General features: G+C 74.9%; 37 protein-coding genes. 18 read left to right on the forward strand and 19 right to left on the reverse strand.

Annotated features, from left to right (window positions below; translation table 11 throughout):
• Positions 1–137 precede the first annotated feature (137 nt).
• From ACWGL3_RS09215 to ACWGL3_RS09235, 5 genes are all read left to right on the forward strand, one after another.
• Entirely contained in the window at positions 138–1,103 is a 966-nt protein-coding gene (locus tag ACWGL3_RS09215) for a tripartite tricarboxylate transporter substrate binding protein (protein WP_267945621.1), read from the forward strand.
• Positions 1,100–1,660 carry a tripartite tricarboxylate transporter TctB family protein gene (locus ACWGL3_RS09220; protein WP_267945620.1) on the forward strand — a complete coding sequence of 187 codons (561 nt, stop codon included), beginning with the start codon at positions 1,100–1,102 and terminating at the stop codon, positions 1,658–1,660. Before ACWGL3_RS09215 ends, ACWGL3_RS09220 begins: the two co-directional genes overlap by 4 nt.
• The gene (locus tag ACWGL3_RS09225; protein ID WP_452461132.1) at positions 1,657–3,252 is read left to right on the forward strand and encodes a tripartite tricarboxylate transporter permease; all 1,596 of its coding nucleotides are present in this window, start codon (positions 1,657–1,659) and stop codon (positions 3,250–3,252) included. Before ACWGL3_RS09220 ends, ACWGL3_RS09225 begins: the two co-directional genes overlap by 4 nt.
• Before the next feature lie 70 nt (positions 3,253–3,322).
• The gene (locus ACWGL3_RS09230; protein ID WP_267945618.1) at positions 3,323–4,333 is read left to right on the forward strand and encodes a 4-hydroxythreonine-4-phosphate dehydrogenase PdxA; all 1,011 of its coding nucleotides are present in this window, start codon (positions 3,323–3,325) and stop codon (positions 4,331–4,333) included.
• Between the two features lie 255 nt (positions 4,334–4,588).
• Positions 4,589–5,650, forward strand: coding sequence for a hypothetical protein (locus tag ACWGL3_RS09235; RefSeq protein ID WP_452461133.1), 1,062 nt, complete (start codon positions 4,589–4,591; stop codon positions 5,648–5,650).
• Positions 5,651–5,728: 78 nt separating this feature from the next.
• Here ACWGL3_RS09235 and ACWGL3_RS09240 read toward each other — a convergent pair whose 3' ends face one another.
• From ACWGL3_RS09240 to ACWGL3_RS09265, 6 genes are read right to left on the reverse strand one after another with little or no spacing between them, the layout of a single operon-like run.
• Positions 5,729–6,349 (reverse strand): bifunctional 4-hydroxy-2-oxoglutarate aldolase/2-dehydro-3-deoxy-phosphogluconate aldolase, encoded by a 621-nt coding sequence (locus ACWGL3_RS09240; protein ID WP_267945615.1) that lies wholly within the window; start codon positions 6,347–6,349, stop codon positions 5,729–5,731.
• Complete coding sequence (locus ACWGL3_RS09245; RefSeq protein WP_352985891.1) at positions 6,346–7,803, reverse strand: mannitol dehydrogenase family protein; 1,458 nt, start codon at positions 7,801–7,803, stop codon at positions 6,346–6,348. The genes ACWGL3_RS09240 and ACWGL3_RS09245 overlap by 4 nt, the downstream gene beginning before the upstream one ends.
• A complete protein-coding gene (locus ACWGL3_RS09250; RefSeq protein WP_352985889.1) occupies positions 7,800–8,741 on the reverse strand; it encodes a PfkB family carbohydrate kinase in 942 nt (313 codons plus the stop codon). The genes ACWGL3_RS09245 and ACWGL3_RS09250 overlap by 4 nt, the downstream gene beginning before the upstream one ends.
• A complete protein-coding gene (gene manD / locus ACWGL3_RS09255; protein ID WP_267945612.1) occupies positions 8,738–9,949 on the reverse strand; it encodes a D-mannonate dehydratase ManD in 1,212 nt (403 codons plus the stop codon). The genes ACWGL3_RS09250 and manD overlap by 4 nt, the downstream gene beginning before the upstream one ends.
• A complete protein-coding gene (locus tag ACWGL3_RS09260) occupies positions 9,946–11,019 on the reverse strand; it encodes an L-idonate 5-dehydrogenase (protein ID WP_267945611.1) in 1,074 nt (357 codons plus the stop codon). Before ACWGL3_RS09260 ends, manD begins: the two co-directional genes overlap by 4 nt.
• On the reverse strand, positions 11,016–12,398 hold the full coding sequence (locus tag ACWGL3_RS09265; RefSeq protein WP_267945610.1) for an MFS transporter: 1,383 nt from the start codon (positions 12,396–12,398) through the stop codon (positions 11,016–11,018). Before ACWGL3_RS09265 ends, ACWGL3_RS09260 begins: the two co-directional genes overlap by 4 nt.
• 127 nt (positions 12,399–12,525) lie before the next feature.
• On the opposite strand from ACWGL3_RS09265, the gene ACWGL3_RS09270 reads away from it, so the two are divergent.
• From ACWGL3_RS09270 to ACWGL3_RS09280, 3 genes are all read left to right on the forward strand, one after another.
• On the forward strand, positions 12,526–13,257 hold the full coding sequence (locus tag ACWGL3_RS09270; protein ID WP_267945609.1) for a GntR family transcriptional regulator: 732 nt from the start codon (positions 12,526–12,528) through the stop codon (positions 13,255–13,257).
• 271 nt (positions 13,258–13,528) lie between these two features.
• Positions 13,529–14,458, forward strand: a complete 930-nt coding sequence (locus ACWGL3_RS09275; protein WP_267945608.1) for an alpha/beta hydrolase — start codon at positions 13,529–13,531, stop codon at positions 14,456–14,458.
• Between the two features lie 237 nt (positions 14,459–14,695).
• Positions 14,696–15,565, forward strand: coding sequence for an NAD(P)H-binding protein (locus ACWGL3_RS09280; RefSeq protein ID WP_267945607.1), 870 nt, complete (start codon positions 14,696–14,698; stop codon positions 15,563–15,565).
• Positions 15,566–15,735: 170 nt separating this feature from the next.
• Here the strand turns inward: ACWGL3_RS09280 and ACWGL3_RS09285 are convergent, their stop codons facing one another.
• Together ACWGL3_RS09285 and ACWGL3_RS09290 are read right to left on the reverse strand one after the other, a co-directional pair.
• Positions 15,736–17,010: an ArgE/DapE family deacylase gene (locus tag ACWGL3_RS09285; RefSeq protein WP_267945606.1), complete on the reverse strand. Its 1,275-nt coding sequence runs from the start codon at positions 17,008–17,010 to the stop codon at positions 15,736–15,738.
• Between the two features lie 32 nt (positions 17,011–17,042).
• A complete protein-coding gene (locus tag ACWGL3_RS09290; RefSeq protein ID WP_267945605.1) occupies positions 17,043–18,359 on the reverse strand; it encodes an MFS transporter in 1,317 nt (438 codons plus the stop codon).
• Positions 18,360–18,574: 215 nt separating this feature from the next.
• Between ACWGL3_RS09290 and ACWGL3_RS09295 the strand changes: the two genes are divergently transcribed.
• Positions 18,575–19,741, forward strand: a complete 1,167-nt coding sequence (locus ACWGL3_RS09295) for a helix-turn-helix domain-containing protein (protein WP_267945604.1) — start codon at positions 18,575–18,577, stop codon at positions 19,739–19,741.
• Between the two features lie 33 nt (positions 19,742–19,774).
• On the opposite strand, the gene ACWGL3_RS09300 is transcribed toward ACWGL3_RS09295, so the two are convergent.
• Positions 19,775–20,950 carry a helix-turn-helix domain-containing protein gene (locus ACWGL3_RS09300; RefSeq protein ID WP_452461134.1) on the reverse strand — a complete coding sequence of 392 codons (1,176 nt, stop codon included), beginning with the start codon at positions 20,948–20,950 and terminating at the stop codon, positions 19,775–19,777.
• Positions 20,951–21,223: 273 nt separating this feature from the next.
• Between ACWGL3_RS09300 and ACWGL3_RS09305 the strand changes: the two genes are divergently transcribed.
• The 6 genes from ACWGL3_RS09305 (at position 21,224) to ACWGL3_RS09330 (ending at position 28,093) form a co-directional block, all read left to right on the forward strand.
• A complete protein-coding gene (locus tag ACWGL3_RS09305; RefSeq protein ID WP_267945602.1) occupies positions 21,224–22,606 on the forward strand; it encodes an MFS transporter in 1,383 nt (460 codons plus the stop codon).
• A complete protein-coding gene (locus ACWGL3_RS09310; RefSeq protein ID WP_267945601.1) occupies positions 22,603–23,013 on the forward strand; it encodes a RidA family protein in 411 nt (136 codons plus the stop codon). Before ACWGL3_RS09305 ends, ACWGL3_RS09310 begins: the two co-directional genes overlap by 4 nt.
• On the forward strand, positions 23,006–23,635 hold the full coding sequence (locus ACWGL3_RS09315; RefSeq protein WP_267945600.1) for an RraA family protein: 630 nt from the start codon (positions 23,006–23,008) through the stop codon (positions 23,633–23,635). The genes ACWGL3_RS09310 and ACWGL3_RS09315 overlap by 8 nt, the downstream gene beginning before the upstream one ends.
• Positions 23,636–23,708: 73 nt before the next feature.
• Positions 23,709–25,364: a thiamine pyrophosphate-dependent enzyme gene (locus ACWGL3_RS09320; RefSeq protein WP_267945599.1), complete on the forward strand. Its 1,656-nt coding sequence runs from the start codon at positions 23,709–23,711 to the stop codon at positions 25,362–25,364.
• Positions 25,365–25,427: 63 nt separating this feature from the next.
• On the forward strand, positions 25,428–26,729 hold the full coding sequence (locus ACWGL3_RS09325) for a M20 family metallo-hydrolase (protein ID WP_267950439.1): 1,302 nt from the start codon (positions 25,428–25,430) through the stop codon (positions 26,727–26,729).
• Positions 26,726–28,093 carry an NAD-dependent succinate-semialdehyde dehydrogenase gene (locus tag ACWGL3_RS09330; RefSeq protein WP_267945598.1) on the forward strand — a complete coding sequence of 456 codons (1,368 nt, stop codon included), beginning with the start codon at positions 26,726–26,728 and terminating at the stop codon, positions 28,091–28,093. Before ACWGL3_RS09325 ends, ACWGL3_RS09330 begins: the two co-directional genes overlap by 4 nt.
• A 98-nt stretch (positions 28,094–28,191) precedes the next feature.
• On the opposite strand, the gene ACWGL3_RS09335 is transcribed toward ACWGL3_RS09330, so the two are convergent.
• The 5 genes from ACWGL3_RS09335 to ACWGL3_RS09355 all read right to left on the reverse strand — a co-directional run bounded on the left by ACWGL3_RS09335 (position 28,192) and on the right by ACWGL3_RS09355 (position 34,739).
• The gene (locus tag ACWGL3_RS09335; RefSeq protein ID WP_267945597.1) at positions 28,192–28,788 is read right to left on the reverse strand and encodes a GNAT family N-acetyltransferase; all 597 of its coding nucleotides are present in this window, start codon (positions 28,786–28,788) and stop codon (positions 28,192–28,194) included.
• A gap of 374 nt (positions 28,789–29,162) precedes the next feature.
• The gene (locus tag ACWGL3_RS09340; RefSeq protein WP_452461135.1) at positions 29,163–31,100 is read right to left on the reverse strand and encodes an FAD/NAD(P)-binding protein; all 1,938 of its coding nucleotides are present in this window, start codon (positions 31,098–31,100) and stop codon (positions 29,163–29,165) included.
• A 162-nt stretch (positions 31,101–31,262) separates the two neighbouring features.
• Positions 31,263–32,582, reverse strand: coding sequence for a winged helix-turn-helix domain-containing protein (locus ACWGL3_RS09345; RefSeq protein ID WP_452461136.1), 1,320 nt, complete (start codon positions 32,580–32,582; stop codon positions 31,263–31,265).
• Between the two features lie 175 nt (positions 32,583–32,757).
• A complete protein-coding gene (locus tag ACWGL3_RS09350) occupies positions 32,758–33,699 on the reverse strand; it encodes an MBL fold metallo-hydrolase (RefSeq protein ID WP_344182572.1) in 942 nt (313 codons plus the stop codon).
• A gap of 116 nt (positions 33,700–33,815) precedes the next feature.
• On the reverse strand, positions 33,816–34,739 hold the full coding sequence (locus tag ACWGL3_RS09355) for a LysR family transcriptional regulator (RefSeq protein ID WP_267945593.1): 924 nt from the start codon (positions 34,737–34,739) through the stop codon (positions 33,816–33,818).
• A gap of 213 nt (positions 34,740–34,952) precedes the next feature.
• Between ACWGL3_RS09355 and ACWGL3_RS09360 the strand changes: the two genes are divergently transcribed.
• The 3 genes from ACWGL3_RS09360 (at position 34,953) to ACWGL3_RS09370 (ending at position 38,987) form a co-directional block, all read left to right on the forward strand.
• Positions 34,953–35,741, forward strand: a complete 789-nt coding sequence (locus ACWGL3_RS09360) for an enoyl-CoA hydratase/isomerase family protein (protein ID WP_267945592.1) — start codon at positions 34,953–34,955, stop codon at positions 35,739–35,741.
• A 50-nt stretch (positions 35,742–35,791) separates the two neighbouring features.
• Complete coding sequence (locus ACWGL3_RS09365) at positions 35,792–37,528, forward strand: acyl-CoA synthetase (RefSeq protein ID WP_452461137.1); 1,737 nt, start codon at positions 35,792–35,794, stop codon at positions 37,526–37,528.
• A 136-nt stretch (positions 37,529–37,664) separates the two neighbouring features.
• Complete coding sequence (locus ACWGL3_RS09370) at positions 37,665–38,987, forward strand: MFS transporter (RefSeq protein ID WP_452461138.1); 1,323 nt, start codon at positions 37,665–37,667, stop codon at positions 38,985–38,987.
• Positions 38,988–39,048: 61 nt separating this feature from the next.
• On the opposite strand, the gene ACWGL3_RS09375 is transcribed toward ACWGL3_RS09370, so the two are convergent.
• From ACWGL3_RS09375 to ACWGL3_RS09395, 5 genes are all read right to left on the reverse strand, one after another.
• Positions 39,049–39,957, reverse strand: coding sequence for an aminoglycoside phosphotransferase family protein (locus ACWGL3_RS09375; RefSeq protein WP_267945589.1), 909 nt, complete (start codon positions 39,955–39,957; stop codon positions 39,049–39,051).
• Positions 39,958–40,149: 192 nt separating this feature from the next.
• Positions 40,150–40,737, reverse strand: a complete 588-nt coding sequence (locus ACWGL3_RS09380; RefSeq protein ID WP_267945588.1) for a DUF488 domain-containing protein — start codon at positions 40,735–40,737, stop codon at positions 40,150–40,152.
• Between the two features lie 5 nt (positions 40,738–40,742).
• Positions 40,743–40,964, reverse strand: coding sequence for a hypervirulence associated TUDOR domain-containing protein (locus ACWGL3_RS09385; RefSeq protein WP_267945587.1), 222 nt, complete (start codon positions 40,962–40,964; stop codon positions 40,743–40,745).
• Positions 40,965–41,126: 162 nt separating this feature from the next.
• Entirely contained in the window at positions 41,127–44,438 is a 3,312-nt protein-coding gene (locus tag ACWGL3_RS09390; protein ID WP_267945586.1) for a right-handed parallel beta-helix repeat-containing protein, read from the reverse strand.
• A gap of 66 nt (positions 44,439–44,504) precedes the next feature.
• A complete protein-coding gene (locus ACWGL3_RS09395; RefSeq protein WP_452461139.1) occupies positions 44,505–46,124 on the reverse strand; it encodes a hypothetical protein in 1,620 nt (539 codons plus the stop codon).
• Positions 46,125–46,182 lie beyond the last annotated feature (58 nt).

Below are 46,182 nucleotides of genomic sequence, written 5' to 3' on the forward strand. Positions count from 1 at the left end.
TCCGTTCACTTTGTTTCGCCCTCTTGTCAACACCAGTTCAGAGCCCTAGCTTGTTCCCATATCCAATAGGATCTTCGATGTTGCGCAGGTTGCGCCTCGGAGAAGTCCGTCCACCCCCCGGACGCAAGAGGGCCGACATGAAGCCACCACTGCGCATGGCACTGGCCGCGTCGAGCGCCTGCACCCTGCTCGCGGGGTGCTCGATGCTGAACACCACCCCCGCGATCCCCGACGACTGGACCCCCCGGGGCTCGGTCTCCGCACTCGTCGCCTTCGCCCCGGGCGGGGGCAGCGACCGCTCCGCCCGCGTCGTCGCCGAGTCGCTCAACGACCTCGACGCGGATTTCAACGTCAACGTGCAGAACCGGGAGGGCGGCTCGGGCGCGGTCGGCTGGGCCACCTTCCTGGCCGAACAGGGCAACGGCAACGCGCTGCTGGTCGCCGAGAGCGCGCTCAACACGCTGCCCCTCGTCTACGACGTGCCCTTCACCTACCGCGACTTCACCCCCCTGGTGATGTTCGCCGAGGACTCCCGCATGGTCGTCGCCGACGCCGACGCACCCTACGAGACCTGCGCCGACCTCGTCGAGGCCGGCCGGGACGCGCCCGTCAGGACCGGCTCCAGCGGTCGGACCGGCGCCGACGCCCTGGTCACCGCGGAGTTCGAGAGGAACGGCGGACAGTTCTCCGTCGTGCCCTACGGCTCCACCGGCGAGGTCCTGACCGCCCTCATGGGCGGGCAGATCGAGGTGGCTCCCGCCAGCGCCGCCTCGGTCAGGCCCTACCTGGAGAGCGGCGACTTCAAGGCCCTGTGCACCCTCACCCCCGAACGCTACGACGACCCGCTCATGGGCGGGGTCCCCACCGCCCTCGAACAGGGCCTGGACGCCGAGGTCACCATCTGGCGCGGGGTCCTCGCCCCCGACGGCATCTCGCGGGTCCAGCGCGACTACTGGGTCGACGCGATCCTCGACGCCATGGACTCCGACCTGTACCGGGACTACATCGAGGACGACCTCCTCCTCCCCGCCGACCTCGCGGGCGAGGAGTTCGAGGACTACCTGGACGACTACGACGCGCAGATGCAGGAGGTGTTCCGATGAGCGGCCCCGCGACCGGCGCGCCCCGGGGGGAGACGGCCCCGGCCCGGGCCAGGCCCTCCGTGCTCGCCACCCACGCGGTCCTCGCCTGTCTCGGCGGGTTCTTCTTCCTCGGGTCGTTCTCCTACCCGTGGACCACCGTGGAGGACGGCACCGTCGGCCCCGGGGCGCTGCCCCGCGTCGCCGGACTGGCCCTCCTGCTGATCGGGCTCGCCATGCTGCGCCGGGAGGCGCGCACCGGGACGGTCCTGGAGGGCGACGGCCACGTCGAGGAGGAGACCGAGCGCACGGACGCGGAGCACAGGACGGTCCGCCGCAAGCTGGCCGTCGTCTCCGCCGCGCTGGTGGCCACGGCGGTGCTGATCCCGTTCCTGGGCATGCTGCCGACCCTCGCCGCCCTGACCCTGTTCCTGACGATCTCCGTCGAACGGCTCCGGTGGCCGGTCGCCCTCACCGCCTCCCTGGGGGTCCTGGTCGTGTGCTACCTGCTGTTCGGCGTCCTCCTGCGGGTCCCCCTGCCGCTCGGCGTGTTCGACCCGGCCCTGTGGGGTGCGGTGTGATCGACAACCTCACCCTCGGCTTCGCCGCGGCGCTCACCCCCGAGAACCTGCTGTGGTGCTTCGTCGGCGTCCTGCTCGGCACCGTCATCGGCATCCTCCCGGGCCTCGGGTCGGCCACGGGCGTGGCCATCCTGATCCCCGTCACCCTCACCTTCGAGCCCCTGACGGCGCTCATCATGCTGGCCGGCATCTACCACGGCTCGCAGTTCGGGGCCACGATCACCGCCATCCTGGTCGCCACCCCGGGCGAGGCCTCGTCGGTGGTCTCGACGTTCGACGGCTACCGCATGGCGCGCGCCGGCCGGGCCGGACCCGCGCTGGCCATCTCCGCCCTGGGCTCCTTCGCGGCCGCGTTCATCGCCCTCGTCGCCCTGACCACGCTGGCGCCCGTCTTCGCCGACGCCGCCCTCGGGTTCGGGCCGCCCGAGATCCTGGCGGTCATGGCCCTCGGACTGTGCACCATCATGGTCTTCTCCGGCCGCAACCTCATGATGGGCGCCGCCCTCGGACTGGCCGGCATCCTGGTCTCCAGCGTCGGCGTGGACGTCGGGTCGGGGACGCCCCGGTACACCTTCGACCAGGTCTCCCTCTTCGGAGGGCTGCCCTACGTCGAGGTCATGATCGGCTTCTTCGCCATCGGGGAGCTCCTCAACCAGCTGCACCGGGGCATGGCCACACCGATCCGCGCCCGCTTCCGCGACCTCCTCCTGACCAGGGAGGACATCAGGCGCTCCGTTCCCGCCACCGCGCGTGGAACGCTCGTCGGCTTCGTCCTGGGCTGTCTGCCGGGCGCCGGGACCACGCTCGCCTCCTTCATGGCCTACGGGGTGGAGAAGCGCTTCTCCAGGAACCGCGACCAGCTCGGCACCGGCGCCATCGAGGGCGTCGTGGCCCCGGACGCCGCCACGAGTTCGGGCTCCAACGCCAACTTCATCCCCACACTGGTCCTGGGCGTGCCGGGCGGGGCCACGACGGCGGTCCTCCTCGGCGCGTTCCTGGTCTACGGCATCCAGCCGGGCCCGCTGCTCTTCGAGGAGCAGCCCACCCTGGTCTGGGGCCTGCTGGCGTCGTTCTTCATCGGCAACGCCCTCCTGCTCCTGCTGAACCTGCCGCTCGCGCCGGTCTTCGCCCAGCTCCTGCGCATCAGGTACTCGGTCCTCTACCCGCTCATCATCGTCACGAGCCTGGTCGGGGCCTACTCGGTCAAGAACAGCATGCTGAGCGTGTGGATCGTGGTCGTGTTCGGCTTCGTCGGGTACGCGATGAAGCGCATGAACCTCCCCGTCGCGCCGTTCGTCCTGGGCCTGGTCATCGGTCCGCTGTTCGAGACGGCGCTGGTCCAGACGTCGGCGCTCGGCGAGGGGGAGATCCTTCCCCTGCTCGCCTCCAGCGGCCCCGCGGTCGCCATCCTCGCGCTGGCGCTCGCGCTCGTCGTCGGCCCCGCTGCGGTGCGCGCCGTCCGGAGCCGGACACGGGCGCGCCGCTCCCCGGAGGCGTCCGCCGGGGCGGGAGGCGGAGCCCCCGACGCGGGGGCCGGTCCGGCCCCGGGCGGGGAGGAGGTCCTGGACGCTCCCCGGCGCCCGGACGACTGACACGACGACCCGGGCCCGGACCGGGCCCGCCCCCGAAGCACAGAGCACGAGCCCCACCGGAAAGGCAGCCATGACCACCACCCCCATCACGCGCCCCCGCGTCGCGATCACCCTCGGGGACCCGGCCGGCATCGGCCCCGAACTGATCGCCGGACTGCTGTCGCGGCGGGAGAACACCGAGGCCGCCGACATCGTCCTGGTCTCCGACGCGGCCGAGCTGAGGGCGGCGGGAGAGGACGCCGGGGCGCCCGTCGCCTACGGTGACGCGCCCGGCACGGGACTCCCCGTCCTGTACGACAACGGCGCCGCCCGGCCGCCCGGGACGGCCGACGGCTTCGAGCGCGGCAGGGCCACCAGGAACGGAGGGCTCTGGGCGCTCGCCAACCTCTCCACCGCCCTCGACATGGCGAAGGACGGCACGGTGGACGCCATCCTGTTCGCGCCCCTCAACAAGTCCTCGCTGCACCTGGCGGGGATGACCGAGAACGACGAGCTGCGCTGGTTCGAGGAGGTCCTGGGGGTGGAGTCCTTCACCTCCGAGCTGAACGTGCTGCCCGGCCTGTGGACCGCCCGCGTCACCTCGCACGTCTCCGTCGCCGAGGTCGACGCGGGCATCACCCGCGGCAACGTGGTGGAGGCGGGCCTCCTCCTGGACCGCGTCCTGCGCGGATCGGGGTTCGAGGCCCCGCGGATCGGCGTGTGCGCCCTCAACCCGCACGCGGGGGAGAACGGGAGGTTCGGCCGCCACGAGATCGACGTCATCGGCCCCGCGGTGGGAGACCTGGCGGCCCGGGGCGTGGACGCGACGGGCCCGTTCCCGTCGGACACGATCTTCCTGCGGGCCAGGGCGGGCGAATTCGACGGGATCCTGACGATGTACCACGACCAGGGGCAGATCGCCATGAAGCTGATGGGCTTCGACGGCGGGGTCACCATCGCGGGCGGCCTCCCGGTCCCCATCTGCACCCCGGCCCACGGCACCGCGTTCGACGTGGTCGGCAAGGGCGTGGCCGCCACCGGGTCGGTGCAGAACGCCTTCGACCTGGCGGTCGCCCTCGGAGGACGGAGGTCTCCGGCCTGAACCCCGGTCCGCGGACGCCCCGGCCGTCCGCGGCCGGGGCGTCCACGGCTGCCCGCCGGCTGTCCCGCCCCCGGCAGGTCCGCCGCCCGCCGACCGGCTGGTATCGTGCCGAACCCGCTGATCCCCCCGGAACCGGGCACGCGATCGGGACGTGCGCGGCGCAGCGGACCACCGAACCACCGAACCGGCGCGGCGGCGGCCCCACCGGGTCGCGCCCCGGCCGTTCCGGTGCGAGAGACGAGGGACGGGGCCGACATGGCGGGCAGCGCGGAGGACCGGGTCGCCCCGGTCCCGGGGGAGGACGAGGCCCCGGAGGGGGGCAAGGCCCCGGGCCTGCTGGGGGAGGCGCTGGCGACCACCGTCCGCCTCCGGCGCCCCCTGTACGGCTCCGCCCTGGCCGTGACGGCCCTGGCCGCCTGCGGCGTGGCCGCGATCGCCGTCCTGGGCCTCGCCCTGACCTGGGACGCCTTCGAGCTCCTGCGGGAGCGCGTGCGGTCCAACCAGGAGGCGGAGGTCCCCCCGTTCTCCGCCACGGGCGACATCGACGTCGCGTTCACGCTGAACGGGATGCTCGTGGTGTCCCTGCTGCTCCTGCTCGCGGCCGCGGTCCTCACCCTGCTGTACACCGCGCACGCCGTCGCCGTGCGGGACGCCCGGTCCGGCCGCGGGACCCCTCCCGCCGACGGCCTGTGGCGGCGCGCCCGTCCGTACATGCTCCGCGTCCTCGCGACGCAGCTGGCCGTCGGGCTGGGCGTCGTCGTCGCCGTCCTGGTGGGGGCCTTCCTGTTCGACTCCCTGGCGAGCGGCCTGATCCCCGGAATCGAGCGGCCGGGCGCCCCCTTCACCGGCTTCGGCGCGGCGGACTGGGCGGTGGGCCTGGGCCTGCCCCTCGCCGCCGGGGGCGTGGGTCCCTACCTCGTGGTCCGCCTCTCCCTCGCTCCCGCCGCCGTGGTGTTCGAGGACGTGCGGACGGCAGGGGCGCTGCGCCGCTCGTGGAGGCTGACGGGCGGCGCGCGGGCGGGGGCCCTCGGCCTCTGGCTGCTGATCGCGGCGGCCGTCGCGATCGCGTTCACGCTCCTCCTGGTCGCGGCCTCGCCCCTCGCCGCCCCGGCGGGGGAGGCCATGATGCGGCTCAGCGACGGGAACAGGTTCACCACCGCGACCCTGGTCCACTACCTCCCGGCCGCGATCGCGCTCGTCCTGCTCCCCCTGGCGGTCGTGCCGCCGGTGGGGGCCGCGCTCCCCGTGCTCTACGCGCGCCTGCGCGCCCGCGAGGAGGGACGGGCCCCGCACCCGGTCCCGCCGCCACCGTCCTGAGGCCCCCGGAGGGGTCGTCCGCGGCGGCGGAACCGCCGGGACGCCGGCCGGAGCCGCCGCCTCCGGCCGGGCAGCGGGTCAGCGGAGCGCGGCCGCTCCGGCGGCGAGCCGGGTGACGCGCTCCCAGTCCCCGTCCCGGACCGCGTCCGGCGGGGTGAGCCAGCTCCCGCCCACGCACGCCGCGTTGGGCGCCGCCAGGTAGTCGGGGGCGCTGTCGGCCGTGATCCCGCCGGTCGGGCAGAAGACGACGTCGGGGACCGGCCCGGCCACCGCCCGGAGGAACCCCGGACCCAGGACCGAGGCGGGGAAGGCCTTCTGCGCCAGGAACCCCTCGTCCCGGGCCGCCAGGACCTCGCTCACGGTCGCCACCCCGGGCAGGGCGGTGATCCCGCTCCGGGCGAGGTGCCGCAGCAGGCCCGGCGTGGTGCCCGGGGTGACGAGGAAGTCGGCCCCGGCCTCGACGGCGTCGTCCGCCTGGCGGGGCGTGAGCACCGTCCCGACCCCGACGAGCATGCCGGGCACCCCGCGGGCGACCGCGCGGACGGCGGCGAGGGCCCCGGGGGTGCGCAGGGTGAGCTCGACGATCCCCACACCGCCCGCCAGGAGCGCCTCCGCCAGGGGGACGGCCCGGCCGGGGTCCTCGACCGTGACCACGGGGATGACCGGAGAGCGGTCCAGGACGGTTTCCGTCGGCGTCACAGCGCGATCTCCTTGCCCAGCGCGAGGGTGTCCGCGGAGTCGATGACCCCGTACCAGTGGGCCACGAGCCCGGTGAAGAGCCCGTCGGCGACGAGCTCCCCGGGGAAGATCCCCGCCTCCATCAGCCGGGGGACCACGTCCGCCGCGCGCCTGCGGTCGGGCAGCAGTCCGGCCAGGGTGGCGGCCAGGGGGTCCTCCACCCGGGGGCCGGCCGCGGCGACGTGGTGCATCCAGGCCGCCACCGCCAGGGCGCTCCAGCGGGGCTCGCCTCCCCGGTCCAGCACCGCCCGGACCGTGGGGAGCAGGCGCGGCCCGATCTTCTGGGAGCCGTCGGCCGCGACCTTGGCGGTCGTGTGGCCCAGGGCGGGGTTGGCGAACCGGGCCAGGACCGACTCCGCGTAGGCGGGGCCGTCGAGGCCGTCCGGCAGGCGCAGCGAGGGCAGGGCCTCCTCGTGGACGAGCCGGTGCGCCGCCTCCGCCGCGACGGGGTCCGCCGCGCACGCGGCGATGGTGCGGTGCCCGAGGGCGAGCCCCAGGTAGGCCAGCAGCGAGTGGCCGGCGTTGAGGACGCGGAGCTTGGCCTCCTCCCAGGGGCGGACGTCGCCGGTCAGGAGAGCCCCCGCGCGCTCCCACGGGGGGCGGGCCGCCGCGAAGCGGTCCTCGACCACCCACTGGCGGAAGGGCTCGGCGATCACGGCGGCCTCGTCGCGCAGGCCCAGGGCCCCCTCGACCAGGTCGAGGTCCTCCGCGGTGGTCGCCGGGACCATCCGGTCGACCATCGTGTCGGGGAAGGAGACCGACTCCGCCGTCCAGGCCCGCAGCCGCTCGCCCTCGGCCCCGGGCAGGGCGTCGGCGAAGTCCGCGACCAGCGACCCCAGGCGGTCCCCGTTCCCGGACAGGTTGTCGCAGGAGACCACGGAGACCGGGCCCGCGTCGCGGAGCATGCGCAGCTGGAGGCCCCGCGCGATCCGGCCGACCGCGGTGAGCGGGGGAGCGCCCTCCAGGTCCGCGCGCACCGCCGGGTCCCGCACGTCCAGGCGCCCGGTCAGGGGGTCGGCCCGGTAGCCCTTCTCGGTGACGGTGAGGGTCACGACCCGGGTGCCCGGGGCCGCGACGCGCTCCACCACGGCCAGGGGGTCGCGCGGCCCGGCGAGCGTCTCGGTGACGGCGGAGACCACGCGGGAGGCCCCGCTCCCCGGGCCGCGCTCCGTGACGGTGAACAGCCCGTCCTGCGGGGCCATCTGCTCCCACACGCGCGCCGAGCGCCCGGTCACCGCGCTGATTCCCCAGGAGGTGTCCCCGGTGGCCAGCATGGCGTCCTCGGTGTAGACGGCCGTGTGGGCGCGGAAGAAGGCCCCCGCGCCGAGGTGGACCACCCCGGTGCGCAGGGCGCCGCGGTCCAGGGACGGGGAGCGCCCGGAGCGGACGAGCGAGTCCAGGGTCAGTCTGCTCATCGCCGTGCTCCCGTCCGCGCGGCGTGGGCGCGCGCCTGCTCCAGGGTGGGGAGCAGCCCCGTCCCGCCGCGGCCGCCCACGTTGAGGCTGGCGGCGGCCGCGGCGAGCCGGGCGGCGTCCGCGAACCCGTCGCCCAGGACCATGCGCGCGGCCAGGGTTCCCAGGAACGCGTCCCCGGCGCCGGTCTGGTCCAGGACCACGGGCGCCGGGACCGCGTCGACCCAGGTCTCGCCCTCCGCGGTGGCCAGGTGCACGCCGCGCGAGCCGCACGTCACCGCGACGTGCCGGGTCCCCGACTCCAGGAGGCGCCGGGCGGCCTCCGCCGGGGAGGCGCTCCGCAGCAGGGACGAGGTCTCCCCCGGATGGGAGGGGGTGACGAGGTGGGCGAGGGGCGCGAACTCGGCCAGGACCGCGGCCGCGGCCTCCCGCGTGGTCAGCGCCGGCCGGTGGTTGGGGTCGAACACGAACCTGCGGGCCAGGCGCGCCGCGGCCCGGACGGCCTCGTGCGCGCTCCCGGAGACGGCGCAGGCGATGCCCGAGGCCACGACCGCCCCGGCGGCGGCCAGGGCCTGTTCGTCCAGGTCGGCGGGGCACAGCGTCGATCCGACGCTCCCGCTGCGGGCGTAGGAGAACGCCCGCTCCCCCTCGGGGTCGCTGTGGACCAGGTAGACGCCCTGCTGTCCGGGACGGAAGCGCAGCAGCGCCGTGGAGACCCCCAGTTCGGCGACGCGGTCGGCGATCGACCGCCCCAGGGGGTCGTCGGTCAGGACCGCGGCCAGGCCGGTCCGGGCGCCGGCCCGGGCGGCCGCCGCGGCGACGTTGAGGGCGTCGCCGGACACCCCGAGGCGGGCGGGGACCCCGTGGGCCACCGGCTCGTCGGTGGCCACCTCCAGGAGGATCTCCCCCAGGACGACGACGTCGAGTTCGTGAGCGCTCACCAGTCGTGCACCGTTCCGTCCAGACGCCGGTTGACCGGCAGGTACCGGGGGTCGTAGGGGTGGCGGGAGGCCGCCTCCTCGTCGAACTCCACGCCGAGGCCCGGCGCCTCGCCCGGGTGCATGTACCCGTCGGAGAAGGTGTAGCCGGTGCGGAACACCTCCTCGAAGGGGCCCGTGTGGCCCATGTACTCCTGGATACCGAAGTTGGGGATGCTCAGGTCGACGTGCAGCGCCGCCGCCATGGCGACCGGCGACAGGTCACCGGCGCCGTGGGACCCCGACCGCACCCCGTACAGGTCCGCCAGCGAGAACACGCGGCGCAGGTGGGTGATGCCCCCGGTGTGGGAGACCGAGGTGCGGATGTAGTCGATGAGCCGTTCGGTGATCAGCTGCTGGCAGTCCCAGACCGAGTTGAAGACCTCGCCGACCGCGACGGGGGTGGTGGTGTGCTGCCGGATCAGGCGGAAGGCCGACTGGTCCTCCGCCGGCGTCGGGTCCTCCATCCAGAACGGCCGGTAGGGTTCGAGCGCCGCGCCCAGGCGGCCCGCCTCGATCGGGCTGAGCCGGTGGTGGACGTCGTGGAGCACGTGCGTGCCGTAGCCGAACTCCTCGCGGATGTGCCGGAGCATCTCCGGCGCGAAGTCGAGGTAGAGCGAGGTCTCCCAGGAGTCCTCCTGGGGCCGGTTGGCGTTGGCGGGCTCGTACACCCGGCCGCCGGCCCCCGCGATGCCGTAGGTCTTGTCCAGCCCGGGCACCGCCGCCTGGACGCGGATCGCCTTGTACCCCAGGTCGAGGTGGCGCTGGAAGTCCTGGGACAGGTCGTCGAGCGAGGATCCGCTGGCGTGGCCGTAGACCATGACGCCGTCGCGTGCGGCGCCGCCGAGCAGCTGGTAGACGGGCATCCCGGCGGCCTTGCCCTTGATGTCCCACAGGGCCACGTCCACGGCCGCGATCGCGGTCATCGTGACCGGGCCGCGCCGCCAGTAGGCGCCCTTGTAGAGGTACTGCCAGGTGTCCTCGATGCGGCGCGCGTCGCGGCCGATGAGGAGCGGGCACAGGTGGTCGCGCAGGTAGGAGGCGACCGACAGCTCGCGCCCGTTCAGGGTGGCGTCGCCGACGCCGGTGACGCCGTCCTCGGTCTCGATGACCAGGGTGACGTAGTTGCGGCCGGGCGAGGAGACGACGACGCGCGCGTCCGTGATCTTCACAGGAGGTCCTTCCGGGGGTGTGCGGGATCGGTGGGGTCGGGGTCCGGGCCGAACCGCAGCATGACCTTGCTGCTTCCCGAGGCGGGGTCGGCGGCGACCCGCATCGCCTCCTCGGCGCGGTCCAGGGGGAAAGTGTGGGTCATCAGCGGGCGGACGTCGAGGCCCTCGGCCATCGCGGTGAGGGCGTCGTCGATCTCGTGGGAGAAGCGGTAGGAGCCCTTCCACGTGATCTCCCTGGTGACGAGGTCGCCCAGGACCGCGGCGGCCTCCGTGCCGGGGAGGTTGCCCACCTGGACGACCGTCCCGCCCCGGGCGGTCGAGCGCAGCACGGGGCCGAGCGCCCCCGGCGCCCCGGACGCCTCGATGACGATCTCGGCGTCCTCGGGGAGCGGCTCGCCCAGCGAGACGTCGCGGAGCCCGTCCGCGCCCATGGCCCGGGCGACCGCCAGCGACGCGGGACTGATGTCGGCGACGGTGACCCGTCCGGCCCCGGCGTGCTTGAGGGCCGCGGCCACGAGGCAGCCGATGGGCCCGGCGCCGTTCACGGTGACGTCCCTGCCGGCGACGTCCCCGGCTCGGGACACGGCGTGCAGGGCCACGGCCAGGGGCTCGGCCAGAGCCCCCTCGCGGGTGCCGACCCCCGCGGGGAGGGGGCGCAGCTGGTCGGCGCGCACCGCCCTGAACTCGCTGAAGCCGCCGTCGGTGTGCGGGTGGAACGCGGCCGATCCGAAGTACCGCACCCGCGGGTACAGGTTGGTGCGTCCGGCCAGCCTCTCGGGCATGCGCCCGTCGCCGACGAGTTCGGCCGGATGCACGGTGACGGGCAGGCCCTCCTCGACGCCGCTCACGCCGGGGCCGACGCGGGCGACGCGTCCGGCGATCTCGTGTCCCAGGACCAGGGGGTCGCGCAGGACGGCGGTGCCGGAGCGCCCGTGGCGCCAGTAGGCGAGGTCGGACCCGCAGATCCCGCCCCATTCGACGGCGACGACCACGTGCCCCTCCGGGGCGACGGGGTCGGGGCGCTCGTCGACCCGCAGGTCTCCGGCCCCGTGGACGGTCACGGCCCTCATACGGCGTCCTCCAGTCGGACCAGGTCGCGTCCGCGCACCTCGGGCATGAGGTACGTGGAGACGAGCGTGATCAGCGAGTAGGCGATGATCATGGCGGCCAGGGGCCACCAGGACCCGGTCACGGCGGTGAGCGTCGCGGCGAGCACCGGGCCGATGGCCGTGGCGAGGACGCCCCCGATCTCCTTGGCCAGGGCCAGCTGGGTGAAGCGGGTGCGCGCCCCGAACAGCTCGGCCATGGTGACGCTCTCCACGGAGAACAGGCCGAGGACCGAGAGGTTGAGCCCGACGACCATCGCGACGGTCACGAGGACGACGTCGCCGGAGTTGATCATCAGCATCATGGGCACGGCGAACAGCATGCTCGCGATCGTCAGGCAGAAGTAGAGGGGGCGGCGGCCGAAGCGGTCGCCCAGCACGCCGACCAGGGGGACGGTGACGAAGCCGAGCAGGGAGCCGTACACGATGGCGGAGGTGCCGACCGAGCCGTCCATCAGCAGGGTGGCGCTGAGGTAGCCGACCAGGAACGTCTGCACGATGCCGGAGTTGCCCGCCTGGCCGAAGCGCAGGCCCAGGGCGATCAGGAAGGCGCGGCCCTTGCGCTGGTGGAGCGCGGCCTCCAGGGTGCTCTTGTCCTTCTCGACGGCGGTGGCCGCGAGTTCCTCGCGGGACATGGCCACGCCGTCGACGATGTCCTCGCGCTGCTCGAAGACGGGGCTCTCCTTGACGGAGTGGCGGATCCACAGGGCCAGGAGCAGGAGGAGCGCACTGGCCAGGAACGGGATGCGCCAGCCCCAGGCCAGCAGTTCGGCCTCGGAGAGGGCGAACACCAGGACGGCCCAGATCGCCGAGGCGGCCAGGGTGCCGGAGTTGGTCCCCAGGCACACCAGGGAGGCGATGAACCCGCGCCGCCGGGCGGGCGCGTACTCCGCGAGCATCACCGTGGCGCCCGCGATCTCGGCGCCCGCGCCGAAGCCCTGCGCCAGCCGCAGGCCCACGAGCATGATCGGGGCCAGGAGCCCCACCTGCTGGTAGGTCGGCAGGGCGCCGATCAGCGTGGTGGAGACGCCCATGAGCGCGACGGTGATGAACAGGACCTTCTTCGGCCCCAGGCGGTCGCCCATCCGGCCGAAGTAGACCGCTCCGGCGAGGCGGGCGACGTACCCGACGCCGTAGGTGCCCATCGCCGCGATCAGGCCGACCGCCGGGTTGAGGTCGGGGAAGAAGATCTGGTTGAAGACCAGGGCTGCGGCCAGGGAGTAGAGCTGGAAGTCCATGAACTCCATGGCTGTGCCGAGCCATCCGGAGACCGAGGCCTTCGTGAGGTCCCGTGTGCTGCGTTCGCCCTGCCCCACGGGGGTGGGAGGCGCCTGTTCGGTCATGGGAGGTTCCTTCGTCGGGCGGCTTCGACCTGCGGTGACATCGCCGGGAAACCGGATGTGAACGTCGTGGCAACTGGCATACAAGCACTGGTATACCAGTGGAGTCAATGGCGGTAGACTTCCGGACATGGCTGACGACACCCGATCCGGGGGACCACTGCTGTCCGCGCGGGACCGCACCTTGGACACCCTCCGTCGCGCGGTCATCACCCTGGAGCTCAAGCCCGGGGCGCCGCTTTCCGAGAACGAGCTCGCCGCCGAGCTCGCGGTGAGCCGCACGCCTGTGCGCGAGAGCCTCATCCTCCTGCGGGAGGAGGGCCTGGTGGAGGTGTACCCGCAGGTCGGGAGCTTCGTCTCGCTCGTGGACCCCGAACGCGTCGCCCAGGCGCAGTTCATCCGGGAGGCGGTCGAGTGCACCTCCCTCGCCCAGGCGCGGCCCCCCTTCTCGCCCGAGCACATCGCCGACCTGCGGTCCAACCTCCAAACGCAGCTCGACGCCGAGGCCGCGGGGGACCACGACCGGTTCTTCGAGCTGGACGAGGAGTTCCACCGGGCCCTCCTGGCCCTGGCCGGGCACGAGAGCGCCTGGGGGACGGTGAACGCGGCCAAGGCCCACCTGGACCGCGCGCGCAGGCTGAGCCTGATCGACACCCGGCCGATGGGGGTGCTCGCCGAGCAGCACACGCAGGTGGTGGACGCGATCGAGGCGGGCGACCTCGACGACGCGGTCCGGGCGCTCCGCTCGCACCTGCGCGCCGTCTTCGAGGACGTCGAGCGCATCCGGGCGGTCTCGCCCGAGTACTTCTCGGACGGGCGCCCCCGGCGCCCGGTCCGGCGGAGCGTGTCCTCGCTGAGGTAGGGGCGCTCCCGCGCCGAACGGGGGACGCGAGGTTCCCGCCCCGGCGCCGCACCCCCGGCACCCCGGTCCGCGCGACCGCACGGCATCCCCGTCCGGAGCGGACCGCGCCCGCCGTACCCCGGCCCGCGGGGGTCCCGCGCCCCGGGAGCGGGTACGCGGAAGGGGACGGATCCCTGAGCCGGTGACCGGTCGCGGGCCCGGCGGACGCGGGCAGTAGGTTGGCGGTGACGAGGCGGGGCCGCGTGGGAGCGGCGGTCGACGGGAGCGGTCCATGGAACTGGCGAAGGTGCACCCCGAACTGCGGCAGGCGGTGAAGCGGGTGCCCGCCCTGCCCCTGCACCGGCCCCGGCTGCGCAACCTGCTCAGGGCGGCCCAGCGCGGCCTCGGCCGCGACGCGGTCGTCGACGGCGTGCGGTTCCGGGACCTGTCCGAGGAAGGCGTCGACGTGCGCGTCTACGAGCCGGAGGCCGGCGCGTCCGGCGCCGGGCTGCTGTGGATCCACGGCGGGGGGCTGGTCATCGGCCAGCCCTCGCAGGACGACCGGTTCTGCTCCACCGCCGCGCGCGACACGGGCCTGGTCGTGGTCTCGGTCGACTACCGGCTCGCGCCGGAGCACCCCTTCCCGGCCGCGTCCGACGACTGCGTCGCCGCCTGGGACTGGTTCCAGCGCTCGTGCGAGCGGTTCGGGGTGGACGCGGACCGGATCGTCGTCGGCGGGCAGAGCGCGGGCGGCGGACTCGCCGCGTGCCTGGTGCAGAGGCTCCACGACCGCGGCGGGGTGCAGCCCCGCGCGCAGCTGCTCGGCTGCCCGATGCTCGACGACCGGACCGCGGCCCGGAGCGAGCTGGACGGCGAGCGGCACTGGGTCTGGAACAACCGCCTGAACCGGTTCGGCTGGCGCGCCTACCTGGGCCGGGAGCCGGGAGGAGAGGCCGAGCCCTACGCGGCGGCCGCCCGGCGCGACGACCTCCGGGGCCTGCCCCCGGCGTGGATCGGCGTGGGCGACATCGACCTGTTCTTCGAGGAGGCCACCGGCTACGCGCGCCGGCTGCGCGAGGCGGGGGTGGACTGCGAGCTGGAGGTCGCCCCCGGCGCGCCCCACGGCTTCGAGGCCTGGGCGCCCGATGCCCCCGTGTCCGAGGACTTCTCCCGCCGGAGCAGGGGATGGCTCGCCCGGGTGGTCTCGGCCGGGAACGCGTAGCGCGCTTCGGCCCCGGAGCGCGAAGGCCCGCGGCCCCGGAACCGCCGCCGGAGTCCGCCCACGGGCGGTCCGGGGCCGCCCGCCGGCCTCCGCCCGGCCTCCGTCACGGCCGGGAGCCCCGGGGCCGCCGGACCGATCCGCCGGCCTCCCGTGTTGTGGCCGGATTCCGGCCGCAACCCCTCGTACCGTGCGAGGCGAACCGCGACCCCGCGGAACACGAGCACGAGGAGACACCTGATGCGCATCGCCGTGACCACCCCCACCGGCACCGTGGGCCGCCACGTCGTCAACGGCCTCGTCCGGGCCGGAGCGCGGCCGCTGCTGCTCATGCGCGACCCCGCCCGCCTTGCCCCGGCCCTCGCCGGCCTGGTGGAACCGGTCGCCGTGGACCAGGGCGACGAGGCCGCGGTCGTGGCCGCGACCGCGGGCGTCGACACCCTGTTCTGGGTCGATCCGCCCACCCGCACGGACGACCCGGTCGCCGCGTACGCCCGCTTCGGTGCGCACGCCGCGCGCGCCGTCACCGCCAACGGGATCCGCCGCGTCGTCTTCCTGAGCAGCGTGGGCGCGGAGCGCCGCTCGGGCGCGGGGGAGATCGACGGGCTGGCCCGCACCGAGCAGCTGCTGGACGACACCGGCGCGGACGTGGTGCACCTCAGGTGCGGCTTCTTCTTCAGCAACCTGCTGATGGAGCTGGACTCCATCCGGTCCGGCGCCATCCGGGTCGTGCTGCCGGTGGACCACCCGATGCCGTGGGTCGCGCCGCGCGACATCGCCGAGGTGGCCGTGGGCCGACTCCTCAACCCCGGGTGGGCCGGCCGGGTCGTCCAGGCCGTGCACGGCCCCGCCGACCTGTCCTGGGAGCAGGCCGCGGCGGTCGTCGCCGACGTCACCGGCCGTCCCGTGCGGGCGGAGCGCATCGCCGACGAGCGGATGCGCGACACCCTCGCGGGGGCGGGCCTGGGCCCCGGCCTGGTCGAGGCGGTGATGGGCATGTCCACCGGGCTGCGCGACGGCTTCAGGCCGGAGCAGTCGCGCACCGCGGCGACCACGACGCCGACCACCCTGGCCGCGTGGTGCCAGGACGAGCTGCGCCCCCTCCTCTGAGGGGCCGTCCCGGGCGCGCCCCCGAAGGACGGCGGAGGTGCGCCCGGAGGCCGTTCCCACCCACGGCGGAACGGCCTCCGCAAGGGCGGCCGTCCCGGGCGTGCCCGGAGGCCGCGCGTGTCCGCCCGCCCGGGCCGCCCGCCGACGCGGGCGGCCCGGGGGGGCGGGTGCTACGCCTGCGCGGTGCCGCACCAGTCGGCGATGAACAGGGCGATGCTCTTGGTGATCCGCCGGACGGACTCCACCTCCACGCGCTCGTCGAACCCGTGGATGGCCTCGGAGACGGGACCGTAGACGAGGGTGGGGATGTCGCCGTAGAGCGTGAAGACGCGGCCGTCCAGGTAGCCGGGGGTCGTGAAGCTCCGGAGCTCGGACCCGAACACCCGCTCGTGGGACCGGGCGAGCACGGCCTCGGCCTCACTGCCCTCCTCCAGGACGTAGCCCTCGGCGTAGAACCCGGTCCGGGTGGCCACGGCGGAGATCGGGTGGCCCTGGGCGTCGGACGTGACGGACTCCAGCGCGCCGGTCAGCTCCTCCCACGCCTGGTCGGCGGTGACGCCCGGGTAGAGGGCGGCCCGCACCTCGATCTCGCACCAGGCGGGCACGCTGGACGGCCAGTCGCCGCCCCTGATCGTGCCCAGGTTGAAGTTGATCGGGTGGTCGAGGTCCTCGAAGTGGCGGTGGGAGCCCCGTTCGGCGTTCCACCGCTCCTCCACGCGGCGCAGCTCGCCCATCACGTGGTGGGCGGCGTCGATGGCGTTGAAACCGGAGCTCATCTCGCGCGGGTGCGTGGGGACGCCCGCCACGCGGACCGTGAACCAGATGACCCCCGTGTTCGCGCGGACGAGCATGTCCTCCTCGGGCTCGGGGATGACGACGGCGTCCGCCGTGTACCCGCGCATGAGCGCGGACAGCGACCCGTTGCCCGTGCACTCCTCCTCGACCACCGACTGGAAGTGGATGGGCGCGGCGGGGGAGAGGCCCGCGGCGCGGACCGCGTCGAACGCGAACAGGTTGGCGACCAGGCCCGCCTTCATGTCCCCGCTGCCCCGGCCGTGGAGCCAGCCGTCGATGACGGGGGCGTCCCACGGGGAGCGCGACCACGCCTCCTCCGGGCCCTCGGGGACGACGTCCACGTGCCCGTTGAGGATGAGGGACCGCCCCGTGTGCTCGGTCGGCCGGTAGGTGCCGACCACGTTCGTCACGCCCTCGTAGGAGACCGTGCTCGGCCCGTAGCCCACGTGCTCGGAGAGCTGTGCGGCGTCCAGCTCCCACCGGTCCATCGCGAAGCCGCGCCGCTCCATCTCGGCGTACAGCAGGTCCTGGGCGGAGCCCTCGCGGGTGCGCAGGGACGGGTGGCGGACCAGTTCGGCCGTCAGCTCCAGCTGGGCGTCGAAGGCCGCGTCGACCGCGTCGCAGATCCTGCGGGCATCGTCGGCGTGCATGGGGTGGTTCCTCTCGTTCGGGGCGGTGCGGTTCAGGAGACGATGGACTTGTCGGTGATGCGCAGGCGCTCCCCGTAGGCGCCGCCGACCGCCGAGAGGAGCGCGATCACGACGAGGATGAGCGCGGCGGACCAGGAGGCGTTGCCGGAGGCGGCGAGGAAGGCGGTGGCGATCAGGGGCAGGAACCCGGTCAGCGCCCCCGCGAGGTTGTAGCCCAGGGAGACCCCGCTGTAGCGCAGGTGCGGCGGGAACAGGTCGGTGAGCAGGGCGCCGGTGACGGCGTAGGCGATGGTGACCAGGGCGATGCCGGCCGTGACCGCGAGGACGATGGCCAGGGGGTCCCGCGTGTCGATGAGCCAGAACAGCGGGAAGGCCGCGGCGGCGGTCGCCAGCGAGCCCGCCACGGTCATGCGGCCCGGTCCGAAGCGCTCGGCCAGGCGCCCGGCGAACACGGTGACGACGATCTGGAGGGCGGCGGCGACCAGGGTGGCGTTGACCATGACGCTCCGGTCGACGCCCAGGGTGTTGGTGCCGTAGCTGACCACGAACGTGGTGATCATGTAGAACCCGCCGACGCCCAGCATGGCCGCGGCGACGGCGACCAGCAGACGGCCGCCCGCCTGGCGGAAGACGTCCAGGGCGGGGATCCTGGAGCGCTCCTCCTGCTCGACGAGGTCCTGGAAGATGGGCGACTCCTCGACCTTGAGGCGGATGTACAGGGCGATGCCCAGGAGCGGGAACGCGGCGAGGAACGGCAGGCGCCACCCCCAGGCGTCGAAGGCCTCGCCGGGCAGCATCAGGACGAGGGCGAACGCGCCGGAGGACACGAGCGTGCCCACGGGGGAGCCGACCTGCACCAGGGCGGCGAACCGGCCCCGGGTCTCGATCGGGGCGTGCTCGACGGCGATGGTCACGGCGCCGCCCCACTCCCCGCCCACGGCCAGGCCCTGGAGGAGCCGCAGCACGGTGAGCATGACGGGCGCCGCCAGGCCGATGGAGCCGAAGTCGGGCAGCAGGCCGATCAGGCCGGTGGCGCAGCCGATCATGACGATCGTCGTGAGCAGGGCCGGCCGCCTGCCGAAGCGGTCGCCCATGTACCCGAAGAGCAGGGCGCCCAGGGGGCGCGCGGCGAACCCGACCCCGAAGGTGGCGAACGCGGCGAGCGTGGCCGCGGTGCTGTCCAGCTCCGTGAAGAACAGCCGGTTGAACACCAGGGCGGCGGCGGTGCCGAAGAGGAAGTAGTCGTACCACTCCAGCGCGGTGCCGACGAACGCCGCCCAGGCGATGCGGGAGGCGTCCGCTCCGGAGACGGTCTTCGTTCCGCCGGGGGGTTGTGCTGGGGAGTCCATTGGGGGCCTTTCGTTCGGCGGTGCTCTGCTCGGCACCCCTCGTCGGTTCACCGGATGTGCCGTCCCCCAACGGGAGGGGCGCACGGGGAGCGGGGGCGGCGTCGCGCCGCCCCCGCTGGTAGTCCATGATCAGGGGGATCGGGTGACCTGGACAATGGTCATCCCCAACCGCCTCGCGCGTTCGACTGTGCGAACACACAACGAGGAGAGTCCCCGTGTCCTGGTCCGAAGAAGGCTCCCCCGGGGCCGTGGCCCTGCGCGCGTGCCTGCGCGAGGTCGACGCCCTCGCCCGCGCCTACCTCCTGGAGGTGCGCGGGGTGACCGGGTACCCGGAGGCGGCGATCGCCGACGAGGAGCTGCTGGCCACCGCGCGCGAGTCCCTGGAGTACCTCCTCCGGCTGGTGGCCGGACTGCCCGTGACCTCGGACCGGCGCTCCCTGTCCCGGGAGGTGGGCCGGCGCCGCGCCCGCCAGGGCATCCCGCTGGAGTCCCTGCTGCGCGCGGTGCGGATGGACTTCCGGTTCATCTGGAACGCGTTGCGCGAGCACGTGTCCGACGAGGACCTGGTGGCGTTCAGCGACGGGGTGCTCCCGATCTGGGACGCGGTGGAGCTCCACCTCACCGACGTCCACTCCGGGTACCTCGCGGAGCTGACCGCGATGCGCAGGCAGGCCGAGCACGAGAGGGTCTTCCTGCTGCGCAGCCTGTTCGAGGCGGAGCGGCAGGACCCCCACCTGGTCCGGCAGGTCGCACGGGCCCTGGACGCGGACGCCCGGGACCTGTTCGCCGTCGCGGTCGCGGCGCCCGGCCGCGAGGCCGAGCTGCGGGCGGCGGCCGCCGGCGCGGGGGCGGACGACATGCTCGTGGACCTGGACAGCGAGGTCCTGGCCCTCCTGAGGTGCGCCGACCCGGGCGGCGCGCCCCCCGAGTGGCTGCTCGGCCTGCCCGTGGGGCTCGCGCCCACCGCCCGCGGCGTCGCCGAGATCCCCCGCATGCGCCGTGTCGCCGCCAGGCTCGCGAGGGCGGTGCGACCGGGGGACGGGCGCGCCCTGCGGGTGCGCTCGGACTGGCCCGCCGTCGTCGTCCGCGAGCTCGGCGACGTGGCGGAGGTCCTGGCGGAGGAGGTCCTCGCCCCGCTCGACGGGCTTCCGGAGAGGGAGCGGTCGGCCCTGGTCGAGACGGCCCTGGCGGTGCTGGAGCGGGGGTCGGTCAGCGAGGCGGCGCACGTGCTGTACTGCCACCGCAACACGGTCCTGAACCGCCTGCGCCGGTTCGAGGAGCTGACCGGCAGGAACCCCGCGCGTCCGGGCGACGGCGCGCTCGTCCTGCTGTCCCTGGAGGCGGCGCGCGGACGCGGGGCCGAGGCGGACCCGCCCTCCTGATGCCCGGCCGGGGACCCGGTCGGGCCGGCGCCGTCAGGGCCGGCCGGGCGGGTGCTCCGGTGCGAACAGGACCAGGGCGCGCGCCGCCTCACGGGGGACCGTGAGGTCCAGCCCCGTCACCTCGCGGAAGGCCTGGAGCCTGTTCACCACCGTGTTGCGGTGGCAGTACAGCGACGCCGCGGTGTTCTTGACCGAGCCCGTGGCCGTGTAGTGGGAGAGCGTCTCCATGAGCCTCGCCCTGGGCCCGGGCGGCAGCCGGGCCAGGCGCGCCGCGGCGCCGCCCCCGAACCCCGGCAGCACGCGGCGCACCTGGTCGCCCGCCACCGCGAACCACACGTCGTCCTCCCGGACCAGGCCGCCGCGCTCCCCGGCGTAGCGGGACAGGACCCTGGCCGCCCCGACGGCGGCGGGGACCGCGGCCAGCCCGGCCGCGTCGGCCACCAGGCCGCCCGCCACCCCCTCCAGGGAGGCCGCCCACCCGGGCCCGCCGACCTCCCTCACCAGTGCGATCCCGTCGTCGAACTCCCAGCTCAGGTGGCGTCCCCGCTCGCGCTCCCGGGTGATGCGGCCCTGCGCCCCGCCCCGGGCCGCGGAGGGCGCGGCCACGAAGGCGACCTCGAACCGGCCGTGCTCGGGCAGGCCGAGCACGGCCGCCACCTCCGAGGCGACCTCCGCCGACCGCTCCCCGGAGTTGAGCAGGCGGGAGAAGGCCTGCGCCGTCACGGCGCGCGAGTCCCGGGCCAGGACGGCCCGCTCCTCCAGGAAGGCGGCCTGCACGTCGCTGATGTACTCCTCCACCGTCGTCAGGATCTCCTCGGCGTGCAGCACCAGGACCTCCGACGACCCGGGGCCGCCCGCCCGCACCAGCCCCGCCCAGATCACGCGGAAGTCGAGCCGGACCGCCTCCAGCAGCTTCTCCCTGGGGACCCCCTGGCGCGCCCGGCGCACGCCGAGCCGCTCCGGCAGGCCGCGCAGGCGGGCGGGCAGCGGGGCGCCCGCGATCCGGCGGATCAGCATGTCGAGGGTGTCGGAGGCGGTCCTGCGCAGGTCGTCCTCGGGGACCGCGCCGCCGGTGTAGCCGCCGAGGTCCCCCAGCCGCCGCAGGAAGTCGTCCACGAGGTTCTCGCGGTCCTCGGCGAGGAGTTCGAGCATCCGCGCCCACGTCGGGGGGCCGGGCGCGGTGTGCGCGGGGCCGGGTTCGGCGGTCATCGGGCCCTCCGAAAACGTCATCTGGGCGATACATGGGAGAAATGCCAGGGGTCGGCGCCGGTGGGGGCGTGCCGGGAGTTCGCAAACCCCCCTCCACCTGGGCCTCTTCTGCTCGGTCGGCGGTTTCCCCCGCAAAAGGACCGTGGGCCCGTGTGCATTTACACAGTCTGGCGGGGAAATCGTGTGTGAATGCCGATTGAGCTCCGACCTGCGGCGCACCGAGTATGAGCCGAGACACACCGCGCTGTTTCCACAGCTCAACCGGAGACCTCCATGACCGCAAGCCCCACACCCCCCGTCGGCGCCGACCCCGCGGCAGCGGGCCGGGACCGCCTCGCGCCCGCGAAGATGAAGAGGATCGCGACCGCCAGCGTCATCGGCACCACCGTCGAGTGGTACGACCTCTTCCTGTTCGGCACCGCCTCCGCCCTCGTCTTCAACCAGGTCTTCTTCCCCGACCTCGACGGCGCGGTCGGCACCATCCTCGCCTTCCTGACCTTCGCGTCCGCCTACGTGGCGCGCACGGTCGGCGCGGTCCTCTTCGGCCACTTCGGCGACCGCCTCGGCCGCAAGTCGATGCTGCTCGTCTCCCTCATCACGATGGGCGCCGCGACCGTCGCCATCGGCCTGGTCCCCGACTACCGGGCCATCGGCGTCGCCGCCCCGCTGCTCCTGCTCACCCTCCGCCTCGTCCAGGGCCTGGCCCTGGGCGGCGAGTGGGGCGGCGCGGTCCTGATGACGGTGGAGCACGCGCCCCCGCACAAGCGGGGCTGGTTCGGCTCGCTCGTCCAGGTCGGCGTCCCGGCGGGAACCCTCATCGCCAACCTCGCCTTCCTCGGCGTCCTGGCCGCCGTCGACCACGACGCCCTGCTGACGTGGGGCTGGCGCGTGCCGTTCCTGCTGTCCGCCCTCCTCGTCGGCGTCGGCATCTACATCCGGCTCAACATCGAGGAGACCCCCAGCTTCCAGCAGGTCAAGGACCAGGGCGCCAAGGCGAAGCTCCCGTTCGCCCACCTGATGCGTCACTACTGGAAGCAGGTCCTCCTTGGCGGCGTGGCCACCCTGTCCACCGGTTCCACCTTCACGCTCCTGGTCACCTCCGGCGTCAACTACGGCACCGCCGAACTGGGGCACTCCGAGGACCTCATGCTGTGGGCGGTCCTGGTGGCCTGCACCCTGGCCTTCGTGGCCATCCCCGCCTTCGGGCGCCTCTCCGACCGCGTGGGGCGCAAGCCCGTGATCCTGGCCGGTGTGGCGGCCGAGGCCCTGCTGGCGTTCCCGTTCTTCTGGATGCTCGACACCGGCTCGGCCGCGCTCGTCTTCGCCGCCTACGCCCTGATGATGGTCGCCTTCTCCGCCAACTACGGCCCGATCGCCACCTTCCTCGCGGAGCAGTTCGGCTCCCGGATCCGCTACTCCGGCCTGTCCGTGGCGTACATGCTGTCCGGCCTCCTCGGCTCCGCGATCACGCCCGCCGTCACCGTCGGGCTGCTCTCGCTCACCGGGCAGAGCTCGTCGATCGCCTGGTACATCCTCGGCGCCTCCCTGCTGTCCCTCGTGGCGCTCCTGCTCCTGAAGTCCGTCGCAGGCGAGGACTTCGACGCCGCCGACGCCACCGGGGCGGACGGGACCGCGGGGACGGAGGTGCGGGCGTGACCCCCCGCAGACTCGGCGCGGTCGACGGACTCGCCGCACCCGTGGGCGCGTTCTCCCACGCGGTCGTCGCCAACGGCTTCGTGTACACCTCCGGGCAGCTGCCCTCCGACGAGCACGGCGCGACCCCCGCCACGTTCGAGGAGCAGCTCACGCGCACCCTCGACAACCTCCGCACCGTCCTGGAGGCGGCCGGGAGCTCCCTCGCCCACGTCGTCAAGGTCAACGGCTACCTCACCGACCCCGGCCACCTGGAGACCTACAACCGGGTCTACCGGGCGGCGTTCGGCGACGCGCTTCCCGCGCGCACGACCGTCTGCGTGTCCCTGTGGGGAGTCGCGCTGGAGATCGACTGCGTCGCGGTCCTCGCCGACCGCCCCGGCGGGGGGACCGGTGCCGCCGATGCCTGACACCGGACCCGACACCGCCGCGCTCCTGCGGGCGCTGGCCGGGGTGGAGCTGCCCACCCTCGGCCACGTCCTGGAGGAGGGGTTCTGCGACCCCGCCGTGCGCACCGTCACCCCGGGCGCCCCGCGCATGGGCGGTGAGGCGCTCACCGTCCACCTCGCCGAACCCGACGCCCTCGCGGTCAACCGCGCCCTCGTCCGGCTGCCCCGGGGCGGCGTCCTCGTCGTCGGGGTCGACGGCGGGGCGCACGCGCCCATCGGCGCCGTCACCGCCGCCGCGGTCGCCGCCCGCGGCGGCGCGGGGATCGTCGTGGACGGCCCCGTCACCGACCTCGCGGCGCTCAGGGACAGCGGTCTCCCCGTCTACGCGCGGGGCTCCACCTGCCGCACCACCAAGCGCCTGGGCACCGCCACCGGGGCGGTGGGCGCCCCCGTGACCGTCGGCGGGGTGCGCGTGCGGACCGGCGACCTCGTCCTGGGAGACGAGAACGGGCTCCTCGTGGTCGACCCGCGCACCTTCGACCGGTCCCTGGTCGAGGGCGCCCTGCGCTCCGACCGGGACGAGCCCGGCCTCGTGGCCCGCATCCGCGCGGGGGAACCCCTCACCGGCCTCCTCGCGCTCTGACCCGCCCCACCGGGGAGTCCGACGGCCTCCCCGCGCCCCGAACCGCCCCACCAGGAAGAAGGCACCGCCCCTCATGTCCACCACCGACCCCGCCCGCCCGCGCTCGGCGGGCCACCTCGTCGTCGCCCAGCTCGAACGCGAGGGGGTCCAGCGCGTCTACGGGGTACCGGGGGAGTCCTACCTCGACGTGCTCGACGGCCTGCACGACTCCTCCGTCACCACCGTGGTCACCCGCCACGAGGGCGGCGCCGGGTTCATGGCCCTGGCCGAGGGCCGGCTCACCGGCCTCCCGGGCGTCGCCATGGTCACCCGCGGGCCGGGCGCGGCGAACGCGTTCATCGCCGTGCACACCGCCCACCAGGACGCCACGCCGCTCGTGCTGTTCGTCGGGCTGATCCCCGTCGCCGACCGGGGGCGGGAGGCGTTCCAGGAGTTCGACCTCACCGCGTGGTTCGGCAGCACCGCCAAGGCCGTGGTCACCCTGGACGACCCGGCCGCGGCGGCCCGGGTGGTCTCCGACGCCGTGCGCCTCGCGCGCTCGGGCCGCCCCGGGCCGGTCGTGGTCGGCCTGCCCGAGGACGTGATCCGGCTCTCCGCCGGGGGAGCGGACACGGTGGAGCCCCGCGCGCTGCCGTCCGGCCGCCCGGACGCCGACGCGCTCGCCCGGGCCCTCGCCCGCGTCGACCGGGCCGAGCGGCCCGTCGTCGTCGTGGGCGGCGAGAACTGGACCGACGCGGACGGCGCGGCGCTGGCCGCCTGGGCCGCCGCCCGCGACATCCCGGTGCTCGCCGACTTCCGCGCCTACGACGCCGTGCCCCACCGGCTGGACGGCGCCGACAGCCCCTACGCGGGCTCGCTCGGCTACGGCCGCTCCGACGCCGCGGCCGCACTCCTCGACGACGCCGACCTCGCCCTCTTCGTCGGCGCCTGCCGCACCGACGTGCTCAGCGACGGCTACACCCGGGGCGGCCGGGCCGAGACCGTCGTCGTCCTCCCCGGCGAACCCCTCGGACACAGCGGGCGACTGGACCAGCACCTCGTCGCGGACCCCGCCGGGTTCGTCGCCGCCCTCGCCGAGGCCGGGGGCGCACCGGTCCGGCACGACCCCGGGCGCCTGGCCGGGGCCCGGGACGCCCACACCGCCTTCTCCACCCCGGTCGCGGCGGCCGACGACGGGGGCTTCGTCGACCTCACCGCCGCCATGGGCGTGCTGCGCGAGGAGCTCGACGACGACGCCGTCATCACCTACGGCGCGGGCAACCACGCGGTCTGGCCCGCCCGTTACCTGGAGCACCGGTCCGCCCGCTCCCTCCTGGCGCCCCGCAACGGCGCGATGGGGATGGGCATCCCGGCCGCCGTCGCCGCCTCCCTCGTGCAGCCCGGGCGCCAGGTGGTCTCCGTCGCCGGGGACGGGTGCTTCCTCATGAACGGCCAGGAGATCGCCACCGCGATCGGCTACGGTGCGGTGTTCACGGCGATCGTCGTCGACAACGGCGTCTTCGCGACCATCCGCGAACACCAGGAGCGGCACTACCCGGGGCGGCCCTCCGGCACCCACCTCACCAACCCCGACTTCGCCGCACTGGCACGCTCCTACGGCGGGTACGGGGAGACCGTGACCGCCACCGCCGACTTCCGGGGCGCCCTGCGCCGGGCCCTGGAGAGCGGGCTCCCCGCGGTCCTGCACGTCAGGCAGGACCCCGCGGTCCGCGCCCCCGGCGCCTCCTGACCCGGGGCCGGCGCCCCGCACCGACACCACCCACCCGTGCCCGACGAGCAGAGGAACGAGGCCATGACCTCCAGCCCGCCCCGACCGCCGCGCGACCCCGCGGCCGACGACGCCCGCTTCCTGCGGGACTTCGAGACCATGAGCTCCTTCGGCGCCACCCCCTCGGGCGGCGTCGACCGCCAGGCGGCGAGCGAGGCCGACAACGCCCAGCGCCGCTGGTTCGCGGGCCTGCTGGAGGAGAACGGGCTGCGCGTCGTCTACGACCGCGTCGGCAACCAGTTCGGACTCCTGGAGCGCGTGCCCGGCGCCCCCTACGTCGTGGTCGGGTCCCACATGGACTCGCAGCCCACCGCCGGGCGCTACGACGGCGCCTACGGGGTCCTGGCCGCGGCCCACGCCGTCTTCCGCATCGCCGCCGAGGACGGTGCGGAGGCGCCCCCCGTCCACAACCTGGCCGTGGTCAACTGGTTCAACGAGGAGGGCTCCCGGTTCACGCCGTCCATGATGGGCAGCGCCGTCTACACCGGCAAGCTGCCGCTGGAGACCGCCCTCGCCGCGAGCGACAGCTCGGGCACCACGGTCGCCGAGGCCCTGGCCCCCACCGGGTTCCTCGGTGACGGCGACGGGCCGGAGGCCGTCCTGTGCGCCGAGATCCACATCGAGCAGGGGCGCCTCCTGGAGAACTCCGGCACCACCATCGGCCTGGTCGGCGCCAGCTGGGCGGCGAGCAAGTACGAGATCACCGTCCACGGCGAACAGGCCCACTCCGGCGCCACCGCCATGGAGGACCGCCGCGACGCGCTCGTGGGCGCGTCCATGCTCGTCGTCGCCGCGCGCGAGCTCGCCGACCGGTTCCCCGGCGTCCTGCACACCGCCGTCGGCCGCCTCGACGTGTACCCCAACTCCCCGGTCGTGGTGCCCTCCCGCGCCACGCTCCTGCTCGACCTCCGCTCGCCCGACGAGGCCGTCCTCGCCGAGGCCGACGAGCTCCTGCTCGCCGAGGTCGCCCGCGTCGAGGCGGCCGCGAACGTCACCGTCGAGCGCACGCTCTCGCACTCCTGGGGCGTCAACCCCTACCAGCCCGAGGGCGTCGAACTGGCCCGTGCCAGCGCCGAGCGGCTCGGCCTGCGCAGCGGTGAGATCATGACCGTCGCCGGGCACGACTCGATCAACATGAAGGAGCGCGTGCCCACCGTGATGCTCTTCGTCCCCTCGGCGGGCGGGGTCTCCCACAACGAGGGCGAGTACACCGAGGACGCCGACCTCCTCGCCGGACTGGAGGTGCTCACCGACGTGACCCGCCGCCTGGGCGCCGGAGAGCTGGAGAACGCCGCACCCCACGTTCCCGGAAGGAACCGAGCATGACCGAGTACGCCGTCACCGACCCCGCCACGGGACGCCTCGTCAGGAGGTTCCCGACCGCCACGGACGCGGAGGTCGACACCGCCGTCGAAGCCGCGGGGAGGGCCTTCCGGACCTGGCGCCTCCGCCCCGTCGCGGAGCGCGCCGCGTACCTGGCCGCGGCGGCGGAGCGCTACCGGGCCGACCGCGAGCGCCTGGCCGGGATCATCACCCGGGAGATGGGCAAGACCACGGCGGAGGCGCTCGGGGAGGTCGACCTGTGCGCCCGGATCTACGACTACTACGCGCAGAACGCCGCCGCGTTCACCGCCGACCGGGTCCTGGACGTGTCCCACGGGACCGCGACCGTGCGCACGGAGCCCATCGGCGCGCTGCTCGGGATCATGCCGTGGAACTACCCCCACTACCAGGTGGCGAGGTTCGCGGCGCCCAACATCGCGCTCGGCAACACCGTCCTGCTCAAGCACGCGCCGAGCTGCCCGGAGTCGGCCGGGGCCGTCGCCGGCCTGCTCGCCGACGCGGGCCTCCCCGAGGGCGTCTACACCAACCTGTACGCCACCGAGGCGCAGTGCGTCCGGATCATCGAGCACCCGGCGGTCCAGGGGGTCTCGCTCACCGGCTCGGAGCGGGCGGGGCGCGCCGTCGGCGAGGTCGCCGGGCGCGCGATGAAGAAGACCGTGCTGGAGCTGGGGGGTTCCGACCCGTTCATCGTCCTGCCCGACGCCGACCTGGGGCGCGCGGTCCGCGCCGCCGTGGCCGGGCGGATGGGCAACGCGGGCCAGGCGTGCACCGCGTCCAAGCGGTTCATCGTGCTGGACGAGGTGTACGACGCGTTCGTGGAGGGGTTCGTGGACGCGGTCGCGCGCCTGAGGGTCGGCGACCCCACCGAGGAGGGGGTGGACCTGGGGCCGCTGTCCTCGGAGGCCGCGGCCGTGCACGTCGCCGGCCAGGTGGCGGACGCGGTCGCCCACGGCGCCACCGTCCTCACCGGCGGGGGGCGCCCCGACCGCCCGGGCGCGTTCGTCGAGCCCACGGTGCTCACCGGGGTCGCCCCCGGCACCCGCGCCTACCGGGAGGAGATCTTCGGCCCGGTGGCCGTGGTCCACCGGGTCGCCACCGTCGACGAGGCCGTGGAGCTGGCCAACGACACCCCCTACGGCCTGGGCAGCGTCGTGTTCGGGGAGGACGAGGAGGCGGCCCTGGCCGTGGCCGACCGGCTCGACGTGGGCATGGTGTCGGTCAACGCGCCGTCGCGGACCCAGGCCGACCTGCCGTTCGGCGGGGTGAAGGCGTCCGGGGTGGGGCGCGAGCTGGGCGAGTACGGCATGGCCGAGTTCGTCAACCGCAAGCTCCTCCGCACGCGCTGAGCACGTCCGGCCCGCCCGGGGCCGTGCGCCCGTCCCGTGCGCCCCTCCCACGCGCGGCCCCGTGCGGGTCCGCCGGGGGAGCGCGGGGCCGCGGCGTCTCAGCCCCCGGACTCCCACCGCACCTCGCCGTCGGCGTCCCGGCGCGGGGCCGGGGCCATGCCCAGCCGTCGCGCCACCCCCGCCGAGGCTCCGTGGCGGGGGTGGACCCACGCCCCGAACCGGCGGACTCCGCGGGCGGACAGCCAGTCGCGCATCCCGAGGGCCGCCTCGGCGGCCAGGCCCCGCCCCTGGTGGGGGACGCCGACCGCCCACGCCAGGTCCGCAGCCGGGCCCGGCGCCCCGAGCACCACGGTGGCCTGCACGAACCCCGCAGGGCCGCTCCCGTCGCGGGGGCACAGGATCCAGTTGAACCACGACTCCTCCCCGCCGGGGGACCGCCCGGCCGACTGGAGCTCGTAGCGGCGCCGGAGGCCGTCCGCGGTCGGCGGTCCCCCGCCGGTGAACGCGTACAGCGCCGGATCGGCCAGCACGGGGAGCATCGGGCCCGCGTGGTCCGGCGTGAGGGGTTCCAGCACCATCCGCGCGGTCGTGATCTCCTCCGGCGCGGGCGGGGACCACGGTGCGGGGGCACGCCCTCCGGAGCCGGGCCCCTCCGACGGGCGGGGCGGGTCCTCCGCCGGTCGCGCGTCCGCCATGTCCGACCTCCTGTCCGCGGCCCCTCCGGGGCGGCCGGCGGGCGCCGGACGTGACGGAGCCTCCCCCTCCGGGGCCGTCCGCGTCAACCGGGTTCCGTGGTCGCAGGGGTCGGCCGCTGCCGGACAAAAGGAATCTACAATGTAAACCTCCGGCCTGTGTCGGATACCGGTCGGGGGGTGAGGGACCGGGGAGGACCGGTGGCGGGCCGTTCCGGGAGGGAGCCGGCCCGGGCTCCCCGGAACTCCCGGACCCGGACGGAACCGCGACGCGAGGGGCGGGCCTCACGGGACGGGCGCGGTCGGGGCGGGCGTGGGTCGTGGCGGAGCGGCTCCGAGCGGACGGGCCTCAGGGGACGGGACCGCCGCCCGCCCCCTCACGGGCGCAGGCCGCCCAGGACGGCACGGGCGATCGCGTCGTTCTGCCGGAAGAACCCGGCGTTGGTGCGCGGACGGGAGAACCCGCCCGCTCCCACGCCGCCGGCGACCAGCGCGCCCGCGCCGAACCGGGCCGGGTGCGGCGTCCCGTCGGCGCCGCGCAGCCGCTGGTCGGCCGGGTCGGCGTCGACGAGCCCGGTGCCGGGCCGCTCGCGGATCTCCCCGCGCTGGAGCAGGGCCAGCAGCAGCGGGTCGGTCGTCCGGGACAGCGAGGGTTCGGGCAGCCTGGCCTCCAGGAGTACGGAGGCCCCGACCGTCGCGTCCGTGCTGGAGGACCTGGCCAGGAAAAGGCCCTCGGGGGTGTCCACCTCCATGTCGGCGCCGACGAACCGCAGGACCCCCGCCCGGGCCAGCGCCAGGAGCTCCTCCAGCCGGGGGCCGGGCGGCCCGCTGGCCAGGTAGCTGAAGAACCCGGTGAACCGGGGCAGGTCCCGCGCCGCGGACTCCTGGGAGATCCGTCCGGAGCCGATCGCCTCGGAGATCACCGTGAACACCGACAGCAGCGCGAAGAAGACCGCCAGGTCCATGCTGTACCGCTGGTCGCGCCGCCGTTCGAGGTCGGCGCCGATGTAACCGTCCAGCCACGCGCCGAGCGCGTCGTGGTCGGCGAACCTGAGTCCCGCCAGCGGCCGGTCGATCCGCCCGGCGTCGAACCGGTCCCCGTCCTCGCGCACCGCCTCGGAGACCAGTTCCTTGAGCTGGGCCCCCGACCAGTCCAGGGAGTCCAGCCGCCGGACGAACTCCTCCGCGCCGACGTCCAGCCGCTCGGGGTGCGACAGCGCCAGTTCCCGGTAGTGGGCGTGGGCCAGCTCCCGCACGACGAGCGGCCACACGTCCTCCCGGAGGTCGAGGGGGTCGGGGCCGAGCGCGTCCAGGGCCCGCGTGCTCACGTGCCTCGGCAGTTCGGGGCGCGCCCCGGGCAGGTGGTAGCGGATCTTGGAATGGTAGGGCACCCCGCGCCGCGATCCGGTGTGGAGGACGGGCTCGGAGCCGGAGGGGGAGTAGCGCAGGGTCCCGTCCGGGTCCCTGCGGAAGACGCCGCCCCTCCCGGAGGTCAGCAGCACGACGGTGTCCACGAACGCCAGTCCCATGCCGCGCACCAGCGCGGGTTCGCCGGGCGGGACCGCGTCGAGGGAGATGTCGGCGGTGGAGGCGGTCGGTATGTGGACGAGGCCGTGCGCGGCGGCGTGCCGGGCGAGCTCGCGCTCCTCCTCGGTGGGGCCGGTGCCGGCGGAGCCCTGTGCCAGGACGACGGCGTCCGCGTCCAGGGTGTTCCCGGGAGCCGGCGGGCGGCCCGTGCCGGCGGTGCGGTCCGGGACCGGATACGGCGGGCGATCGAGGAACAGGCGCTGGCGCCCGTCGGCCAGGTCGCGCAGGTCCACCACCCGTGCGGCCACGGAGCGGACGGCCACCCTCCCCGGGGCCCGCTCGGCCACGTGGTGGAAGACCCAGGACAGGTACCGGCTCTGGAACCTGCGGGTGGCGAACCAGCCGGGATGGACCCGGCGGGCCTCGGCGAGGTCGGCCGCGTCGGCCGTGAACCCGGGCGGCCTGTGCAGGCGTCCCGCAGCGAGGTCCTCGGCCCACTCGGTCAGCGTCGGTCCGGGGACGACGGGCCCGGAGCACACCACCGACGCGTCGGTGAACATCGTGCAGTCGTTCGCCGTGGTGTTCATCCACAGCCGGGGCGACTGCGCGCGCCGCCAGATCCGGCCGCCGCCGGGCGGGTGAGGATCTACGACGCAAACCTCGAGCATCGTGTCGGGGAGGAGTTCGTGGACATTGGCGGTGATCCGTTCGAGGAGGGAGGTGGCCCTGGGGCCCGCGCCGACGAGCGCGATACGGAGCGGACGCCGGGGGAGCGCTGTGGTGGTCACCCCCATGAGGCTAATGCATACTAAATAGGTAGTAAATATCGGAAATGAAGGATTGTTCGCGGTCCGGGAGCGGAACCGCTACGCGAGGGGCGGGTGGGCCCCAGGGGACGGGCGCGACCGGGGAGGTCAGGGGTCGTGGCGGAGCGCTCCGAGCGGGCGGCCTCAGGGGACGGGTGCCGCCTCGACCCGGCGCAGCGTCTCCCGCCAGGGCTCGGGCACCGCGCCCGAGCAGACCACCTCGCGCGCCCCCAGGAACCCGGCCAGGTCGGCGACCGCGCCCGCGACACCCTCCGCGGCGTCCGCGACCTCCTCGGCGGAGGCCGGGTCCGGGGACGGGGCGGCCCCGGCGTCCGGGCCCGCCGCCCGGACCCCGGCCACGCCGGGCTCGGCGTACACGTTCTCCAGGTCCAGGACGCCGCGCCGCCTGTCGAACCTCGGCGCGATCCTGCCCACCAGCCGGTCGCCGTGCAGGACCGGCAGGACGTAGTAGCCGAACTCCCTCCGCGCCTTGGGCACGTACATCTCGGTGCGGAAGCGGAAACCCCACAGCAGCTCGGTCCGCTCGCGGTCGCAGAGCAGGTTGTCGAACGGGGACAGCAGCACGGTCCTGGGCCCCCACGCCTCCCCGCCCACGGTCTCCAGCAGCGGGAGGACGTCCGCGTGCACGAACCACGGCTCTCCCGGGTCGGCGCCCTCGACCCGGGCCCGCACCGCCCGGCCGTCCGCCACCAGCCGTTCGAGCGCCTCCGGCAGCGCGTCGTACCGGTCGCGGACGAAGTGGTTCGCGACGTCCCTCGCGCGTCCGGCGCCCAGGGCCCGCAGGGCGTGCTCGGCCGAGAGCGACACGATGTCCGCGTCCGGCAGCTCGGTCCGGTCGGTGCGCTCGGGCAGGCACCGTTCGGCCAGGTCCCACAGGCGCTTGCCGCCCTCCCGGCCCGCCACCATCACCCGTCCCTGGGTCCACAGCAGGTCGAGCATGCGCTCGACGTTGCGCCCCTTCGTCCATCCGCCCGACTCCCAGGGCAGCGCGGAGCGGTCCTCGAACCCGCCGACGGGCAGGGGCCCCTTGTCCTCCAGCCGCTGGAGGACGTGCTCGCGCAGTTCCGCGTTGGCCTCGACCCAGGCCACCAGCCGCCGTCCGTAGGCGGAGACGCCCCTCGGGTAGCGGCGCATCAGCCCCCGGTGCAGCGCGTAGTCCTCGGTCAGCACGATCGACGCCGCGTGGGCCCAGTACTCGAACAGCCAGCGCTCGTCCCACAGGAGGGCGTCGAGGTCGGCCCCGTCGAACCGGCCCACCCTGCTCCACAGGACCAGCAGGTGGCTCCGGGCGACCACCGCGACGGGGTCCAGCTGGAGGCAGCGCAGCGCGCGCAGGACCTCGCGCAGCCCGTCGGCGTCGGCGGCGGGCCGGGGACCGGCCAGCCTCTGGCGGGTGATCGCGAGGCGGCGGACGGTGCGGCGGTCCAGGTCGAGGGGGCGCACGGAGGCTCCTGGGGAGAGGGGGTGGAGGGCGGGACGGGCGCCTCGTGAGGCGCCGCGTCCCCGCCAGTGAACCGCGCGCCGACGACGTTTTGGGGCCGGGAGGGCGGTCGGCGCGCTGTACGGGCTCCGGGAGGGGGCGGGGGCGGTTCCTGTCGCGCCGGTCCCGGTGACCGCGTCAGAGCCGGGTGGGGAGCGGTCCGCCGTTCCACTCGACGGCGTCGGACAGCGCCGCCGTGAGGTCCATGGCGGTGCCGGTGAGGTCGGCGTGGGCGCGGTGCAGGTTCAGGGCGATGCGCTCGGCGTCGTCCCAGTCGCGGAACTCGCCCAGGTCGCAGGCGAGGGCGGTCTCCAGCGGTGTGTGCCCTCGGGCCACCCCGGCGCGCGCGGTCTCCAGGACGAACCGGTAGTAGCGCTCGTGGGCGCCCAGCACAGCGTCGAGCTCGGCGGCGCCGAACAGCGGCCCGTGTCCGGGGACCACGTGGTCGGGCGCGAAGGCGTGCAGCCACTCCAGGGAGCGCAGCGCGCCCTCCAGCGAGCCCATGAACACGAGCGGGGTGAGGCCGTGGAACACCAGGTCACCGGTGTACAGCACCCGCTCCTCCGGCAGCCACGCCACGACGTCGCCGGGGGTGTGCGCGGTGTACCCGGGGTGGAGCAGGTCCACGCGCCGCCGGCCGGTGTACACGGTCAGCCCCCGGTCGAGCACGATCGACGGGGCGCGCCTGCTGACCCCGCCCCAGTCGGGGGAGGGGGACCAGAACGGCGGGCAGGCGTCGAAGAACGGGTCGTGGAGCAGGGCCTCGCGCATGGCGGCCTGCCCGATGAGCGCGGTGGAGTCGGGCAGCAGGCTGTTGCCGTAGGCGTGGTCCCCGTGCTGGTGGGTGTTGACCGCCCACCGCACGGGGGCGCCGCCGGTGGCGCGTGCCAGGGCGCCGAGGAAGCGGCTGGTGCGGGCCTCGGTGGCGCAGGTGTCGACCACCAGGAGGCCGTCCTCACCGGCGACCGCGCCCGCGTTGTTCACCCACCAGGTGCCGTCGGGCTGGACCCACGCGTACACGCCCTCGACGATCTCGGTCAGGGCCGCGGCCTCGGGGCCGGCCGGTGCGTTCGAGCCCATGGTGGTGCTCTCCTCACGGAACGTGCGTGCGGTCGGGGGAGCAGGTTACCGCCGGCGGGCGGGGGCCGGTGACGGGGAGTCCGGTCCCCGGACGCGGCCGGCCCCGGGGCGGTCCGCTAGTCCGGTCCCGGCCCGGGGTGGGGCTGGACCACGTGCCCGGCGGCCTCCAGGCCCGCCGTCGCGGCGGCCACGAAGACCGCCACGCTCGCGTGGCGCCGCCGGGGCGGCCACACCACCGACGTGCGCCAGGCCAGCGGGTTCCCCTCCAGGGGTGACCACACCAGGCCCTCGGGGAGCCCGCCCAGGGGCCTCTCGTTGAAGTGCACGCCCCGCCCGGCCATGACCAGGCCGTTGACGAACAGCGGGTTGCGGGCGTGCCGGATCGCCCCGGGGCGGAACCCCTCCGAGCTGCACGCGGACATGACCTGGTCGTAGAGCATCGGCGCCATCGCCCGGGGGAAGACCACCAGCGGCATCCCGTTGAGGTCGCGCAGCCGCACCGGCCCGCCCCCCGCCAGCGGGTGCTCGGCGGGCAGCAGGACCCCCAGGGCCCGGTGGGCCACCGGGCCCGACTCCAGGCCCGTGGTGTCGGAGGGGTGGCGCACCACCCCGGCGTCCAGGTCGCCCTCGCGCAGCGCCCGCAGCTGCTCGTCCGTGGTGAGCTCGTGCAGGTCCACCAGCACGTCGGGGGCGTTGCGCGCCAGCTCCGCGACCAGGGTGCGCAGCGTGGCGGGCATGGTGTCCGGCGGGATCCCCGCACGCAGGATCCCGCTCTCCCCGGGGCGGATGCGGCGCATGGCCTCCAGGGCCGACTCGGTGCTCTCCAGCACCGGCCGGGCGTGCTCCAGCAGCAGGGCCCCGGCCTCGGTCAACCGCACCTGGTTGCGGCCGCGGTCGAACAACCGCACGCCCAGTTCGCGCTCCAGGTCGCGGATGCGCTGGGACAGCGGCGGCTGGGCCATGTGCAGCCGGGCTGCGGCCCGGCCGAAGTGCAGCTCCTCGGCGAGCACCGTGAAGTAGCGCAGGTGGCGCAGTTCCATGCGGGGACCCTACCGGTCATATCACTGCGATATCGCGGGAGGTCCCAACTGGTGTTGGACGCCGGCGGCGGTGAGCTGTTGTGATGTCGTTCATAGGGCGGAGGGCCCGGGTTCGCCCGGGGACCACCGGGGAGCACCGGCTCCGCCCGATCCTCCGGCGTACGCGACCCCGTCCGCCGCACCCCTGCTTGTGAATTCGTGAAAGGCATCGGCATGTCACCGAACGACGACCTCGTCCTGGCGCACCGCGAACCCCTCGCCGAGGGCCACGCCACCGTCATCACCCTCAACCGCCCCGACAAGCTCAACGCGTGGACCGGCGCCATGCGCACCCGCCTGGTCGGGCTGTTCGAGGAGGCGGGCGCCGACGCCGACTGCCGCGCCGTCGTGCTGACCGGCGCCGGCGCCGCCTTCTGCGCGGGCCAGGACCTGGCCGAGACCCGGGACATCGACCCGGCCGACCACGCCGCCGCCGAGGCGTGGATCGACGACTTCGACCTGCTCTACAGGGCCCTGCGCGGCATCGACAAGCCCACCATCGCGGCGGTCAACGGCGTCGCCGCCGGCTCCGGGTTCCAGTTCGCGCTCCTCGCGGACCTGCGCGTCGGCCACCCCGGCGTGCGCATGGGCCAGCCCGAGGTCCGCTCCGGCATCCCCAGCGTCACCGGCATCTGGGCCATGTGGGACATCCTCGGCAAGGCCCGCACCATCGAGTTCACCCTCACCGGCGAGCTGGTCGACGGGGACGAGGCCCACCGTCTCGGCCTGCTCACCCGGCTCGTCCCCGGGCGGGACGAGGTGCTCCCCGCCGCACTCGCCCTCGCGGACTCCCTCGCCTCCCTGCCCCCCGGCGCCGTCGCCCTCACCAAGGCCCGCCTGCGCGAGATCGACGACGAGGCGCTGACCGACTCCATCACCGCGGCCAAGAGGGTCCACGCCCAGGCCTACGCCAGCGGCGAGCCCCAGCGGGAGATGGAGCGGTTCCTGGCCAAGCGCCGCTGAACCGCAGCTCCACCACCGACGCCACAGCAGGAAACAGGGGAGACCACCCGATGACCACCACCGGAACCGAGGACGGCACGCACTCCGGAGCCGGAGCCGGAGCCGGGGCCGCGGCCCCGGGCACCGCCGTCCCGGACCCCGCCCAGTCCCCGGCCGCACCCACCCCGGAGGCGCTCGCCGAGGGGGACCGCCTCTACCGGCTCTTGTGCGAGGAGCAGGACTGGGAGGCGCCCGAGCGCTACAACATGGCGGTCGACGTCGCCGACCACCACCCCGGCGACCGCGTCGCCCTCGTCTTCGAGGACCACACCGGCCACCGGGAGGAGGTCACCTGGGACCGGATCCGCGACCGGGCGGCCCGCGTCGCCGCCCACCTGCACGCCCTGGGCGTGCGCAAGGGCGACCGGGTGGCCGTGCTGCTGCCCCAGCGGCCCGACACCCCCGCCGCCTACCTGGGCGTCCTGCGCACCGGCGCCGTCCTGGTCACCATGTCCCCGCTGTGGGCCGACGACCCCATCGCCTACCGGCTCGCCGACTCCGGCAGCACCGTCCTCGTCACCGAGAACGCCTCCCTGGGGCGGGCCGCCGACGCGGTCGCGGCGGTCGCCTCCCTCGGCGGTGAGGGGGCCGGCGACGCGCCGTCCCCGGCCGACGTGCGGATCGTGGACGTGGACGACCCCGCGATCGCCGCGTGCGAGCCCCGGTACGAGGCGGCCGACACCGCCGCCGACGACCCCGCCCTCATCTTCTACACCTCCGGCACCACGGGCCCCGCCAAGGGCATCGTGCACGCCCACCGCACCCTCCTCGGGCACAACGAGTTCCGGTACTGCCACGACCTGCGCCCCGGCGACGTGTTCTACGGCGCGGGCGACTGGGCGTGGTCCATGGCCAAGCTCATGGGTCCGCTGCGCGTCGGGGCCACCCACCTGGTCTACCGCCCCCGGGCGGGCTTCGACCCCGAGGGCCTGCTCGCCGCCATGTCCCGCAACCGGGTCACCACCGCCCTGGTCAACCCCACCCTGCTGCGCAAGCTCCGCGCCGACGTCCCCGACGCCGGGCGGCGCCACCCCCAGGCACTGCGCGTGGTGTGCTGTTCCAACGAGCCCCTCACCACCGACCTCATCGCCTGGTTCCGCGAGCAGTTCGGGGTGACCCCGCTCGACTACTACGGGTCCACCGAGTCCTACCCGCTGCTGGGCAACCTGCCCGGCGTGCCGGTCAAGCCCGGTTCGGTGGGGCGCCCGCTCCCCGGGTGGGAGGTCGCGCTCCTGGACGCCGACGGCAACGAGGTGCCCGAGGGCGAGCCGGGGGAGATCTGCCTCCGCGCGCGCAGCAACCCCCAGTTCCCCCTCGGCTACTGGAGGAGGCCCGACGCCTCCGCCGAGAGCTTCGGCGGCGACTGGTACCGCACCAAGGACCAGGCCACCCGCGACGCCGACGGCTACTACTGGTTCCTGGGCCGCACCGACGACGTCATCAAGACCTCCGGGTACCGGGTGGGCCCCTACGAGGTCGAGGCCGCCCTGCGCGAGCACCCGGCGGTCGCCGACGCGGGCGTGGTCGGCCTGCCCGACCCGCTGCGCGGACAGGTCGTCAAGGCGTGGATCGAACTCGCCGACGGGTACCGCCCCGGCGACGACCTCGCCGACGAGATCCGCGCCTTCGCCCGCGAACACCACTCGCGCTTCGCCTACCCGCGCCTGATCGCCTTCGCGGAACGCCTCCCCCGTTCCGCGACCGGCAAGGTCCAGCGCGCCGAGCTGCGACGACGCGACACGGTCTGAGAGACCGGTGCGGCGGCGGCCCCCGCCGCCGCACCCGGCCGCGCCAGGCCACCCCGGCGGGCCACCCCGTCTCTTGTCCCCCCTAACATCGATCCCGGGCCAGGCCCGGGCAGTGAGAAAGAGGAGTTCGGGTACGGTGCTGAACGATCAGGAAGCCCCCGCGACGCCACCCCGGGACATGGGCGGCGTCCGCCGCCGCGTCACCGTGGCCACCGCCATCGGCAACTTCGTGGAGTGGTTCGACTCCGGCGCCTACGCCGTCATGTCGGCCACCATCGCGGTGCTGTTCTTCCCCAACTACGACCCCGCCGCCGCGCTGCTGGCGACCTGGGCGATCTTCGCGGCGGGGTTCGTCGCGAGGCCGATCGGCGCCCTGTTCTTCGGCCACTACGGCGACCGCATCGGCCGCAACCGCGCCCTCGCGCTGAGCGTGCTGTGCATGAGCGGCGCCACCCTCGGGATCGGCCTGCTGCCCACCTACGCGGCGATCGGCCTCGGCGCCCCGCTGCTGCTCCTGCTCATGCGCACGGTCCAGGGCTTCTCCACCGGCGGCGAGTACACGGGCGCCTCGTCCTTCATCATGGAGTACGCCCCCGAGGGCCGCCGCGCCCGGTACGCCAGCGCCGTCCCCATCACCGTCGGCGTGGCCGCGGTGGTCGGCTCCGGCGTGGGCGTGCTGCTCACAGGCACCCTCAGCGAGGAGGCCCTGATGTCGTGGGGCTGGCGGATCCCGTTCCTGATCGCGGGCCCGCTCGGAGCCATCGGCCTGTACCTGCGCTCCCGCCTGGACGACACCCCGGTCTTCCGCGAGATGGCCGCGCAGGAGAACACCACGAAGAGCCCGCTGCGGCAGGCCTTCCGGGTCTCCGGGCGCCAGATGTTCACGCTGTTCGGCTACAGCATCACGAACGCGGTCGGCTACTACTTCATGAGCTCGTACATGATCAGCTACATGTCGGAGTCGCTGGACTACACCAAGACCCAGGCGCTCATGACCAGCGTCGTCGCGATGCTCGCGTACACGGCGGCGTGCCCGCTGATGGCCACGGCCAGCGACCGCTTCGGCAGGCGGCCCATGCTGATGGTCGCCTGCGGGGGGTTCGTCCTGCTGACCTACCCCGCGTTCCAGCTGATGTCGACCGGGCTGGCCGGGGCGCTGGTGGGGACCTCGGTCCTGGCCGTGCTCGTCGCCGTGATCGGCACGTCCAACGTGCCGATGATGGTGGAGATGTTCCCCGCTCAGCTGCGGGCCAGCGGCTCGGCGGTCGGCTACACCGCCGCGTACGTGCTGTTCGGCGGCACCGCGCCGTTCGTGGCGACCTGGCTGGTCAGCAGCACCGGCAGCGCTCTCACGCCGGCGTTCTACCTGGTCGGGGTGGCCGCGATCAGCCTCCTGGTGGTGCTGACCCTGGTGAGGGAGACCAAGGACCTCTCGCTCACCCGCACCACGCTGCGCTGACGGGAGCGCCGCCCGGTCGGCGGCGCCGGTCCACGAGGGCCCGTGCCGCCGACCGCCCTCCTCAGCCCCGGGCGAGGCGGCGCAGCGCGGCCCGGGCCGGCGGCCCCCAGGTGTCGTGGCCGCCGGGGCGTCCGCGGACGCCGGCCTCGCCGACGAGCACGCCGCCGAGGGCGCACAGCACCGCCCAGCCGCGGGCACGGCGCAGGGTCGCGGGGTCCGAGGCCGGGCGGTAGGCCCGGTGGAAGCGGTCGAGCCCGCCGTCCGGCAGCAGGATCCAGGCGGCGGCCAGGTCGCAGGCCGGGTCGCCCGCGCACAGGTCGCCGAAGTCGATCACCCCGCACAACGCGCCGTCGCGGGTCAGGACGTTGGCCGGGTGCAGGTCGGCGTGCAGCCACAGCGCCGGCCCCTGCCAGCGGGGCGCGGCGACCGCGTCCTCCCAGACCGCGCGCACCGCCTCCGGGTCCTCGACCAGCCCCTGGGCTGTGGCCGAGGCGAACTGTTCGGCGAACTGCTCTGCGTGGCCGGCCAGGGGGCGCCGGCTCTTGCGGTTCACAGGGGCGTCCTCGGGCGCGGGCCGGTGCAGGGCCGTCAGGAAGGCCGCCAGGTCCTCGGCCGCACGGGCGGCGTCCGTGACCGGGGCGCGGTCCGCGGGCGTGCCCGGCACCCAGGTGGTCACGGCCCAGGGGCGCTGGAACCGCGCACCGGGCATGCCCAGGCGCAACGGGACCGGGACCGGCAGCGGAAGGCACGGCGCCAGGGAGGGCAGCCAGGCGAGCTCCCCCCGCACCAGCGCCTCCGCGGAACGCGGCGTCCACGGCAGCCGCACGGCGAGGTCGTCCCCGAGCCGCCACATCTGGTTGCCCGCGCCCCGCGTGCCCGAGTGCAGGGGACGGTCGGCCAGGTCGGGGTGCTGTTCGCGCAACAGGTCCCGGACGAACTCCGCTGTGAGGCCGAGAGGGGGGTGCGTCATGGCCAGAAATGTAGCCCACGGGCCCGGCCCGCGCGCGGGCGGGCGGTGCGGAGCAGACGCGCAGGGGCGCGGACGCCCGTCGTCCCCGGCCGGGTGGTCGGGGGCGGCGGTGGTCGCAGCGGGGTGCGGTGCGGCGGCGCCCCGACCCGCCGGACCGCCCGGAGCACCCGGCCCGCCCGGGGGCGGGCTGCGTCACCCCCGGGGGGACGCGCCCGTCGGGGCGGACCCGGGGCCGTGCCCCTCCGAGGGCGGTGCCGGATAGGTGACGACGCGGTCGGTGCGCACGACGGCCCCCGGGGTGAGCCGGGCGGCGTCCACGCGGTGGCCGCCCATGATGTGGAGGACCTCGTGGCCGTGGGCGAGGAGGTGGTCGGCGATGATGCGCCGGTGGCACCGCCACCACACCGCCTCCGCGCACATCACGGCGGCGCGGTGGGCCGCGCCCGCCGCGCGCAACCGGGCGAGCCCCGCCCCGAACTCGGCCGAGAGCCCGTGGTCGGCGTAGTTGTGGAAGCCGCGGTTGCGCCAGAGCCCGTTGACCTCGGGGGGCACGCCCCCGGCGACGGGGCGCCGGCCGCCGAGCTCCGCGACGCGCTCGTAGCGCACGCCGAGAGCGCTCAGGGCCGTGGAGAGCGCCTCCTCGTCGAACTGCGGGTTGCGGCGGGAGCCCGGAAGCCTGCGCACGTCGACCACCGCCTCCACGGCGGCCTCCTCCAACAGGGCGGCGAACTCCTCGAACGTGCGGTCGGAGTGGCCCACGGTGAGGAACGGCGGCGCCATCGCGGCTAGCCGCCGCCGGACGTCCGGGTCAGGGCCCCGTCCTTGTGAGCCGCCGTGCGGCCGGTCCTGTCGCTCTCGATCTCGTACTGCGGATCGTCCTCGGACGCGCGGCGCGTACGGCCCCGGAACGTGAAGTCGCCGGTGTGGACCCTGGTGATCGTGCCGGACACCCGTCCGGCCTCGGAGTTCCAGCTCACATGGTCGCCGACGTCGAAACGGCGTGTCATCGCGCACCCTCCTCCGGTCGTGGCGGGACGGACCCCCGACATACCCCGGACGACCCCGGGGTATGCGGGCGGGGCACGCCGCGGGGCCCACCGCCGGGGAAGACGCCTCGCTCCCCGGTTCGGTCCCGGGTCTCCCCGTCCACGCCCGCGGGGCCGACGGCCTCAGCGGGCCGGGATGTCCTCGGGCAGCAGGGTGGTGAAGTCCTCCATGGTGGCGTTCTGGACGCCGTTGACCAGGCGGCCCGCCTGCCGGGTGATCATCCGCTCCAGCACCTGGCGCGCGTAGCGGGCGTTGCCGAAGTTCACGTCGCGGACCACCCCCGAGAAGTGCTCGTGCAGGGCCGCCGTCGTCGCCTCGCCGCAGGTGTACCCCGAGCCCTTCGCCATGCGCTGGACGATGGTGACCAGCTCGTCGTCGCTGTAGTCGGGGAACTCCACCTGGTGGTTGAACCGGGAGGCCAGACCGGGGTTGGAGTCGAGGAAGCGCTGCATCTCGTTGGTGTACCCGGCGACGATGACCACCGCCTCGTCGCGGTGGTCCTCCATGAGCTTGACCAGGGTGTCGATGGCCTCCTGGCCGAAGTCGTTGCCCGATCCGCGCGGCGCCAGCGAGTAGGCCTCGTCGACGAACAGCACGCCGCCCTTGGCCCGCTCGAACACCTCGGCGGTCAGCTGGGCGGTGTGCCCGACGTAGCGCCCCACCAGGTCCGAGCGTGCCGCCTCCACCACGTGGTCGCCGCGCAGCACCCCGAGGGCGTGCAGGAGCTTGCCGTACAGGCGGGCCACGGTCGTCTTACCGGTACCGGGGGGACCGGCGAACACCAGGTGGTGGCTCATCGGCGCCACCTGGAGCCCCATGGCGCGCCGCTGCTGCGACATCAGCAGCAGGTTGGCCAGGTCGTTGACGGTCTCCTTGACGCTCGCCAGGCCGACCATGGCGTCCAGTTCCTCGCGCAGGGCCGCGATCCCGTCCGCCGTGCCGCCGAGCTGCTCCTCCTCGGCCGCATCCCCGAGGTCCTCGGGCAGCAGGAGCGTGAGCGAGTCGGGGCTGTCGGGGATGGTCCCGCCCAGCCGGTACGCCTGGCGGTCGATCATCTCCTCGAAGAGCTTGCGGGCCTCGCGGCCGTTGCCGAACGCCGGGCCCTTGGGCACCCGCTCGAAGTGGGCGAGCAGGGCCGCCTCGGTCTCCTCCGCCATCCGGTAGCTGTGGGAGACGCACATGTTGCGCACGATCTCCGTCAGCTCCTCGGCCGCGTAGTTGGTGAACTCGATGGTCCGGCTGAACCGGGAGGCCAGGCCGGGGTTGGTGTCGAGGAAGCTCTGCATCTGCTCGGTGTAGCCGGCGACGATCACCACGACCTCGTCGCGGTGGTCCTCCATGAGCTTGACCAGGGTGTCGATGGCCTCACGGCCGAAGTCGGGGCCGCCGCCGCTACCGCCCTCGCTGCCGCTCGCCAGCGTGTAGGCCTCGTCGACGAACAGCACGCCGCCCTTGGCCCGCTCGAACACCTCGGTGGTCTTGATCGCCGTGCCGCCCACGTACTGCGACACCAGGTCGGCGCGGGCGACCTCCACCACGTGCCCGTAGCGCAGGACGTCCAGTTCGGCGAGGATCTGCCCGTACAGCCGCGCCACCGTGGTCTTGCCCGTGCCGGGGGCGCCGCCGAAGACCAGGTGGCGGCTCATGGGCGGCGTGGGCAGACCCATCTCGGCCCTGCGCTGGGCCATCTGGTTGCGGGTGACGAGCGTCTTGACCTCGTGCTTGACCCCGGCCAGGCCCACCAGCGCGTCCAGCTCCTTGAGGGGGCCGACCTCCTCGGAGTCCTCGTCCTCCTGCACGGGGGCGGGGGCCTCCGGCATCGGGACGGGTGCGCCCGCCAGGTCGCCGAACGCGTCCGGCGCCCCGTTGCCGCGGCTGAGCAGCTCCTCCGTGCGCATGCTCTGGCTGGCGACGGTCTGGCGCAGACCGGAGCGGCCGTTGTCGCGCACCGAGCAGTCCTCCACCACCACGTCCTCGGCGGAGTGCACGAGGATGCCGTCGGCGCCGTTGCCGAACACCTCGCACCTGCGCAGCGTGGCGGTCGCCTTCGCCGCCACCAGCACGCCGTTGCGGCGGCCGTTGTACACCCGGGTGCGCAGCACCGTCGCCCGGCCGCCGGCCCGCACGGCGATACCGTCGCCCGTGCACTCCGACACGTCGCAGTCGCGCACGTCGGCGGAGCCGTGCGCGCCCACCGAGATCCCGGCGTCGCGGCTCCCGGAGATCTGCACACCGGTCAGCAGGGGCGCCCCGCCCTCCTCCACGGACACGGCGCTCTTGCCGGTGCGGTCCAGCGTCACGTCCTCCAGGCGTCCGCGCCCGCCCTTGCCGAACACCACGCCCTGTCCCCGGGTGTTGTTGATCGCGGTCCCGCGCATGAAGGGGGCGCACTCCTCGACCACCACGCCGGGGCCGGCGGTCCCGCTGACCAGGCCGCGGTCGAACTCCACGACGCTGTCGCCGCGCAGGCTCAGCCCCTGCCCGCCGCGTACGACCAGGCCGAGGAAGGCGGTGGAGGCCCGCTCCGCGGCCTGCACGGCGTCGCCGCCCGACTCCTCCACCTCGCAGTCGGTGAAGGTGCCGCGCGCCCGCCCCGACAGGTGGATCGCCACGTTCTTGGCGCGCACCACGCGCACCCGCGCCACCTGCGGGTCCGCGCCGTTGTGCACGACGACGCCGCGCCCGCCCACGTCCTCGAACACGCAGTCCTCCACGACCGGGCGGGAACGGCTGGACACGACCAGTCCGTCGCCCTCGGTGTCGTGCACGCGTGTGCCCAGCAGCGACGCGGCGGAGCCCTCCTCCAGCGCCACCGCGGGCTTCTTGGTCCCCGAGATCTCGCAGTCCCGGATCGTGCCCCCGGACTGTCCGCTGGCGAACACGCCGTTGCCCCCGGCGTCGCGAAGCACGCAGGAGCGGATCGTGGGGCGCGCCTGCTCGCCGATGACCACGGCGCTGGTGTCGACCTCCTCGACCACGCAGTCCTCGATGACGCTCGGCCCGGAGGAGGTGATCACCACCCCCGCGCCCGCCGAGCACGTGACGCGGCTGTCGCGCATGGCGAGCGCGCCGTCGCCGCGCACCGACACCGCGGTCCAGGACGCCCCCTCCACCTCGCAGTCGGCCATCTCCAGCTGCCCGAGGGGGATGTCCACCGCGGGGTAGTCGGCGTGGCGGCCGCGCAGGACCAGCCCGGACAGCTTGACCGCCTCGGCGCCCGAGACCACGGCGCAGCCGGAGCCGGTGGTGATCTCGACGCTGCCCAGGCCGTCGCGGGCCATCAGGGTGACCACGTCGCGCAGGACGAGGCTCTCCTCGTAGCGGCCGGGGGCGATGGTGATGAGGGCACCGCTGGCGGCGGCCTCGACCGCCTCGGTGATCGTCGCGTGCCCGTCCTGGGCGCCGGCGTCGACGGTGAGGAGCTGCCTGGTCATCGGTGTCTTCCTAGATCGGGGGAGGGGAGGTGGCGGGGCGGCGGGGGCCGCCCCGCCGGAGGCGGGTCAGGAGCAGGACGCGCGCACGGCCGAGGCGGCCACGTGCGAGCTGCTGTGCTCCTGGTCCGCGAGGGCGTCGGCCCCCGCGTTGGTGAGCTTGACGGTGAACTCCTCCGTGGGAGAGGTGAACCCGGTCACCTGGACCCATCCGCCCCGGATCCCCGCCTGGTCGATCCCGAAGACCGCCACGGGCGACCCCTCGGCCGAGGGGCCGGAGAAGAGCTGGTAGCGCGCCTCCCCGGGGGAGATCCACAGCGGGCTCTCGTCGTCGGGCACATGGACGTAGAGCTCGCACGCGACCCCGGCCTCCCCCGGGGTGAACGTCCAGGTGGCGTACTGGCCGTTGCCCTGCTCCGGGTCGCCCGAGACGGGAAGCGCCTCGTAGCCGCCGTCGCAGCCCTCCTGAGAGTACCCGCCGGGCCGTGTGGCCCAGCTGGCGGTGCCCTCGGCGCTGTCCCAGCGCCCCTCGTTCGCGTAGGAGGAGCCGGGGGAGTCCTGGCAGCCGGGCCCCGCGACGGCGAGGAAGGGCTCCGGTTCCGAGCCCCCCGTCATCGCGACGGAGTTCTCCAGGACGGAGCCCCCGCCCTCCGAGGGCGGCGGGTCGGCGACCGGGGCGTCGGCGGACGCCGACCCGCCGTTCGCCGTGTCGCCGCTTCCGGAGGCCCCGCCCTCCCGGGCGGTGTCGCCGGTTCCGGTGGTGTCGGCGAGGGGGGCGTTCATCTGCTCCGTCGCCGGGCCGGTGCCGGTGTCCCCGGTACCGGTGTCGCCGTTGCCGGCGCCCTCTCCGGCCGCCCCGTCGGTCTCACCCTCCCCGGAGGTCCCGGCGCCCTCGTCGCCTCCGGTCGCCGCGTCCTCCCCGGCCGTGCCGTCCGCGGCTTCCTCGCCGGCGGGGGGACCGGCGGCCGTGTCACCGCCTTCGGCCGCGGCGCCCCCGGCCCCGGGCTCCCCGGCGGCGGTCGTCTCGCCCGCGCCGTTCCCGGCCTCCTGGGCTCCGGACGCGCCCGGGTTCTCCCGCGCGGCGGGGGCGGTCTCCACGGGGTTCTCCCCGCCGGTGGCGCCGGCGCCCGGGTCGGGCATCGTCGGGGCCGCGGCTCCGTCCCCGCTCACCTCGGGGACGTAACCGGTCTCCTGGGGCGCGGCGCCCTGTTGGGGCACGGCCGCGGCGCCCGTGTCCGCCGGAGCGGCTCCGGACCCACCGCCGCCCGAGCCGCCCGCTTCGGCGGTGCCCGAGGACGGGCCGCCGGCGCCGCCGGCGTCCGAGGCGAGCGGCGTCGCCTCCAGGGTCACCCCGGGCACACCCGCCGTCATGGCGAAGGGTGCGGCGACCAGGAGCAGACCCGCGATGGCGGCGCCCGCCAGGGCGGGCTTGCCCGGACGGTCCAGGGCCACCTCCGGGGCCTGGGGGGCGGCCGGTTCGTGCAGGGCGCCGGTGATCCGGGGAGCGGGAACGGCCTCGGCCGCCCCCTCGGCGGCCCCGGTCGGGGGAGCGGGCGCGATGTGCGCCGCGGAGCCCGCGGCCCCGCCGGAGACCGTGCCGTCGGCTCCACCGGAGAGCGCCGTCCGGAACTCGGACTCCGGTGTGGGACGGCCCTCCGCCGCGCCGCGCGCCTGCGCACTCTCAGACATCGGAACTCCTTCTCGGGGGCCCAGGACAACGCCCCGCTCGTCCTGCACTACTCGGGGC

The organism is Nocardiopsis sp. NPDC055824 (assembly GCF_053616335.1).

Coding starts and splice junctions, on each gene's coding strand:
- ACWGL3_RS09265 (WP_267945610.1), bottom strand. CDS start 12,398: ATGACCGAACAGGCGCCTCCCACCCCCGTGGGGCAGGGCGAACGCAGC.
- ACWGL3_RS09280 (WP_267945607.1), top strand. CDS start 14,696: ATGCGCATCGCCGTGACCACCCCCACCGGCACCGTGGGCCGCCACGTC.
- ACWGL3_RS09360 (WP_267945592.1), top strand. CDS start 34,953: ATGTCACCGAACGACGACCTCGTCCTGGCGCACCGCGAACCCCTCGCC.
- ACWGL3_RS09275 (WP_267945608.1), top strand. CDS start 13,529: ATGGAACTGGCGAAGGTGCACCCCGAACTGCGGCAGGCGGTGAAGCGG.
- ACWGL3_RS09380 (WP_267945588.1), bottom strand. CDS start 40,737: ATGGCGCCGCCGTTCCTCACCGTGGGCCACTCCGACCGCACGTTCGAG.
- ACWGL3_RS09300 (WP_452461134.1), bottom strand. CDS start 20,950: ATGACCGCCGAACCCGGCCCCGCGCACACCGCGCCCGGCCCCCCGACG.
- ACWGL3_RS09365 (WP_452461137.1), top strand. CDS start 35,792: ATGACCACCACCGGAACCGAGGACGGCACGCACTCCGGAGCCGGAGCC.
- ACWGL3_RS09315 (WP_267945600.1), top strand. CDS start 23,006: ATGCCTGACACCGGACCCGACACCGCCGCGCTCCTGCGGGCGCTGGCC.
- ACWGL3_RS09325 (WP_267950439.1), top strand. CDS start 25,428: ATGACCTCCAGCCCGCCCCGACCGCCGCGCGACCCCGCGGCCGACGAC.
- ACWGL3_RS09335 (WP_267945597.1), bottom strand. CDS start 28,788: ATGGCGGACGCGCGACCGGCGGAGGACCCGCCCCGCCCGTCGGAGGGG.
- ACWGL3_RS09355 (WP_267945593.1), bottom strand. CDS start 34,739: ATGGAACTGCGCCACCTGCGCTACTTCACGGTGCTCGCCGAGGAGCTG.
- ACWGL3_RS09285 (WP_267945606.1), bottom strand. CDS start 17,010: ATGCACGCCGACGATGCCCGCAGGATCTGCGACGCGGTCGACGCGGCC.
- ACWGL3_RS09245 (WP_352985891.1), bottom strand. CDS start 7,803: ATGAGCAGACTGACCCTGGACTCGCTCGTCCGCTCCGGGCGCTCCCCG.
- ACWGL3_RS09215 (WP_267945621.1), top strand. CDS start 138: ATGAAGCCACCACTGCGCATGGCACTGGCCGCGTCGAGCGCCTGCACC.
- ACWGL3_RS09350 (WP_344182572.1), bottom strand. CDS start 33,699: ATGGGCTCGAACGCACCGGCCGGCCCCGAGGCCGCGGCCCTGACCGAG.
- ACWGL3_RS09230 (WP_267945618.1), top strand. CDS start 3,323: ATGACCACCACCCCCATCACGCGCCCCCGCGTCGCGATCACCCTCGGG.
- ACWGL3_RS09220 (WP_267945620.1), top strand. CDS start 1,100: ATGAGCGGCCCCGCGACCGGCGCGCCCCGGGGGGAGACGGCCCCGGCC.
- ACWGL3_RS09320 (WP_267945599.1), top strand. CDS start 23,709: ATGTCCACCACCGACCCCGCCCGCCCGCGCTCGGCGGGCCACCTCGTC.
- ACWGL3_RS09375 (WP_267945589.1), bottom strand. CDS start 39,957: ATGACGCACCCCCCTCTCGGCCTCACAGCGGAGTTCGTCCGGGACCTG.
- ACWGL3_RS09270 (WP_267945609.1), top strand. CDS start 12,526: ATGGCTGACGACACCCGATCCGGGGGACCACTGCTGTCCGCGCGGGAC.
- ACWGL3_RS09290 (WP_267945605.1), bottom strand. CDS start 18,359: ATGGACTCCCCAGCACAACCCCCCGGCGGAACGAAGACCGTCTCCGGA.
- ACWGL3_RS09385 (WP_267945587.1), bottom strand. CDS start 40,964: ATGACACGCCGTTTCGACGTCGGCGACCATGTGAGCTGGAACTCCGAG.
- ACWGL3_RS09330 (WP_267945598.1), top strand. CDS start 26,726: ATGACCGAGTACGCCGTCACCGACCCCGCCACGGGACGCCTCGTCAGG.
- ACWGL3_RS09390 (WP_267945586.1), bottom strand. CDS start 44,438: ATGACCAGGCAGCTCCTCACCGTCGACGCCGGCGCCCAGGACGGGCAC.
- ACWGL3_RS09235 (WP_452461133.1), top strand. CDS start 4,589: ATGGCGGGCAGCGCGGAGGACCGGGTCGCCCCGGTCCCGGGGGAGGAC.
- ACWGL3_RS09260 (WP_267945611.1), bottom strand. CDS start 11,019: ATGAGGGCCGTGACCGTCCACGGGGCCGGAGACCTGCGGGTCGACGAG.
- ACWGL3_RS09305 (WP_267945602.1), top strand. CDS start 21,224: ATGACCGCAAGCCCCACACCCCCCGTCGGCGCCGACCCCGCGGCAGCG.
- ACWGL3_RS09395 (WP_452461139.1), bottom strand. CDS start 46,124: ATGTCTGAGAGTGCGCAGGCGCGCGGCGCGGCGGAGGGCCGTCCCACA.